This window comes from Bacillus sp. B4EP4a (assembly GCF_006680105.1).
Classification (GTDB): Bacteria; Bacillota; Bacilli; order Bacillales; family DSM-1321; genus Peribacillus; species Peribacillus simplex_E.
In genome coordinates, this window is the sequence record NZ_VHIK01000005.1 from 57672 (window position 1) to 115342 (window position 57671).

Consider the following 57671-nt stretch of genomic DNA (forward strand, 5'->3'; position numbering starts at 1 on the left):
CTCATTTCCGTTCCGGTATTTTCTATGACTATCGTTTCATGATGCTCTTCAATTCCTTCTTTTTTCGTATACATCCCAAAAGACAATGAGCTTGGACTCAAGAGCGTGTCCGCTTTTAATGCTTCGTCGACCCGGATGCGTCCAGCCCCCTGTTCATATGTGTGATACAATTGATTCTTAGATTTCCTCAATGGTTTGGAAGTGCTCATCAATGCAGATTTCACTTGCTCCGGGTTCCATTCGGGGTGTTTTTGCAGGATTAAGGCGCATGCTCCTGCAACATGCGGTGCGGACATACTTGTTCCATCCAGGGACATATATCCTTTAGGGATGGTACTTTCAATTTCCACTCCCGGTGCCAATACGTCAGGCTTTATTCCCCATGATACGGTTACCGGTCCCCTGGAGCTAAAATCTGCGAGCTTATCCTGCTCGTTCTTATAAACAAATTGAACGGTTTTGCTCTGCCCTTGCTCCATGATTTGCTTTAGCTGTAATCCATCTCTTCTATTAATAGAAGCAGCTGGGATGTTCATTTCTTTTTCCAAGCTTCCAGTAAAGGTCCCGCTTGTATTATTATAAACAATTACCCCCTTTGCACCTGCCTTCTCTGCATTGGATACTTTCTGCTGGAAGGTAAGTGTGCCACGTTCCATCAACACAATCTTATCCCGAACATGTTTCAGGTCCTTTTCATTACCCAGACCCCCAAATATGACATCCTCGGAAAACGTCAGGTTCCATTTTTTAGAACCTTGAAACACGGTTAAATGCGATTGATGCTTTTTCGACCCAAGTCCGTAAATCATATACGGAACCCTTAAGGGAGGAGTCGATGCCCCAACGGAAATCGCTTTTTCCGCTGTTCCGGGTGAGCCTACGGTCCATACAGCAGGACCGGAATTCCCGTTGGATGTCACGGCAACGATGCCGCTTTCCACAGCTTTATTCAACGCAAGTGAGATAGGTAAATCAGGGCCATTGATGTTATTGCCAAGAGAGAGGTTCAATACATCCACCCTATCCTTCATGGCTGACTCAATAGCCATCAAGACTTGGTCTGTATCTCCTGCACCACCTGGTCCCAAAGCTCGATATGCATATATCTCCGCTTCTGGTGCGACGCCTTTCATTTTTCCATTGGCTGCAATGATGCCTGCCACATGAGTCCCATGTAATGTATCCAGGTCGCCTTGATTTTTGGTTTCCATCGGATCTTCATCACCATCTACCAGATCCTTCCCTCCTTTATAAGCACGTTGCAAATCTGGATGTGTATAATCGATTCCAGTATCTATGATTCCTACTTTTACCCCTTTCCCGGTGATCCGGTGATTCTCCTTATCAAAGAAACCCCTGACCCTTCCTCCTCCTATGTATGGGACACTTTTATCCAACACCGCTTGATAAACGGTTACTTCCGTTACAGCCTGAATTTCATCCTCCTTTTTAAGTTGTTCTATCTCATTCATTTTCCCCTGAACGGAAAATCCTTTCAGGGCAACTGAATAAACATTCCGTAATTGAAGAGATGGATATTTCTCAAGCAGTTTTTCGATTTTTTTTCGTTGAAACACCTTATCCATCGTGACAACAACCGTTACTTCCTTAGATTCAGATAGTTTTGGTAAAGGCGGCAGAATGACGGATGCCAATCCCTTTTCATTTTGATAAATAAATATAAAAAGGAAAACAAACACTATGAACGTTTTCTTTCCCAACATAATCATCCCCTTAGCTGTTATCTTTTCTCAACAACCTTGGAGTATGCAAATAAAAAAAGGAAAAGCGCATGGCTTTTCCTTTTTTATGAGTCAAATCTAGTTGGTGGCATGTCTGCTTGCTTAAAATAGTAACGGATGGCTTCAGCGATGCGGACCGAAGCATTTCCATCCCCATATGGATTTGAAGCTTTGGACATTTTTTCGTGCACCTCATGATCGGTGAGCAATTCATGTGCCAAATTATATATGTTTTGTTCATCAGTACCCGCCAATCTTAAGGTTCCAGCAGCAATCCCCTCAGGACGTTCGGTCGTATCCCTTAAAACTAGGACAGGTACACCAAGTGACGGTGCCTCTTCCTGGATTCCTCCAGAATCTGTCAAAATCAGATAGGCTCTTGAAGCGAAGTTATGGAAATCCAATACATCCAGCGGTTCAATCAAATGAACCCTCGGATCGTCCCCGAGAATTTCGTTTGCCAATTCCTGAACAAGCGGATTTAAATGGACAGGATATACCACTTGAACGTCATCATGCTCAGCAATGATTTTCTTCACGGCCCTGAAGATATTCCTCATGGGTTCGCCAAGGTTTTCCCTGCGATGGGCTGTAAGCAAAATGAGCCTGTCTTCTCCAAGTCCATTTAAAACTGGATGGGAATACGTGGAACGTACAGTAGTTTTTAAAGCATCGGTTGCCGTATTTCCCGTTACGAAGATATTATCCTTCTTGTTTTCGTTCAGCAGATTCTCCTCCGCTTTCGAAGTCGGCGCAAAATGCAAATCTGCCATAGTACCTGTAAGCTGCCGATTCATCTCTTCCGGATAGGGGGAATACTTATTCCATGTGCGCAGCCCTGCTTCTACATGCCCAATGACAATTTGATTATAAAAAGCTGCCAGACTTGCGACAAACGTTGTGGTTGTATCACCGTGTACAAGAACAATATCAGGTTTGGCTTCCTTCATTACTGAATCAAGACCATTTAATGCTCTTGTTGTAATGTCAGCAAGCGTTTGCCTTTCCTTCATTATGTCCAAGTCATAGTCCGGCTGTATCGAAAATAGTTCGAGAACTTGATCTAACATTTGGCGATGCTGAGCCGTAACAGCAACGATCGGCTTGAAATATTCTGGGTGTTTTTGAAATTCGAGTACTAAGGGGGCCATTTTGACAGCTTCTGGTCTCGTCCCGAAAATGGTCATGACTTTTATCGGTTTATTCATTCGTGACACCTCAGTTTCTCTCCTTATTTTGTGCCGAATAAACGATCTCCCGCGTCTCCAAGACCTGGAACGATATACCCGTGTTCATTCAGTTTTTCGTCAAGACCCGCAATATAAATATCAACATCAGGATGGGCTTCTTTTAATGCTTCTACACCCTCTGGAGCTGCAATCAAACACATGAATTTAATATTGACTGCACCGCGCTTTTTAATGGAATGGATCGCTTCGATGGCTGATCCGCCAGTGGCTAACATCGGGTCAACGACAATGCATTCCCTTTCAGCCAAATCGCTTGGCATTTTCGCATAATACTCCACCGGTTTCAATGTTTCAGGATCACGGTAAAGTCCAACATGTCCGACCTTTGCAGCAGGAATCAGCTTAATGATCCCGTCCACCATCCCTATGCCTGCACGTAAAATAGGGACGATACCCACTTTTTTACCAGAAAGCATTTTCACTTTCGCTGTGCTTACAGGCGTTTGGATTTCCACCTCTTCCAGCGGCATATCCCTCGTGATTTCAAATGCCATCAATGATGCAACTTCATCCACTAGTTCACGGAATTCTTTTGTTCCTGTATTTATATCACGTATATAGGCTAATTTGTGTTGAATTAACGGGTGATCGAAAACATAAACTTTTCCCATTTAGCATCTCTCCAATTCCATTGCTTAGTTTTGCGCTTTTTTATGATTTCCCTAATCGAATAGAAAAATTTTCGTGTCTTTTAAAATTCACTTCAACCTATTTTACAGAAAAAAGGTTCAATCTTCAATAAAGGTTTAGATGTCAGACCTATTTTCACTATTCGGATTCTTCTAACACCGGCCTTCCATAAGATACAAAAAAACCGCTCCCTTTAAAAGGGAGCAGCTACGTAATTACAATGAAGGATATAATTCAAATTTGTTCGCTAATGATTCGACACGCTGTTTTGCTTCTTCAAGTTTAGCTGCGTCTTCATTATTTTTCAAAACAAGTCCGATGATTGCAGCTATTTCATCCATGTCTTCCAATCCGAAGCCACGTGATGTCACCGCCGCAGTCCCAATACGTATACCGCTGGTTACGAATGGTTTTTCCGGGTCATAAGGAATCGCATTTTTGTTCACGGTAATACCGATTTCATCCAAAACATGTTCTGCGATTTTTCCCGTTAATCCAGTAGAGCGCACATCAAGAAGAATCAAGTGATTGTCCGTTCCATCAGAAACAAGGGTGAACCCTTCTTTCTTCAAACCTTCGCCCAAGCGTTTAGCATTATCGATGATTTGTTGTGCATATACTTTAAAATCATCTTGAAGCGCTTCGCCAAATGCAACAGCCTTAGCGGATATAACATGCATCAACGGACCGCCTTGAATTCCAGGGAAGATGGATTTATCGATCTTCTTACCGAATTCTTCTTTACAGATGATCATCCCTCCGCGTGGTCCGCGAAGTGTTTTATGAGTGGTTGTCGTTACAAAGTCAGCATAAGGAATCGGGCTTTGATGTAATCCAGCCGCAACTAAACCTGCAATATGCGCCATATCGACCATTAAATAAGCCCCGACTTCATCTGCAATTTCACGGAATCGCTTGAAGTCAATTTCCCGTGGATATGCACTTGCACCCGCTACGATCAATTTCGGTTTGTGCTGACGCGCTTTTTCCAATACATCATTGTAATCGATACGGTGATCTTTTTCGTCTACACCATATTCAACAAAATTGTAGTTAACACCACTGAAGTTAACTGGACTTCCATGTGTTAAGTGACCTCCATGCGAAAGGTTCATCCCAAGCACCGTGTCTCCAGTTTGAAGAACAGTAAAGTAAACGGCCATATTGGCTTGAGCTCCAGAGTGAGGCTGTACGTTCACATACTCTCCTCCGAAAATTTCTTTCGCACGCTCACGTGCTAGATCTTCAACGATGTCTACATACTCACATCCGCCATAGTAACGTTTTCCAGGGTATCCTTCTGCATACTTATTAGTCAAGACCGAACCTTGTGCTTCCATGACAGCTTCACTCACGAAGTTTTCAGAAGCAATAAGCTCAATCTTACTTCTTTGACGCCCTAATTCCAGTTGAATTGCGTTAAACACTTGCTCATCTTGCTTTGCTAAACGATTCATTCCGTAATTCCTCCTCAAATTGTGCGTGATTCGCTTTTTAGTATTTATGTGCAACATGCCTTCAAAAAAGCATGAAAAAGCCTTACCAATAGTTATTAGAAAATTCTACTCCATTTTAACATGTCTAATTTAGAAGTGATAGTCTAATTTTATCGAACGTTAAATGTTTTTTTATTTAAAAACGTTCGTATTTAACATCGAAATAATGCTAAATAGCTCTTTCACCCTATATTTCATAAGCAAAATCACCATTCTATTAGCACTATAAAGTAATGTTTTTTTTGTGAAGAGCTTTACGATTTCGCTCGCATTCAATTAAAAAACAGCATTCCCCATCCGAGAAATGCTGTCCCACTTACCCATTAAGTACAACTTTTGTTATCAGAAATGTCCTGATAAACGGCCCGCTCCCCGCCAATCAGTTTCGGACGCGTTTTTGCCATGGTCACATGTGCATGTCCTATTTCTTTAATGGCAGAGCGAATTGGAACCGCCACATGCTTCAGATGCATGCCAATGAAGGTGTCCCCAATGTCTATCCCCGCATCTGCTTTAATATGTTCGACGACGACAGCATCTTTCCATTGTTGGTAGGCGTACGTCGCCATCGATCCCCCAGCTGTTCTTACAGGTACAACCGAAACTTCTTCATAATCATATCGAACCGCGGTTTCTCTTTGCAAAACCAAGGCCCTGTTTAGATGTTCACAACATTGATATGCAACCTGAACACCCGTTTTCCCTTGAAAATCCCTAACTACGGAAAAAATCATTCCTGCAACATCGAGCGTCCCTTCAGTACCGATCCTTTTCCCGATCACTTCACTTGTACTGCAGCCGATCACCAGTAGCTGTTTCTCTTTTAAAGCTGTCTGTTCTTGAAACTCATGTAAAAGTTCCCGAAACTGGTTTTCCCATATCTCAAGCTCATTTGAAAATGTAGCATCACTTGTCATGAAAACGCATCCTTTCAATAAGAAAACTTGCTATCGGTAGAAAAGGGGTCTCTCCAAAAAACCATAAGAATTAGCTATGTTTACCTTCATACTCCGCAATCTTACCGATCCTGTTTTGATGACGCCCGCCTTCAAATTCCGAAGTCAGCCATGTTTGTGCAATTTCCCTGGCCAGACCCGGGCCAATGACGCGTTCCCCCATCGCTAACATATTGGTATCATTATGCTGGCGGGTCAATTTCGCACTATAGACATCATGAACCAATGCACATCGTATTCCTTTAACTTTATTGGCAGCAATGCTCATTCCAATTCCAGTTCCACAGATTAAAATGCCTCGATCGAACTCACCCCGCGCCACTTTTTCAGCAACCGGCAAAGCATAATCAGGATAATCCACCGACGTACTGCATTCACAGCCAAAGTCCTCAAATGGAATCTGTAACTCATTTAATAAATTCTTTATTTCTTCACGAATATGTATACCACCGTGATCCGAAGCAATCGCAACTTTCATCATAATCCTCCTCTAGCTTTTTCATTTGATTTTATTGTGTCACAAAATTATGAAAAGATAAAGGATGTCCATCCTTTTTCCCCGCAAAGAAGCAGGAAACCAACTCGGGTTTCCTGCAGTAAAATGTCAAGTGTGAAAGCGGGTAATGGTCCTGTTAACCATTTTCCACTTGCACTTTAAGTTCCATTGCCGATTTTTCGACATTTTCCATGACTAGCGCTTGTTTACTTGTCGTAGCCGTCACTTCTTCCGCTCCAGCAGATGCTTATTCTGCAATAGCAGCCACTTCTTGGGACTGCCTTGATCCTGCACTTTGCATTGACGGGCAACAAGCTTAGTAATATCTTTTACTGCAGCGACCACATTATGTACCCCGTTTATTCTTTAAGCCTTTTCTCTAATTCTTCTATTAATTCCTGCAACTCCCTGAACGTTTCACGGTAAATGCCTTCAGAACCGCCAAACGGATCTATTATGTCTCTATCATATTTATCCTCAATAATGAATTCTTTTAAAGTAAAAGTCTTATCGATCATTTTGGGGTATGCCCGGGTAATGACCGATTTATGCCCTTCCGTCATGGTGAAAATATGAGTCGCCCATTCCATTTCCTTCTTGGATAAGGGCGTTGAATGATGATTATGCACTATGTCATTTTCAACCAATACATTTTTAGCATGCAGCGAAGCATCCTGGCCTGATGAAGCATACACACCTGCGGACTTCACTTCAACACCCGCAATATTCTTATTTTTCAATATCGCTTCTGCCATCGGGCTTCTGCATGTGTTACCTGTACATACAAATAATACTCGGATCATTTTTAACGCCTCCTTTTTTATTCATTATAAGCTATCGCCCGTTTATTATAGTCAAAAAAATCACCGTCATTATGTCCGAAGAAAAATAAAAACCGCCCCAGTAATCGGAACAGTTGAGGAAGGAATGATATGAATTCAAGCGGATCAAAAAGAGAATAATAATTTCAATCCAAACGCACACAAGATGCTTCCGCCAAGAATCTCACTATACACGCCAAGCAAGCCCTGCATTTTTCTACCCAGTAAAAGCCCAGCCCACGTTAATAGAGTGGCAGCAAACCCAAAACAAAGAACGGTTAAAATCGTTTTTGCACCGTAAATTCCCAGTGTCAATCCTACCGAGAAGCTATCCAGGCTTACCCCTAAAGCAAATATGAATAGACCTTTCCCGATAGGAGCCAGCATCTTATTTTCCCTGACACCAGCTCCATCCTTTTTACCAGGGATAAACATCTGTATACCAAGAATGATCAACAATAGACCGCCAGCGTATGTAGCAAAGGTCCCGAATTTTTCTGAAATGAAACGGCCTGCCCCCATTCCAAGCAAGGGCATCCAAATATGAAAAATGCCTACTGTCAGTCCTATAAAAAGTATTTGCCTCAACCTTAGCTTAAACATTCCCATTCCAAGGCCGACTGAAAAGGCATCCATTCCCAATGCGAATGCCATTAGCAATAAGGTGATGATTTCTCCAGCAAATGTATTCATTCAAATCCCCCTCGGACGTGCCTACTACATGTTATGCATGTCCGAAAAGAAATAGAAGGATAAATCAGTCCTTATTACACATGTTCCTTGATGATTTGATGGCCTGCAGCCTTCTCAAGCCGGTTCATGACCGCAGCTCCTATTCCATGGTCAGGAAACATTTCACTAAAAATGACATCGACCTCCAGATCGTCAAACTGTCTTAAAGCATCATATAAGCCTGTCGCAACAGTATGTAAATCCGCTAACGAACCTGGGACAACCACATAATCCGCCTTATAATCCTGTTGATGTTCATAAGCCGTTATGATGCCCACCTTTAACCCGTCAGTTCTTTTTTCATCCACAAGCTTCTGAAGGAAAGCTTGATTACCCTTGACTAAATATAGAGGGGCCTTCGGAGCATAGTGGGTATACTTCATGCCTGGGGCTTTTGGCGCCGTTTCCTGATTCTTCAATGCGACATCTTGCCTGACTTCCCCTATTACCGCTTCCAGCTGTTCCAGGGTCACCCCGCCTGGCCTTAAAATAACAGGTACTTCCACAGTGCAATCAAGTACTGTGGATTCTACGCCCACACCCGTAGTCCCGCCATCGACTATGCCTGCAATCCGGCCCATCAAGTCATCTTCAACATGTTTTGCTGACGTGGGGCTTGGTTTCCCGGAAGTATTTGCACTTGGAGCCGCAATGGGCAAATCACTTGCACGAATAAGGCCTAGGGCAACCTGATGATCTGGCATCCTTACAGCCACCGTGTCCAATCCAGCTGTCACAAGGTTTGATAGCTGGCCCGGTTTTCGTTTCATGATCAAAGTCAAAGGACCCGGCCAAAATTCTGCCATTAGCTTCCTGGCCTGTTCCGGAATCTCTTCTACAATACCTGACAACTGGTCATCGGAGGCTATGTGAACGATCAAAGGATTATCACTCGGACGCCCCTTCGCCTCAAACACTTTTTTGACTGCCTCATCATTTTTGGCATTCGCCCCCAGTCCATAAACGGTCTCTGTAGGAAAAGCAACCACTTGATTTGCCTTTAACAATTCAGCTGATTGTATAATCTGGGGATAACTTTGTAAATTATCCACATTTTTATCCACTGACCAAATTTTCGTTTTCATCTTGAACACCATCGCCTTTTAACGTTTCTTATTTTATATAATTGCTTTTATATGAACGATTCTCTCAAATTATTGTAATAAATTCACTTAAAGATACTTTGAAAGTATAAAAGAACTATACACATAATTCAAGTGTTATCCACAAATTGGGGATAACCACATCGAATCCGTGGATAAGTTTGTGGATATTAATGATTAATGACAGACTTTTTTGATTTTTTGTTAATAACCCTGTGGATATGTTTACAAAATTATCTGATTTTAAAAAAAGAGGGCATCTGCCCCCTTTTTAAAATAGATCATTGAAGATTTCTGCAAACAGAGACTTCACTTCCACCTCAGGCTCCTTTTCCCCTTCATATAATTGTTGACCTTGTTTATTGGATGCCGCAAGTTCAACCTGTTTTTCTTCAACATTCCCATCAATGGCTTCCTCCGTCACTTGTTCCTTATCTTTTGCTTCTGTCACTTCTTCCTTATCTTTTGCTTCTGTCACTTCTTCCTTTACTTCCGGCTCTGTAACCTCTTCTTTTACCGTTTCTTCCAGTACTTCTTTTACGCTCTCCTCCACTACCTCCTCTTCAACTACTTCCTCGGGCCCTTTTTCCTTATTAACCAGCACTTCTTCTTCAACTTCTTCCTCTGCACCCTCTTCATTTGTTGCAGCATACGCCTTCCCTTCCGAACTCAAGGATCCTTCACCCTCTTCCTCGACAATCGGACTTTGACTTACAGCCGTCCCATTTGAAAAATCCAGGAAACATAATGGGGGAAATAGAACACACCACCAATTTGCGCCTTCCCCCTCCCCAAGCGTGATAATCACCGCTTCATAATCCCCTGCCGGATATAAATACTGCCCGTAGAGTTTTGTCGGAAATTCCGCTTGTCCAAAATCGACTTTAACTGACTGCTCCATACCCTGTTCCTTTATAACTGCCTCAGCCGTCGCTTGGATATCCGGTAGATGCGAGGTGATCACATCCCTCGCTTCATCCAAAGAAGTAAGTTCTTGGACCCATTTTGTGATATCTTCATTTACCTCATCCCTAATCAGCCGTTTAACCGCTTGATCCTTTTCTGCATCACTATTAGCAAGTATCCGCAGACGAATCGCCTCATCCGGAATCACCTTCGTAGCTTCTGCACCGACCATCTCCGCTTTAGGCATATATATACTTACGATCGTTCCTATAGTTAAGATTAATAGATAAATAATGGCTAAATGTTTAGTTTTCATCGCCTTCGCCCCCTCACATGAATTAGTCTCACCATTTTCCAGCTATCTTAAACTAGTAAAAATAAAAAAAGTTGATTGCTGGAAATATAGATTCCAAAGGATAATGAGGGTGGTTTCCATAAAAAAATATCCGTCTCAAAAGGAGAGACGGATCAATTTAATACAGCGAAGACCATTCGATCTTTCTCATTAATATCATTTACAATGGATACTTCTGCGGCAGGAAAGGTTCGCTTCAATAAATCGGCAACCGCCTCACCCTGTCCAGTGCCCACTTCAAAACCGATCAGCCCAGGCACCTCCATGATCAGAGGTAACTGCTCCATAAAGCGGCGGTAAAAATCCAGCCCATCGATACCGGCAAATAATGCACGATGCGGTTCATGACCTGTCACGACTACTGACATGGATTCATGATCATCATCTGGTATATATGGGGGATTCGATAAAAGGACGTCCACCTTCTGATTTATGTTTATGAAAGGCAAAAGCAAATCACCTTGCATGAACTCCACTTCGGCACCAAGTGATTCGGCATTTTTCCGCGCCACCTCAAGCGATGGTTCCGCTATGTCCGTGGCCGTCACCAACAAGTTTGATTTTTCAAGTTTCATCGTTATGGCGATTGCGCCGCTGCCGGTCCCAATATCAGCTAAACGAAGCTTCTGTCCCTCCATAAAAATGGCCGGGATTTTACGTAAAGCATAATAAATCAATTCTTCTGTTTCAGGTCTCGGTATGAGCACTTCTTCATTCACAAAGAAGGTCCGTCCATAAAATTCTTCACTGCCGATTATATATTGGATGGGCGTTCCCTCAGCATGCAGCTCAATAGCGGCCTTAAATTGCCCAAAATCCGCTTCGCTAAGCTCATCATGAAGGTTGGCCAGCATTTGGGAGCGAGTTTGTTTTAAAAAGTGCTGTAACAGGATTTCCCCAGCATTGGCATCACGATCATTTTCCTTTAAAAAAGAAGAAGCCCATTTAAGGGCTTCAAACACTTTCACGGCAGAATTACTCATCTGCATTTTCCAGCCTTGAAGATTGGTCTTCCATGATTAATGCATCAACGACTTCATCCAGTTTACCTTCCATGATTTGATCCAATTTTTGAATCGTTAAACCAATACGGTGGTCGGTAACGCGGTTTTGCGGGAAGTTATAAGTGCGAATCCTTTCGGATCTATCGCCCGTTCCAACGGCAAGCTTCCTATTTTGATCATATTCCGCCTGTACTTCGCGATGGATTTTATCGTACACCCTGGCACGCAAAACCTTCATTGCTTTTTCTTTGTTCTTGATTTGTGATTTTTCATCTTGACAGGATACAACCGTATTAGTCGGAATATGAGTCAAGCGCACCGCTGACATTGTCGTATTGACACTTTGCCCTCCAGGACCGCTTGATGCAAAGGTATCGACACGAACATCCTTATCATGGATTTCAACTTCCACTTCCTCAGCTTCAGGTAACACGGCAACCGTGGCTGTTGATGTATGAATCCGTCCGCCTGATTCAGTTTCAGGTACCCGCTGAACGCGATGCGCTCCATTTTCGAACTTCAATTTTGAATAAGCACCATTGCCATTAATCATGAATATGATTTCCTTGTAGCCGCCAAGCCCTGTAGGACTTGCTTCAATGACTTCAGTCCGCCAACCCTGCACCTCGGCAAAACGGCTATACATTCGGTATAGACTACCTGCAAATAAAGCCGCCTCATCTCCGCCTGCCGCTCCGCGGATCTCCATGATCACGTTTTTATCATCGTTAGGATCCTTCGGAATAAGCAATATTTTCAGTTTATCCTCAAGGCCTTTTATGGTCTCATCAAGTTCATTGATCTCTTCTTTTACCATTTCACGCATATCCGCATCAAGTTTCTCCTCCAGCATCGCCTTCGCTTCCTGGAGTTGCTCACGAACCGCTTTATATTCTTTATAAGTCGATGCGGTCTCTTGAATGCTGGATTGCTCCTTAGAATATTCCCTTAGCTTCTTAGAGTCATTAATGATCTCCGGGTCACTTAATAGTTCATTCAATCTTTCATATCTATCTTCTACTGCTTGTAAACGATCAAACAAATTATTCACCTCATAAATTTTCCAAAAACATCTGAAACGATTTGGAAGTAATCCATCTTTTCTAACTATAAATAAGTAGCTCAGTGCCCCAGCTCAGTTCACTTCTAGGTTAATTATAGTATAGGTGAATAATCAACGTCAAAGAGGATTCAAAAATGTCGTTATTTCTTTAATTTGACATCTAAATTATATTGAGGCACAACCCTGTTTATCATACTTTGTATTCGCTGCATTTCCTCTTTTCTCTTTTTTTCCGTCTTGATTTGGCCTTTATCATGGACCGTAACATGTATGGTATTTCCATTAAACCAAACGGAGCCCGCCTCATAATTAGTTTCAGAATCAATGACTCCGCGGATTTCATCAATTTGCTGCCCCATGGATGGAGAATTATTGGATGTATGATGCGGTGTGTTGAGGAGCTGATCTGATGGCCGTTCCGTTTCATTGTCCCAATCTTTATTGGATACTTGATTTAAACCCTTGCCAACAAGATCCCTGCCATCACGGGATTGATCCCCATATTCCGAATCATTATTTATTGCATTGTCATTTTGGCCGCATGCCGTTAGTACAGCAAGCAGAAAGGCCGTCATAATAAGCAGTTTCGATTTCATATTTTTTCCCTCCATTTTGACTGGTTAAGAAGAACATTTCCCCGTTAGCCTGCCCAAAATGGGGCAATATTTATCTTCTATTTCCCTTCCATGTATTGGTCATGAACCTCAGCAGTTTTACCACCACTTATAATTATTCCCAACCATTTCTTCATAAAAAAAGCACCCTACGATCTCATTGGATCATAGGGCACCATCATTCAAATATGTTCTTTGATCCCAACAGCCTGCTTACCCGGAACTTCGTGATGATGGCGGCAGCGGGGCTCGTATGATTCCGATGCACCCACAAGGATGATCGGCTCATCATAGGAGGCCGGCTCCCCATCTATCAATCGCTGGGTCCTGCTGGCAGGTGATCCGCACACTTCACACACAGCCTGCAGCTTAGTCACCGATTCTGCAAGCGATAATAGAACAGGCATAGGACCGAATGGTTCACCTCTGAAATCTTGATCGAGTCCAGCCATGATCACTCGATAACCGCTGTCCGCAAGATGCTGGGCAACCCCGATAATTTCATGATCAAAAAATTGCACTTCATCTATTGCAATGATATCCAGGGGCTTGTCCAAATACTTAAAAATATCCGTTGAATGGGCAATCGGTTTTGCCATCACAGAAGAGCCATTATGTGATACGACAGCCTCTTCCGCATAGCGATTATCAATAGCTGGTTTAAATACAGCTATTTGCTCTTTAGCAAATTGAGCACGGCTGACTCGTTTAATCAATTCCTCAGATTTACCTGAAAACATGCTTCCGCAAATTAGCTCGATCCAGCCTGTTTGTTTCATTACATACATGGAAACAGCTACTCCCTTCCACCTGTCGATCCCTTGGCCATAATTGAAGTCGACCCGGCTTTATAAAAATTCTTACTTGTTTATGGAAAAGAAAAAACAGGCAAGAAAAATACTTGCCTGTTTTTTAAAAAGTCCGGCTTATTTAATACCGTATTTTTTGTTGAAACGATCAACACGTCCGCCAGCTTCAGCGAATTTTTGACGACCAGTATAGAATGGATGGCACTCTGAACAAGTCTCAACTTTGATCTCTTCTTTAACTGAACCAGTTTCAAAAGTGTTTCCGCAAGAGCAAATTACTTTTGAAAGCTTATAATTTGGATGAATTCCAGTTTTCATTCTTTTCAGCTCCTTATGCCCTGAATCATTCGAAACAGAGTTATATACTTCAAGTTGAGGGAAAAGCACCCTCACATTTATTGTAAAAACACATGAACTCATTATAACAACTTAAGACTAGTTGTGCAACTGTTTGTTTCTTACAGGGTTTAAGAACGTTTTACGCTCGCTGGCCCCTTTTTCATTTCTGACATCTCTTCATCCAGCTTACTGAAAAATTCTTCATTACCTTTTGTCTGTTTTAGACGGCGAAGGAATTTCTCCGAGAAATCAGGTGAATCTGACATCGTTTTCCTAATGGCCCATAGTTTATCCAGGCGATCTTTAGGAATTAACAATTCTTCTTTACGAGTGCCTGAGCGACGAATATCGATAGCCGGGAAGATGCGTCTTTCGGCAAGGGCACGATCTAAATGCAGCTCCATATTGCCCGTACCTTTAAATTCTTCATAAATGACATCGTCCATTCTTGAACCCGTATCTACCAATGCTGTAGCAAGGATCGTCAGGCTGCCGCCTTCCTCGATATTCCTCGCCGCACCGAAAAAGCGTTTTGGACGGTGGAATGCAGCAGGGTCAATACCCCCTGATAGTGTACGCCCGCTCGGCGGAATGACAAGGTTGTAAGCACGGGCAAGTCGAGTGATGCTGTCCATTAAAATGATGACATCCCGTTTATGCTCCACAAGGCGCATGGCTCGTTCTAACACCAGCTCAGCCACCTTGATATGGTTTTCCGGCACTTCATCGAAAGTTGAACTTACCACGTCTCCTGCGACTGAACGTTCAATGTCTGTCACTTCTTCCGGGCGTTCATCGATCAACAGTACAATCAATTCCGATTCGGGATGGTTTGTGGTTATCGCATTGGCAATTTCCTTGATGAGCATCGTTTTACCGGCTTTTGGCGGTGCGACTATCAGACCACGCTGCCCAAAACCGACCGGTGCCAGGACATCCATAATCCTGGTCGATAAGTTCTTCGGTGTCGTTTCCAGTTTAATTTGCCTGTTTGGATACAGCGGTGTTAAACCTGGAAAGTGGACACGCTCTTTAGCTGATTCCGGATTATCGCCATTGACTGCTTCAACATGCAGCAATCCATAATAGCGCTCGTTTTCTTTTGGAGGCCTTACCTTACCGGACACTTTATCTCCATTTCGCAAATCGAATCTGCGGATCTGTGAAGCAGAAATATAAATATCCTCCGAGCTTGGAGAATAATTAATTGGACGCAGGAAACCGAAGCCCTCTGAAGGTATGATCTCTAAAACGCCCTCCATGAATAGGAGACCATCCTGCTCAGCTTGTGCTTTCAGGATAGCGAAAATAAGTTCCTTTTTTGAAAGTTTGCTGTAATAGGAAACTTTATATTCACGCGCGTGCTCATATAGATCCTTTAGTTTCATGTTTTCTAAATTAGAAATAGTTAAATTCATTATGACACCACACTTTTATTAATTAAACGTTTTCACCCATACTGAAAAAGAAATGGTTTGTTAGATGGAAGAAAAACCGCAATCCATGTACCCGACCAGAGTTTTCTTAGAAAGGATGATACATTTTTACATGTAAAGAAGAAAATTATTTGAAGGCTTCTTGAAGTTTGGAGTGAAAGGGCAGATTTTAAATTATTAATAGTAGACCAAGCTTTATTTTACTTTTTTTATTTTAATTATTCAACTTAAATTTTTTTAAAGAGAAAGCGAGCGATGAAACCGCTCGCTTTTTAAAAGTGATTTTTCTAAAAAACGCTATCAGTCAATCAAACCATTCGGTTTAATCTTAAGACTGTGACGCCCATCAATGAATCGAACGGTACCAGATTTAGCACGCATGACCACGGATTGTGTTTCACCGTAATGCCCTTTAAATTGTACACCGCGTAAAAGTTCTCCATCAGTCACACCTGTTGCAGCAAAAATTGCGTCATCTCCGCGAACAAGGTCTTCCATTCTGAGGACTTTTCCTAAATTAAGGCCCATTTTTCCACAGCGTTCCACTTCTTCATCACTATGAGGAACGAGCTTACCCTGAATTTCCCCTCCAAGGCATTTCAAGGCAACGGCTGCAATAACTCCCTCTGGAGCCCCGCCAGATCCGAATAAGATATCAACACCGGTAAGATCAAAGGCCGTATTTATGGCTCCCGCTACATCTCCATCGTTGATCAACTTGATACGTGCCCCCGCCTCACGAAGTTCATGAATGATCTTCGAATGACGATCACGGTTCAATACTGTTGCAACCACGTCTTGGATATCTTTATTCTTTGCCTTGGCTACCGCTTTCAGGTTGTCCAATACGGAAGCATTGATATCAATCTGACCAACAGCCTCGGGTCCGACAGCTATTTTATCCATATACATATCCGGGGCATGCAGCAAGTTCCCCTTATCGGCTATCGCCAATACAGCCAATGCATTCCAGCCGCCAGATGCAACGATGTTCGTTCCTTCCAAAGGATCAACAGCAACATCCACTAGCGGCCCAAGACCAGTACCAAGTTTTTCGCCAATATAAAGCATTGGCGCTTCATCCATTTCCCCTTCACCGATTACAACCGTTCCTTGCATGGGAATAGTATTGAAAACATCCCGCATTGCAGTTGTTGCTGCATCATCTGCTTCGTCTTTCTTTCCTCTTCCCATCCAACGAGCTGAATTCAGTGCCGCCGCCTCTGTTACGCGGACAAGCTCCATCGATAAACTTCTTTCCATTTCCGGTTCCCCCTCATGTACACTAGCATGATTTATTTATATATTAGTATAACACATTATATCATATATAGTAACACAATGAGGTAACAAGAAAAGGGATCAGCTTTTAAGCTGCTCCACTTCTTCTTGCGTCATTTCTTCACGCCAAATCGTCGCTCCCAAACCCGAAAGTTTTTCAACAAGATGGCTATATCCGCGATCTATATGTTCAAGCCCGGTCACTTCCGTAATCCCTTCAGCCATTAATCCGGCAATTACAAGAGCCGCTCCGGCACGTAAATCGCTTGCCTTCACTTTTGCCCCATGAAGTTGGACAGGACCATCGACGACGCCTGCTCTGCCCTCGACTTTGATCTTCGCATTCATGCGTCGCAGTTCATCAATATGCTTAAATCGTGCCCCGTATATCGTATCGGTCACCATGCTAGAACCGCTTGCTTTTGTTAAAAGGGAAGTGAAAGGTTGCTGAAGATCTGTTGGGAATCCAGGGTAAACCAATGTCTTGATATCAACGGGTTTATATTTTTCTCCCGGTGAGACAAATATCTGGTCATCACCCGCTTCAATATTAATCCCCATTTCCCTTAATTTAGCAGTCAATGACTCCAAATGCTGGGGAATGACATTATCGATCAGAATCCCTTCACCAACAGCAGCGGCTAAAATCATGAAAGTACCGGCTTCAATCCGATCCGGTATGATCGTATGCTTGCACCCATGCAAACTTTCCACACCATCAATACGAATGATATCCGTTCCTGCACCCTTTATTTTCGCTCCCATATTGGTCAACAGTGTGGCAACATCAATGATTTCCGGTTCTTTCGCAGCATTTTCAATCACAGTGCGGCCTTTGGCCAAAACGGCGGCAAGCATGATGTTGATCGTTGCCCCAACACTAACGACATCCAAATATATGCGTGCTCCCCGAAGCTCGTCCGCCCTAAGGTAAATGGCTCCTTGTTCATTCGTCACTTGAGCGCCTAGTGCTTCGAACCCCTTAATATGCTGATCTATCGGACGGGGTCCTAAATGGCAGCCTCCAGGCAAGCCGATTACTGCCTTTTTGAATTTACCAAGCATTGCCCCCATCAAATAATAAGAGGCACGTAACTTCTTGACCCTTCCATTGGGAAGAGGCATTGAAATCATCCTGCTTGGGTTGACTGTCATTTCTCCTTCATCAAAGGATACCTCACCGCCAATTTCCTCCATTAACGCTTTCAGCATCTGTACATCCGAGATATCAGGCAGGCCTTCAATCGTTACGGGAGAGTCCGCTAAAATTGTTGCCGGAATAAGGGCAACCGCACTATTTTTTGCTCCGCTGACACGAATGCTTCCCTTTAAAGGATAGCCACCGGCAATTTTAAGTTTTTCCATAATAAACTCCCTTCCACGCTAAGCACTTAGAAGCTACTTTCAAAAGTAATATTTTACCACAGGAAAATTGCATAATCCGACAACATTTACTATCTAGTTCTTTAGTTTACACAAAAGTAGAAAATTCATGTAAAAAAAAGATAAAAATTTCTAATTTATGTTAATTTTGTTAAAAGGGTGCAATCTATAGCGACTTAGCGGCAAGGCATTATGCTTCAGTGCGTGAATTCCAATCATTCAAGAAAGCTTCAATCCCTTTATCCGTTAATGGGTGGTGGAATAATTGCAATAAAACTTTATAAGGTATCGTTGCAATATGTGCCCCTTTAAGAGCCGCTTCTGTAATATGCATCGGATGGCGGATGGAAGCTGCAATGATCTCAGCGTTGATATCATGGATCGCAAATATGTCAGCAATATCCGAAATTAAATCCAAACCATTTTGGCCGATGTCGTCCAAACGTCCTAAAAATGGCGATACATAAGTTGCTCCTGCCCTAGCTGCCAATAAAGCTTGGTTGGCACTGAAAATAAGCGTGACATTAGTTTTGACACCTTGTTTTGTAAGTGCTGAAACAGCCTTCAGGCCGTCTGGGGTCATTGGCACTTTAATCGTGATATTAGGTGCAATAGCAACGAGTTCCTTGGCTTCAGCCATCATTCCTTCAAAATCAAGCGCAATGACTTCAGCAGAAACGGATTCCTTAACAAGGCTTGTGATTTCTTTTAGCCGGTCATGGAAAGAAACGCCCTTTTCTCTTGCAACAAGGGATGGGTTAGTCGTAACACCTGCTAAAACGCCAAGTTCGTGCGCTTGTTTGATTTCTTCCATGTTTGCTGTATCTATAAAGAATTTCATAAAATATCCTCCGTATGTAATCGATTTTTTACTTCCCTATATGCCTCTGAATTCTAATTGTTCTAAAAATGGAGCCCGGATTCAGCCCTGCATCTAAAAGAAACCATTAGGGGGGAGCCCCCCAATGGGAATATTGCCTCTATCATCCTACATTTAAAGGGATGGAACCCTTATGTTACGTTTCTAAATTATGCTTTGCCGTTTGAACCGAATTCACGTATTTTGCCGATTACAGTTTCTTTAATCGCTTCACGGCCAGGTACCATGTATTTACGAGGGTCGTACACTTCGGAATCGTTATTCAAAATTTCACGAACCGCTTTTGTGAACACAATTTGATTTTCCGTATTCACATTGATTTTTGATGTTCCAAGAGAAATCGCTTTTTGGATATCTTTCGTAGGTATGCCTGTACCGCCATGAAGAACAAGAGGTTTGTTCGTTAAATCCCGTACTTCTTCCATTTCTTTATAGCCTAGGTTAGGTTCACCTTTGTATGGTCCGTGAACGGATCCCAAAGCTGGAGCAAAACAGTCGACATTCGTTTCTTTAACTAACTGTTCACATTCTTGAGGGTCTGCATATACGACTCCATCAGCGATTACATCATCTTCTTGTCCGCCAACCGTGCCCACTTCCGCTTCAACCGAAACATTCCGTGCGTGAGCGAATTCGACAACCTTCTTGGTTGTTTCGATATTTTCTTCGATCGGATGATGTGAAGCATCGATCATTACTGAAGTGAATCCGGCTTCGATAGCTTCCTTACATTTATCAAAACTTGAACCATGGTCAAGGTGAATCGCCACAGGAACAGTGATTTTCATGTCTTCCAACAATCCTTGAACCATCATGACAGTCGTTTTAAAACCACCCATATGACGGGCAGCACCTTCGGAAACTCCAAGGATGACTGGAGATTTTTCTTGTTCTGCAGCAGCTAAAATGGCTTGAGTCCATTCAAGGTTATTGATATTGAATTGACCTACTGCATATTTTTCATCAAGGGCTTTATTCAGCATATCTTTCATAGAAACTAAAGGCATTTGATTTCCTCCTACTAGTGGATGTTATGATTTTTAAAGTTAATTCTTTCTAGATATTCCCTAAAACCAAAGTAGCATACGCTTATAAATCAGAATATCTCTCCTCTTTTAGCATATCAATACATCAAAAAAACAGCAACAATTAGCACTATTCCATGCCTCAAATTTTATTCCAAAAAAACACGGCCCATCTAAAAAAAGATAGCCGCAGCAATTACCCCGTCAATAATATTAAATTTTCAAGACCGTTAACTTGATTGAATCGGTAAGTATTCTCGAACGGCCTTTCTAATATCATCAATATCAAACGGCTTTGCAAAGTGTGTCATTGCCCCTAAATCCTTTGCTTCCTGAATCATATCAAGTTCACCATATGCCGTCATGATTATGACCCGGATGTCCGGATCGACGACTTTCATCCTTTTCAAGATCTCAATGCCATCCATTCCCGGAATCTTCATATCCAGCAATACAAGATCAGGTGAATGATTATTTAGCACTTCCAAGGCTTGAATGCCATTAGCCGCTTGAAATGTTTCATACCCTTCTTTATGTAAAACCTCGTTCAATAAAATACGAATCCCGAATTGATCATCAACAATCAATATTTTCCCTGGCATTTTATCACCTCTCCGCTTCCCGATTCATCAATAAAATATATTAGCCTATTCGGCCATATTACCCGAAAAAGGGTAGTTACATAGATTGCGTTAAATCACTTTAGGTCCAACGCATTTATTCCTTCATGATTTCTATGTTCATATTCGATAATTGTAACAAAATTCCTGCTATATGGCTAAAAGGAATTTTATTTTTTTTGTTTTTTCGACCTATTTAGTAAATTCAGCCCTTTGGATCAAAAGCCCTGAAACCTGTCAATGCAAAGGAAAGTCCTTTATAATAAGTATATTATTTTTTAAAGGAGTCCCTGATCATGTTAAAAATTTTCTCGACACAGATAAGCGGTTTATTTAAAAAAATGATTGAAAATGAGGCCTTTGAAATGGAGGATGCCGGACGCTTGCTCGCTCAGGCTGCGGTTGGGGACGGTTCTGTGTTCATTCACGGTTTTGGTGAAATGCAGGGCGTCACTGCCGAGGCTTTGAATGGGGCAGAACCCTTTCCTAAGGCAAAAAGATATGAATCAGGAGAAACTTTTTCCAGAGAAGATCGATTTCTTATATTCAGCCGCCATTCGGACGATTCAGAGGCATTGATGCTGGCAAAACAACTCAAGGAAAAAGATATACCATTTGTTGCAGTTTCTACATCCGTCCCTTCTGAAGAAGATTCTCTTTTGGAGTTGGCTGACGTTCATATTGATTTACGTATCCAACGGGGATTGATTCCCGATGAAACTGGAAATCGATATGGGTACCCTACCCTCATTGCCGCTCTTTTCGCTTATTATGGGATTAAATTCACTCTTGAAGAAATCATAAAAGAATATGAAGATGAAGAATGATATCTTCATCCTAAACAAAAAAAACAGCCACATGGGCTGTTTTTTTTATTAAAGATTTTTACCGTACTTTAATGACATACCGACAAAGTCACGGAATAGCGGCTGCGGACGGTTTGGACGCGACGTGAATTCCGGATGGAATTGAGAAGCCACAAACCAAGGATGATCTTTTAGTTCAACGATTTCAACTAGACGACCATCTGGACTTGTACCGGAGAACACGAATCCTGCCTCTTCCATAGCTTGACGATAGTGGTTATTGAATTCATAACGGTGACGGTGACGTTCATAAACAACCTCGTCATTATATGCTTCGTATGCTTTAGTTCCTTCGATAAGCTTACATGGATACAGACCAAGACGCAGTGTTCCGCCCAAATCTTCTACATCCTTCTGCTCAGGAAGAAGATCGATGATTGGATCTGGAGTATCTTCCTTAATTTCTGCTGAATGTGCTTCTGGCAATCCCAGGACGTTGCGTGCATACTCAATGGACGCCAACTGCATGCCTAAGCAAATTCCGAAGAATGGTTTTTTTGTCGTGCGGGCAAATTCGGTCGCTGCAATTTTCCCTTCAATTCCACGATCTCCAAATCCGCCAGGGACAAGGATTCCATCTGCATCTTGAAGAAGTTCAGCAACATTTTCTTTAGTTACGTCTTCGGAATTCACCCAGTCGATTTCAACATCTGCATCAAATGCGTAACCAGCATGCTTAAGTGCTTCCACTACAGAAAGGTAAGCATCTTGCAATTCAACATATTTTCCGACTAAGGCGATTTTCGTTTTCTTCGATAAAGAAGTAACCTTTTTGACTAGTTCCTTCCAATCTTCCATATTCGCTTCGCCACAGTCCAATTGCAAGTGATCACAAACGATTTGGTCCATATTTTGTGCTTGAAGCGCAAGAGGAATGGAGTAAAGTGTATCCGCATCAAGACATTCGATAACAGAATTTTTATCGATATCGCAGAATAAAGCGATTTTATCCTTCATATCTTGTGAAATCGGGCTTTCTGTACGTGCAACGATGATATTTGGCTGAATGCCAAGACTGCGTAATTCTTTTACACTATGCTGTGTCGGTTTTGTTTTCATTTCACCAGCAGCTTTGATGTAAGGAACCAGTGTACAATGGATATACATAACATTATTGATGCCGATATCACTCTTGATTTGGCGAATCGCTTCAAGGAATGGAAGAGACTCGATATCCCCTACAGTACCGCCAATTTCAGTGATGACTATATCGGCATTCGTTTCATTACCTGAACGGAAAACGCGTTCTTTAATTTCATTCGTGATATGGGGAATGACTTGAACCGTTCCACCTAGATAATCGCCACGGCGTTCTTTCCTCAGGACGGTTGAATAAATTCTGCCTGTAGTCACATTGCTGTGTTTTCCAAGGTTGATATCAATGAAACGCTCATAGTGCCCTAAATCCAAATCCGTTTCAGCACCATCATCCGTTACAAACACTTCACCATGTTGATATGGACTCATCGTACCAGGATCCAAGTTGATATAAGGGTCAAACTTCTGGATCGTAACATTCAATCCCCTATTTTTTAATAATCTACCTAAAGAAGCGGCCGTTATCCCTTTTCCCAAGGAAGAAACTACTCCACCTGTCACAAAAATATATTTTGTCATCTTATATCCTCCTATAGAATGTTTTCTTCCAATTCTGTTCTTCACATCATTAAATCGGAACCTGAATCGAATCTTCCGCCACATGAGCGGTTAAAAGCTAAAAACCGTAAACCAGTACAAACCATTAATCACTTAAAGGTCTTTAGTGAGAGTCATGCAGGATACATGAACAAGAATAAATTTCCTTAAATGACGTAAACATAAATATGTTCTCTATAGTTTTTACAATTCTACGAGAAATCATTTTTAAAAATAAAAAAATGATGTCATTTATTCATTCCATCATTAAAAACAAAAACGCTCCGCTTACAATAAAAGTAAGGGAGCGATATAATTTAATCATTGTGTCCTTTTTTAAGGAGCCCAAAAATGATTCTACAAATTTCGCCTCAAAAAGTCAAGGGCGATTATTTATTTCTCATCCTCTTCATTCAAGTCATCTTCGTCTTCATCTTCGTCCTCATCATCTTCAAGGACAAATGCATCATCTTCGATTATTTCTTCTTCCAGATCGTCGTCATCATCCACGTCATCATCCAAAAGCACTTCGTCGATGACTGGAGAACCTAGAATATCATCATCGTCGTCATCTTCATCCTCGTCCAGATCATCGATATCTTCTTCAAAGTCAAGGTCTTCGTCTTCAAGTTCATCGAAATCGTCGATAACGACAGCTGCCTTTTTGGCTTTCTTTTTCTTTTTAGGTTTTACAACATGTACGACTTCTTCTTCGATTTGGTCAACCGGGTACCATGTTTTTAATCCCCAGCGGTTGTCTCCAAGTGAAGTGAAACGGCCATCCACATTTAAATCCGTATAGAATTGTGCAATTTTCTTTTCCACTTCCGCTTTAGATAAATGGTGCAGCGAAGCTAATTCACTTATTAAGTCTTTAAATGGAATCGGTTCATTTCTTTCCACTAACAAATCATATGCCATCTCTATTAAGGACATTTCCAACAATTGCTCTTTTGAGTATTGTTTTAAACTCAAATTCCGCACTTCCCTTCTCTATTCAAACACTGAATTCCGTGTTTTTTCACATAAAAAAATAATCTAAAACAGTAGTTCGATAAAATAACGACAATTCCTGCTAGACATATACTCCATTATAAACAATCTAAATGGGTTTATGCTAGTTCTATATGATACTTTCACACATTTACCTTATTGTCTATCATTCACAGGAAACCAAAAGGTAAATATCATTCCTTTTTCTTTTTGGATTTCTGACGATATGCTGCCGTAAAAAAGACAACCGTCAGGATAAAAAAAGAAATGGCACCCAATTGATGCTCATACAGCTCAAATAAAAAAATGATGGCAAGAATGTAACCTATGATTAATCCAATCATTTTCAGGTTCATTTTCTCAACTCCAATAGGGCTGATTCTTCATTTTTGCCCCTTTTCCAAATAATTATAAGGTAAAATCCTCATTTTGTTAAAAAAGAGGGGAATTATTAAAAAAAGAGGCCCCTAAACGTTCGGAGCCCCTTCTTGGTTTACATATTCCTTCGATATTGACCTCCTACATCATATAGCGCCCTCGTTATCTGCCCCAGACTGGCCACTCTCACACAGTTCATGAGTTCGGCAAAGATATTTTCCCCATTCATGGCTGCCAATTTCAGTTTAGTTAGCGCCTCATCCGTGAACTCTTTATTTCTTTCCTGGAATGCCCGGAGATTCATGATTTGCCCTTCCTTTTCTTCCTTCGTTGCACGGGCAATTTCCATGCTGTTCACCGCTTCTTCGGAAGGAGGATTAGGATTCAAATACGTATTGACACCAATGATCGGCAATTCTCCCGTATGCTTTTTCATTTCGTAATGCATCGATTCATCCTGGATTTTCCCGCGCTGATACTGCGTCTCCATTGCACCCAGGACACCGCCTCGATCGTTGATGCGATCGAATTCTTGCAGTACGGCCTCTTCAACCAGATCCGTCAATTCCTCTACGATGAAGGCACCTTGCATCGGGTTTTCATTTTTTGAGAGACCATGCTCCTTTGTAATGATCATTTGTATGGCCATTGCCCGGCGCACGGATTCTTCGGTAGGCGTCGTGATGGCTTCATCGTACGCATTAGTATGCAGGGAGTTACAGTTGTCCTGCAGTGCCATTAAAGCCTGAAGCGTCGTTCTGATATCATTAAAATCAATTTCTTGCGCATGAAGGGAGCGCCCAGAAGTCTGTATATGGTATTTGAGCTTCTGGCTACGGTCATTCGCACCATATTTATCCCGCATGACAGTCGCCCAAATCCTTCTTGCCACCCTCCCGATAACCGTATATTCCGGGTCGAGCCCATTTGAGAAGAAGAACGACAAATTCGGAGCAAAGTCATCAATATTCATTCCGCGACTTAAATAATATTCGATGTAAGTAAAGCCATTCGCTAATGTAAAAGCCAGCTGCGAAATGGGATTGGCACCCGCTTCTGCAATGTGATAGCCGGAAATGGATACAGAGTAGTAGTTCCTGACTTTGCGATCGATGAAATATGCTTGAATGTCCCCCATTAACCTTAAAGCAAACTCCGTAGAGAAGATGCATGTATTCTGGCCTTGGTCCTCTTTCAGAATATCCGCTTGAACAGTTCCGCGTACCGTTTGAAGGGTATAAGCCTGCACTTCTTCAGCTTCGGCATCAGTAAGGGGACGGCCTAACTCTTCTTCTTTCCGTTGAATCTGCTGATCGACTGCAGTATTCATATACATGGCCAAAATGATTGGTGCCGGTCCATTGATGGTCATGGAAACAGATGTTGAGGGGTGGCAAAGGTCAAAGCCTGCATACAGCTTTTTCATGTCATCCAACGTACAGATGCTGACTCCGCTTTCCCCTACCTTTCCATAGATATCAGGCCGGTGATCAGGGTCCTCACCATATAAAGTTACAGAATCGAAAGCCGTACTAAGCCGTTTAGCAGTATCATCCTTTGACAAATAATGAAAACGCCTGTTGGTTCGGTCGGGCGATCCTTCACCAGCAAATTGCCGCTTCGGGTCTTCCCCTTCACGCTTGAATGGAAAGACTCCAGCTGTGTAAGGAAAGAAGCCCGGAACGTTTTCACGGAATACCCATCCTAAGATCTCACCATAATCCACATATTTAGGCAGTGATACTCTCGGAATCATTAAACCTGATAAACTTTTGGTTTTCAGCTTTGTGACGATTTCTTTATCCCTGACTTTCGTTACAAACTGCTCCCCTGCATACTTTTCTTTTAAATCCATCCATCCAGAAAGGATTTTTTTAGATTCAGGTGATAAATTCAAAGCGGTTTCCTTTTTCAGTTTTTCTAAAGAAGCCACCATATCGTCGTTGTTATCATTTTCCTTAATTGCATCAATTGCTCCTTCAAGCTGGAAAAGCCTCCGGGCAATACGTACTTGTTCAGCCGCACGCTTATGATACGATCTGACCGTATCACTGATTTCACGTAAATAATACCGACGGTCAGTAGGAATGATGACATTTTGCTTGTAAACATCCGCTTCTTTCGAAAAGGCCGTACTCCAAACCGTCCCTGATTTTTCATTAAGCTTTTCAATCAGTGCAGCGAATAATGCATTGGTGCCTGGGTCATTGAATTGGGAAGCGATCGTACCGTATACTGGCATTTCTGATGGATCTTGATCAAAAAGTGTACGGCTTCTTTGGTATTGCTTTTGAACTTGGTTTTTTGCATCCTCGGAGCCTTTGCGCTCGTATTTGTTAATGACTATCAAGTCTGCATAATCAATCATATCGATTTTTTCAAGTTGCGAAGGAGCACCGAATTCACTCGTCATTACATACATGGATACATCGCATATTTCGGCAATTTCTGCATCTCCCTGACCAATTCCGCTCGTTTCAACGATGATTAAATCAAAGCCAGCTGCCTTCACGACTGAAATGGCATCTTTTATCGCCAAAGACAACTCACTTTTTGAATGGCGCGTGGCTAGGCTCCTCATATAAACACGCTCTGAAAAGATCGAGTTCATTCTGATCCTGTCACCAAGCAGGGCACCGCCCGTTTTCTGTTTGGTCGGGTCTACAGATAGAATGGCGACTCTCTCGTCTGGAATTTCGTTAATGAACCTTCGTATCAATTCATCAGTCAATGAACTTTTTCCAGCGCCGCCAGTCCCTGTAATTCCTAGAACGGGAACCTTCTTTTCGGAAGTCTTGATCTGCTCAAAAAGACTCTCCACCGCTGCCGCTGATTCCTGTGAAACATCGAGTCTATTTTCGGCAAAGGTAATAAATTGGGCAATGGCATTTGTTCCCCCGGCAATCAATTCATTAAAACGTTCTTGTAAAGATGGTTTGACTGTCGAGAAATCACACTCCTCCATCAATACGTTTATCATTCCTTGAAGCCCATATTCCCGCCCTTCATCAGGCGAAAAGATACGGGCAATCCCATAATCATGCAGTTCTTTAATTTCCCTTGGGATGATGACCCCGCCGCCGCCGGCAAAAATCCGAATGTGCTCGGCTCCCTTTTCCTTCAGCAGATCATACATATATTTAAAATATTCCACATGTCCTCCTTGGTAAGATGACATGGCTATGCCTTGAACATCTTCCTGGATGGCCGCATTCACGATCTCTTCTACCGAACGATTATGACCTAGGTGAATAACTTCTGCCCCGCTGGACTGAAGGATTCTCCTCATTATATTGATGGATGCGTCATGTCCATCAAATAAACTCGAAGCTGTGACGAATCTAATATGGTTCTTCGGTTTATACACCTCAACTGTACTCATATAGCTCCTCCTTATTGAAACTTATTTATATCAGTGCTTTTTGGAACCCGATACATTTTGAATCAATAATTGCGTCTGCAGTTCAACATACTCTTGAAGCGTATACTGTTTATGCAAAGCCCATCTTCTAAAACTCCACATCTGTCCCTGAACGAAAATGTTATGTGAAACAAGGCTTATTTGTTTTTCCGTTAACGAGAGCTCCCCATTCTCGACACATTTCGTTATCACTTTTTCGAACATGCCAACCATCCGAATTTCTTTGTTCAGAACATATGGTAAAGCATCTTTCGTCAGGGCCTTCACTTCCTGATACATGACCAACACTTCGTCCTGCATATCATCCATCACTTTATAAAAATAGGCGATCGTCAGCTTCAAACTTTCAAGTGTCCCATCACTCTGTTCTATTTCTTTCTGAAGCTTTTCCTGGACTTCATCATAGATAAAGTCACAAACGAGATATAATATATCTTCCTTGGTTCGGATATACTCGTATAACGTGCCAATACTAAAGCCTGCAGCTTTGGCAATTTCCCTGGTAGTCGTACGGTGAAATCCCTTTTCCTTAAAAAGGGTAACCGCACCTTTAATCATTTGTGTACGCCTTTTTTCAACCAGCCGCTCATCCTTTACAGATGCAAGAACCTCTCTTTTTTCCATTTCCAAACCCCTTTTGAAAGCCCATTATTCAATTATCAAAGACATTCTGAAGAAATTGAAAAGGGAATTCCGGTAAAGGCAGTGCCTCATCGGAAAACCTCAGTTTCAACCTTATTTAGTAACCATTCGTGAGATGACCAGTTTTTGAATTTCCTGTGTACCTTCGTAAATCTGGGTTATTTTCGCATCGCGCATATACCGCTCCACTGGATAATCCTTTGTATATCCATAACCCCCGAAAACTTGCACGGCCTCCGTCGTCACTTTCATTGCTGTATCCCCAGCAAAAAGTTTGGACATCGCCGACTCTTTTCCATAAGGAAGGCCCACTGATTCCAACCACGCAGCCTGATAGGTTAATAGCCTTGAAGCCTCAACACCCGTTGCCATATCCGCCAATTTAAAACCGATTCCTTGCTGTGCAGAAATTGGCTTGCCGAATTGGACGCGCTCTTTTGCATAACCAACCGCGGCATCCAAAGCACCTTGGGCTATGCCTACAGCCTGGGCTGCAATTCCATTACGGCCGCCATCAAGCGTCATCATCGCAATTTTAAAGCCTTCTCCTTCTTTTCCAAGGAGATTTTCTTTAGGCACCCGGCACTCATCAAAGATGATTTCCGTGGTCGGTGATGAACGGATTCCAAGCTTCTTCTCTTTTTTACCAACACTGAAGCCCGGGAAGTCCTTTTCAATGATAAAAGCACTCGTTCCTTTTTGTTTCGATTCAGGGTCCGTCAATGCAAAGACGACATATGTATCCGCAATCCCGCCGTTCGTAATGAAGATTTTTGAACCGCTGATAACATATTCATCACCTACAAGCTTTGCAGTCGTTCTCATCCCGCCTGCGTCTGAGCCTGAGCTAGGTTCAGTCAGTCCGTATGCACCGATTTTTTCACCCTGTGCCATCGGGCGAAGGTATTTTTGTTTTTGTTCTTCAGACCCAAATTTATATATTGGCCATCCTGCGAGCGAAGTATGGGCTGATAAAGTCACCCCAGTGGATGCGCAAACGCGGGAAAGTTCCTCAATCGCTATGCAATATGCTAAGTAATCACTGCCAATTCCGCCGTATTCCTCAGGCCACGGAATCCCAGTCAATCCAAGCTCAGCCATTTTATCGAAGATCTCACGGTCAAATTGTTCTTCTTCATCCCTCTCGGCAGCAGTCGGAGCCACCTCATTCTGGGCAAAGTCGCGCACCATTTTCCTGATCATTTCATGTTCTTCCGTTAGTTTAAATTGCATGAATATGCCCTCCAAATTTTTCGTAATTATAGATTCTTACTGATGACCATTCTCTGTATTTCGCTGGTACCCTCATAAATTTCAGTTACCTTTGCATCCCTGAAATAGCGTTCGACCGGATATTCCGTTGTATATCCATAGCCTCCGAACACTTGGACTGCTTCAATCGCCACATCGACAGCCGTCCTCGAAGCGAATAGCTTAGCCATTGCCGCCTCTTTACCGCAATTCAATCCCTGCGAGCGTAAATAAGCCGCCCGATAGACCAGTAGCCTTGAAGCTTCTATGCCCGTTGCCATTTCGGCCAGTTTGAAACCAATTCCTTGTTGTTGCGCAATAGGTTTGCCGAATTGCACCCTGCCTTTTGCATATTGGACAGCATGTTCCATGGCACCCTCAGCAATTCCCAGCGCTTGAGCGGCAATCCCGATCCTTCCAGCGTCCAAGTTGGCCATTGCGATCTTAAAGCCTTCACCTTCTTTGCCAAGGAGATTGGCTGTAGGGACTTTCATATCCTCGAACGTTACCTGTACGGTACTTGAGCCATGAAGGCCCATTTTACGTTCATCTTTACCGATGATTAAGCCTGGCGTCCCTTTTTCTACGACAAAAGCGGAGATTCCCTTGCTTCCCTTCTGAGGGTCGGTTGAAGCAAAAACAATAAACACATCCGCTTCCCCGCCATTGGTGATAAAAACCTTGGACCCATTTATTCGATATTCTCCGCCTTCCTTGACTGCCACTGCCTTCGATTTCAAACTCGCAGCATCGGAACCTGAGCTTTGCTCAGTCAAGCAAAAGGCGCCTAAATATTTACCAGCGGCTAACTTAGGCACATACTTTCGCTTCTGCTCTTCCGTTCCAAAATAAACGATTGGATTTGTTCCAACAGAAGTATGAACGGACAGTATGACACCGAGAGTGGGACTTACTTTGGAAATCTCATTGATGGCAATGATATAAGACATGAAATCCATACCCGCGCCACCGTATTCTTCTGAAATCGGAATTCCCATCAAACCAAGCTCACCCATTTTTTTCAGAATCGCTTTTGGAAACACGCCTGTTTCCATTGCCTCGATATGAGGAGTGATCTCATTCTCCGCAAAAGCGCTTACCATTTTCCGCATCATTTCCTGTTCTTCTGTAAACTTGAAATCCATCCTTCATCCCTCCATAGCTGCACATCTTTCCATGATTAGTTATATTCGTAAAAGCCACGTCCTGATTTCTTGCCTAGCCACCCAGCTTTTACATATTTCCTTAACAGCGGACACGGTCGGTATTTATCGTCTCCCAGCCCTTGGTGAAGGGTTTCCATTATATACAAGCATGTGTCTAGCCCAATGAAGTCAGCTAGCGTAAGCGGGCCCATCGGATGGTTCATTCCCATTTTCATTACGTCGTCGATCGCCTCTTTAGTAGCGACGCCCTCATATAGTGTATAGATGGCCTCATTGATCATCGGCATTAAAATCCGATTAGCTACAAAACCTGGAAAATCATTGACTTCCACCGGTACCTTGTTCAAGGATTCAGCCATCTTTTCAACTTCTTTATAAACTTCATCCGATGTAGCAAGGCCTCGAATGATCTCAACCAGCTTCATGACCGGAACGGGGTTCATAAAGTGCATGCCAATTACCTTTTCCGGCCTTTTCGTGGCAGCGGCTATCTCGGTAATCGGAAGCGAAGAAGTATTTGATGCAAGAATGACGTGTTGCGGTGTGATTTCATCCAACTCGGCGAATATTTTTGTTTTTATTTCCATGTTTTCCACCGCAGCTTCAATCACTAAATCTACCGCAGCCGCATTTTTCAAATTAGTCGATGAAGTCAACCGGGAAAGGATTGCATCTTTCTCCCCGGATTCCATTTTCCCTTTTTCAACCTGCCGGGAAAGGTTCTTGGTAATTGTCCCTAACCCCTTTTCTACATATTCATCTTTTAAATCGTGTAAAAGAACTTCATAACCGCTCATTGCACAGACCTGGGCAATGCCAGATCCCATCTGTCCCGCACCAATGACCATCACCTTTTGAATGCCCATGAAAATCCCCCCTCATTTATCTATGAAACTATTATCCTTGCTTAGGCACTTCAATTAAAATGGCATCTCCCTGACCGCCGCCACTGCAGATCGCCGCGATGCCCAATCCCCCTCCGCGGCGTTTCAGTTCATGCATCAGCGTAATGATGATGCGGGCACCACTTGCCCCGATTGGGTGACCTAATGCTACAGCCCCTCCGTTTACATTCACTTTTCCCGGCGCGATGTTGGCAATTTTCCCACTGGCCAGTGCAACCGCTGCAAATGCTTCGTTCACTTCAAACAAATCAATTTCCTCTATCGACTTACCTGTCTTCTTCAGGAGTTCATTTATGACCAAACCTGGCGTTTTAGGGAAGTCCTTTGCTTCCACTGCCACTTCTGCATGAGCTAAAATATAGGCAAAAGGCGTTTTCCCTTCTTTTTCCGCACGTTCCTCACTCATCAGTACGAGTGCACCTGCCCCATCATTGACACCTGGTGCATTACCTGCCGTAATGGTCCCCTCATTATTGAAGGCTGGACCTAATTTAGCTAACTTACCAGCAGATGTATCTTTTCTTGGCGCTTCATCATGTTCGATGGTAATTGGTTCGCCTTTTCGTACCGGCACCTGTACGGAAATGATTTCTTCTGCAAGAATACCGCCATCGATTGCCTTTATCGCCTTTTGATGACTCTCGTAAGCCCAGCTATCTTGTTCCTCACGGGTGATTTCAAGATCATCGGCAGTACTGTTTCCGTAAGTCCCCATATGGACGCCCGTAAAACTGCAGCTAAGTCCATCCGAAATCATCGTATCCTTCAGTTCCCCATCACCCATCCTTAGGCCCCACCTTGCTTTCGGAAGGATATAAGGCGCATTGCTCATCGATTCCATTCCGCCGGCAACAATGATTTCCTCTTCACCTAAGCGAATGATCTGATCAGCCAATGTGACACTGCGAAGTCCTGATGCGCATACTTTATTAATGGTTTCCGTTTTCACTTCCCAAGGCAATCCAGCATGACGGGCTGCCTGGCGGGACGGTATTTGGCCTTGTCCTGCTTGAAGCACATTCCCCATGATGACCTCGTCTACTTGGCTGCCTACAATCCCTGCCCGAACAAGTGCCTCTTTGATTGCTATTCCACCAAGTTGTGATGCCGTCAAACTGCTAAGGCCACCGCCAAATTTACCAAAAGGTGTTCTCACACCGCTAATAATCACTGTTTTCGCCATCATTATTTCCCCCTATAAGTAACATTGATTGAACGCTCGCTCAATTTGGAGTTAAAAAAATAGTGTTGTAAGCGCTTAATAATATATTATATTACACATTTTTCTCAAAAATGAAAATATTTAGTTTATAAATATTTGAAAATATTGCCTGCTTCCATTTGATCCAACCCATTTGGAAGAAGCAGGCAATTCCATTTTAAATTAAGAGGCAATCGATTTATTTTCACCAATGACCGCTTTTTCTAGTAGTTCAGCTACATCATACGTTTTAACATTTTCCTCAACTTCTTTTGCTTTCGTCCCATCAGATAGCATGGTCAGGCAATAAGGACACCCTGAACTGATCACTGTTGGACTGACGGCTAGCGCTTGTTCGGTACGGGCCACATTAATGCGGTTTCCTGTTTCCTCTTCCATCCACATCAAACCGCCTCCAGCTCCACAGCACATACCCTTCTCTCGGTTACGCTCCATCTCAATAAGTTTCACACCATCAATGGATTGCAAGATTTCACGCGGCGGGCTGTAAACTTCATTGTACCTTCCCAAGTAACAGGAATCATGAAATGTAATCGTCTCATTCACCGGGTACTGAGGCACCAACCTGCCTTCACTGACAAGTTTGGCTAACAGTTCAGTATGGTGATACACTTCCGCTTCCAAGCCAAAATCCGGATACTCATTCTTAAAGATATTGTATGCATGCGGATCGATCGTCACGATTTTCTTAATTTCATTCTTCTGGAACTCTTCTATATTTTTCATTGCAAGCTCCTGAAAGACAAACTCATTACCCAATCGACGGGGAGTATCCCCTGAGTTTTTCTCCTTATTTCCGAGAATTGCAAATTTGACGCCCGCTTCATTCAATAATTTAGCAAAGGAAAGGGCAATCTTCTGGCTACGGTTATCGTACGATCCCATTGAACCTACCCAGAATAAATACTCGAATTCTTCGTCTGCCTTATTTAATTCCTTTACGGTAGGGACACTGACATCTTCCCGAAGGCTTCGCCAATCTTCCCTCTCTTTACGGTTCAGTCCCCACGGGTTTCCTTGACGCTCAATATTCGTCATGGCACGTTGCGCATCAGGATCAAGTCTGCCCTCTGTCAACACTAGATAACGGCGCATATCGATGATTTTGTCGACATGTTCATTCATTACCGGGCATTGATCTTCACAATTCCGGCATGTGGTACAAGCCCAAAGCTCTTCTTCCGTAATGACTTCGCCAATCAGGCTCGGACTGTAAGCCTCGGTTGCTGCAGCAGATTCCTGCGCCCCCTGCGCGGCACCAGCCAAAGCTATCTTATTTCCCTTCGTATTTCCAAAAACAAAAGATGGCACCCATGGCTGCTTCGTTGTAACGGCAGCGCCTGTATTTGTTAAATGGTCACGCATCTTGATTATGATATCCATCGGTGACAGCATTTTACCGGTACCTGTAGCCGGGCACATATTCGTACAGCGCCCGCACTCCACACAGGCATAGAGGTCCACCATTTGGTACTGCGTCAAATCTTCGATATATTTAGCACCGTAATATTGATTGCCTTCTTTGTCGAAAACCTCTTCTTCCAAATCAACCGGTTTCAATTTCCCCGGATTGTCCAGTCGATTCAGGAATACATTTATCGGACCGGCAATCAAGTGAGCATGCTTAGATTGCGGGATATAAACAAGGAAAGATAATATGATCAGTAAATGCAGCCACCAAGCTACATAAAAAACGACTGTCGCCGCTGTTGTCCCCATCCAGCCGAATAGGAAAGCGATGCTTGATGCGACAGGCTCTGACCAAGTCGCATCGTGTCCATGCCAGATCATCCCCATTCCATTCCCCAGTAATACGGTGATCATGATACCGGTTATGAAGATGACAACCAAACCTGCTTTGAAATCCCTTTTCAAGCGAACGAGCTTTTCGACATAACGGCGGTATGCCGCCCATAGAATTGCAACAAGAACGGTAAGCGTCACAATCTCCTGGAAGAAAGTAAAGGGCGGATAAACAGGGCCAAACGGTAAGTGCCACCCCGGTCTTAAGCCTTTAACGAAAAAGTCAAGTGCACCAAATTGCACTAAGATGAAACCATAAAATAACATGGCATGAATGATCCCGCTCTTTTTATCTTTAAAGAGCTTCTTCTGTCCAAATACATAAACCCCGATTTTAACAAGACGATCTTTCACACGGTTATCGAATTCCACTTTTTTGCCAAGTTTTATATAAGCTATACGGGTCTTTATCAAGTAGACAAACAAACCGGCGGCGTAAGCGGTTACAAGCAGGAATGCAACTAAGTTGATCCACAGTAAACCATTCATTTCCATGCAGTCTTTCCCCCTCTTTAGTAAATTGCAAATGCCAGGTACCATTTTGGGAAATTTGGCATTTTTCTGAAATTTAATTAATTCCATTATATAATGAATGAGCATTCAGTCAACTTTTTTCTTTCTAAAACTATTTAATTTTTCTGGACCTTAATTATATAATTCGACAATTTCGTGTATTACCCTTCTGCATTCTAAAAAAATGAGGACCCTCTCCCCGCTTTTTAATGGTTACTAACAGGGAATTAGAGCCAAACTAAATATAATCATTTAGGGGGGATTTTTTTGAAGATAATCACTACGATTGCCTCTATATTTTTATTGATCTTCTCTTGGTGCTGGGTTGATCTTAAGGTAGGGCATAAGCGTTATTTGAAGCACGCAGCCAACATAAAATATCCGCCTCGGAACAGCGACATGACTGTATTCACATCAGGGAAAATCCTGTTTGATGATTACATGAAGGAAGTAAAGCAAGCTAAGGACTCCATCCATATCCTTTTTTATATTGTAAAAAATGATAAATTCAGCAAGGACTTTTTGAAGTTACTGCAGTCAAAAGCGAAAGAGGGCGTGGAAGTGCGGCTTTTAGCCGATTGGGTAGGAAGTAAAGGGATGTCCCGCCAAGTCATTCAGGAACTAACTAAAAGCGGCGTTCATTTTTCTTTCAGCTTTAAACCGAAACTCCCCTTCCTTTTCTATACAATACAAAAAAGAAATCACCGTAAGATCACGGTGATAGATGGAAAAATCGGCTATCTTGGCGGCTTTAATATCGGTAAGGAGTATATAAACCAAGGGGAGAAGCTAAACCCGTGGAGAGATTACCATTTAAAAATGACCGGGGAAGGTGTAAAGGACCTTCAGGAAGTCTTCCTCTCGGATTGGTTCTATGATACAAACGAGGATTACAGAGGAACGCCTGCCTATTTCCCGACATTGACACCCGGGACGCAGGCACAGCAATTTGTCGTCACGAATGGCAGTGATCTTGAACAGTCACTTACACACATAATTCGGCAAGCCACTAAAAAAATCATTATCGGGACCCCATATTTCATTCCCAGTGAAACTTTATTTCAAGAATTAAGGGAAGCACTTGCACGCAATGTTTCCCTTACGATCATCGTACCTGAAATTTCAGACCATGCCCTTGTCAAGGAAGCTTCTTTTCCCTATTTCCGGGTACTAATAAAAGAAGGGGCTGAAATCATGCAATTTCAAAGAGGGTTCTACCATTCTAAGGTGATTCTGATTGATGATATAATGTGTGATATCGGTACGGCTAATTTTGATAAACGCAGTTGTTTTTTAAATAGTGAAATCAATTGCATCGTATTTGACCGGACATTCATAGAAGATGTAGAAAAGGAGTTGGCAGTGGACCTAGCCGAATCCAAGCCGCTAAACGAGGACGAGATTTCCAACATGAATGTAGTCCGTTCAGCAAAAGAATCGCTGGCTGCCATCCTTTCTCCTTTTCTTTGACATCCCGTTGCTCAAGGAGAAAAATATAATGAAAATAAGATTTGGATTCGTATCCAATGCCACCTGTTTATGGGAAGCTTCTCCGGCTAAGACACTTACTTACAAGCGATATAGCTCACTTGGCGCGGAAAAAGGAATGGAAAAACTCCTGGATGTGACAAGGCAGAACATTGAAAGTACCTTAAGGGTCCTTCAATATAACACGGCACACCAAATAGAAATATACCGGATGTCCAGTTCCATTGTTCCTTTAGCCACACATCCCGAAATAGAATGGGATTTCGTTACACCTTTAAAAAAAGAGTGGAAACAGCTTGGCGATTGGGCCACTGCACACAAGATGAGGATCAGCTTTCATCCCAATCAGTTTACGCTGTTTACCAGCCCTAAGCCCGAGATTACACAAAATGCCGTAAAAGATATGGAGTTCCATTATAAAATGCTTGATGCAATGGGCATTGCGGACACCTCTTTCATCAATATCCATGTCGGTGGGGCCTATGGTGATAAAGAGTCCGCCCTTGTAAGGGTTCATGACAACCTTAAATCGCTGCCTATGCACGTCAAGGAAAGAATGACTTTTGAGAATGATGATAAAACCTATACAGCATCTGAAACCCTGAGCGTATGTAAGAGGGAAGGCATCCCACTTGTATTCGATTACCACCATCATCTCGCAAACCTTTCAGATGAGCCGCTTAACGAGCTGCTCACCGAGGTATTCACAACTTGGAGTCTGGCAGGGGTGGTACCAAAGATTCATATTTCATCCCCAAAATCGGCAGGTGAATTTCGCTCGCATGCAGATTATATCGATTTGGACTTCATCATGCCCCTTTTTAAAGTGCTTAAGGATCTTGGACAGGACGTGGATTTCATGATCGAGGCCAAGATGAAGGACCGGGCAATGTTGCAGCTGATTGAAGATATAGCTAAGGTTCGTGGTGTAAAAAGGGTGAGCGGCGGTGCCGTCGAGTGCTAATTAACCTAAAAAAAAGCGGCTGTTTCGCTAGAAACAGCCGCTTTTTCCATTACATTTTTTCCGGTGCAGAAACCCCGATTATAGCTAATGCATTCTTTAAAGTAATTTGGACGGATTTGACCAGTCCTAGACGCGCCTTACTTCTTTCCATCTCTTCAACATCCAAAACCTTATCTGCATTGTAGAAACTGTGGAATGTAGAGGCCAGGTCGAATATATAATTCGTCATGCGGTGAGGCATCCGTTTTTCGGCTGCTTCCGCTATTGCCTGCGGGAACTCTCCTAATTTCTTCAAAAGCTCCACTTCTTTTTCAGTAGATAGGGCAGAGAAATCAGTTACTCCTTCATAGCTGATCCCTTGTTCCACACCTTGGCGTAAAATGCTGGAAATACGGGCGTGGGCATACTGTGCATAATAAACCGGGTTTTCATTGGACTGTGATACCGCAAGATCCAAATCGAAGTCCATATGAGTATCCGCACTTCTCATCGCAAAGAAATAACGTGTTGCATCCAGTCCTACTTCATCAACAAGGTCACGCATCGTAACTGCTTTACCGGTACGCTTACTCATCTTCATTTTCTCGCCATCCTTGTACAGGTGAACAAGCTGGATGATTTCCACTTCAAGCTGCTCGCGTTTGTACCCTAATGCTTCGATCGCTGCTTTCATACGCGGTATATAGCCGTGGTGATCTGCACCCCAGATATTGATCAGCGTTTCAAAGCCGCGCTCCAATTTATTACGGTGATAGGCAATATCCGGTGTCAGATATGTGTAAGACCCATCCTGCTTAATAAGCACCCGGTCTTTATCATCGCCTAATTCCGTAGAGCGGAACCATGTAGCCCCATCTTCCTCGTAAACATGGCCCCTTTCCCTCAACACTTTGAGTGCTTCATCAATTTTACCGTCTTGATATAGGGAGGTTTCGGAGTACCATACATCAAATCCGACACGGAAATTACCCAAGTCCGTTTTCAGTTTTTCCATTTCATATTTCAAGCCGTACTCACGGAAAAATTCAAAACGTTCCTTTTCATCGGCATTTACATATTTATCTCCATATTCACTGGCAAGCGTCTTACCGATGCCAATGATATCTTCGCCATGATAACCGCCCTCCGGCATATCCTTTTCGAGGCCAAGTGCCTGGAAATAGCGGGCTTCTATGGAAATGGCCAAATTATTAATTTGGTTTCCTGCATCATTGATATAGTATTCACGTGAAACATCATAACCTGCTTTAGAGAGGATATTACATAACGTATCACCTACTGCTGCACCACGGGCATGACCAAGATGGAGATCACCGGTCGGGTTCGCGGAAACGAACTCCACTTGGATTTTTTCGCCTTTACCAAAGTCACTTTCCCCATATGTTTCATCCACTTTCAAAATGACAGGAATCAATTCTGTCAAATAGGAATTATTCATGTAGAAGTTGATGAAACCAGGTCCTGCAATTTCAATTTTTTCGATGGATGCTTTTGAGTTGTCAAAGTTTTCGATGATTGCCTCTGCTATCATCTTTGGCGCTTTCTTTGCAATCTTCGTTAATTGCATGGCCATATTCGTGGAATAATCTCCGTGTGTCTTATCTCTCGGCAGTTCCAATACAACATTTGGAATCTGCTCTTCCGTTGCTAAACCAGCTTTAATGACCGCCGCTTTAATCTCTTCTTTCAGTTTTTCCTGTACCTCTTTTACTATATTCATGCGCTATGCTTCCTCCTTGTAGGAAATCGTCATCTCATATTGACCGGGTTCGCTTCCCTGCATATGTAACATATATTTAAGGACAAGTTTCCCTTGTTTGGTCTGTTCATCCCATTGATGATGTATCTTCTTCGCGGTCGTCCGTAATCCTAACCTGCCATATATACTTTCATAATGTCCATTTGTCGCTTCCTGCAGGCGGAAAAGCTGTCTCATTTTAATGGCGCCATTTCTAAGCAGGATCGTTTCATCCGGTTTGTGCTTAATGGTCGTTTGTGTTTGACCGGCTTCATTTTCCTCTTTATATTGCAAATATAAATCTGCACCTTTATACATTTTTGTACCAAATGTCACCAGCTCATACGTTTCCGTTTCTGAGCCGTGCATGATTTTTGTCTGTAAAGTCACTTTAATAGCATGCTTATCTATATCATGAAGAGTCAAAGCTACACTTCCTTCATCATGTCGTTCTTAACTTTATAAGTATAAATATTCTTCAAGGAAGTTTCAACTTGGAGCGGAAAATAAAGTGTAAATCCAAAAGTGTGAGGATAAACTGTCGAAATCATGTTGTTGCAATTCATTTGATTTTAACGCAATAATGACTCATTGGGGCGGAATTATTCAAAAAGGGTCCTTCAGATGTAAAATTCTTTTCCTGAATGGATAAAAAAAGACCATTCCCGCTAAAAAACGGGAACAGTCAAGTCTTCCATCATTAACCTTTTTGAACCCAACCTAGAATCATTTCGCGAATCAGCTTGCTAGCCGTGTTCGCAGTTTGCTCGGATGGATCATAAATCGGTGCCACTTCTACTAAATCGCAGCCGACTACATTAATCTCAGACCGTGCTATCTCATGAATCGAAGCCAAAAGCTCTTTGGAAGTGATGCCTCCACAATCTACGGTGCCTGTCCCTGGCGCATGCGCAGGATCAAGAACATCGATGTCGATCGTCACATATACAGGACGACCAGCTAACTGCGGCAGTACTTCTTTCAGAGGTTCAAGAACTTCAAATTTAGAGATGTGCATGCCATTTTCTTTTGCCCATTGGAATTCTTCCTTCAGACCGGAACGAATGCCGAAAGAGTATACATTTTTCGGGCCGATAAGTTCTGCGGATTTACGGATGATGGACGCATGGGAAAGCGGCTCTCCCTCATAATCCTCACGTAAATCTGTATGGGCATCCATATGGATGATGGCCATATCGGGATACTTTTTGAACATGGCTTTAATGACTGGCCATGTGACAAGATGTTCCCCTCCCATACCCATTGGGAACTTACCTGCATCCAACAAGCTGTCGACAAATTTTTCAATCATATCGATACTGCGCTGCGGATTGCCGAATGGTAATGGAATATCCCCGGCATCAAAGAATTTAACTTCCTCTAATTCACGATCTAAATATGGACTGTACTCTTCCAAACCAATCGAAACTTCACGAATCCGGGTAGGGCCGAATCGAGAACCCGGACGGAAACTTACCGTCCAGTCCATCGGCATGCCGTATAGTACAGCTTCTGATTCCTCAAAAACAGGGTGGCTTTTAATGAATACATTGCCTGAATAGGCTTCATCGAATTTCATGGTCCATGCCTCCCTTATTTCACTAAATCTTGAACGAATTTAGGCAGTACGAAAGCTGCTTTATGAAGTTCTTTTGTATAATATTTCGTTTCTATTTCATGGAAACGGTCTTCAGTCACTTCTAATGGATTATATTTTTTCGACCCGATCGTGAACGCCCAAAGGCCGCTTGGATACGTCGGGATATTTGCTAAATACAGGCTGGTGATCGGGAATATTTCTTTCACATCACGTTGTACATCGCGAATTAAGTCCGCTTTAAACCAAGGGTTGTCGGATTGTGCCACAAAAATCCCGTCTTCTTTCAAAGCTTTGGAAATCCCGGCATAAAAACCTTTTGTGAATAAATTGACAGCAGGTCCGACAGGTTCAGTCGAGTCAACCATGATCACGTCATATTCATTTTCACTTTTGGCGATGTGCATGAAGCCATCCCCAACTTGTACGTCTACACGCGGATCTTCAAGCATGCCTGCAATCTCAGGCAGGAATTTCTTTGAGTATTCGATAACTTTCCCATCGATATCCACCAATGTAGCTTTTTTTACACTTGGGTGTTTTAGGATTTCACGGATAACTCCTCCGTCCCCTCCACCTACAACCAAAACGTTCTCTGGATTAGGATGGGTAAATAAAGGAACATGGGCTACCATTTCATGGTAAACGAACTCATCGCGCTGTGAAGTCATTACCATGTCATCCAGCAATAGCATATTGCCCCACTCTTCCGTTTCAATCATATCAAGCTTTTGAAACTCAGTTTGCTCCGTATGTAAAGTACGATTCACTTTCATCGTAATACCAAAATTCTCTGTTTGTTTTTCAGTAAACCAAATGCTCATTTATTAACGCTCCTTTTCCATTTCATATTGTCAGTCACCTTATAGGTTCCCCAAAATCGGTATAGTCATTAGCTAGAAAAATTATAGACGAATCTAGCAGAATTGCAAGATAAATTTCATAAATGCAGTTCTTATGTTTAAAATTTTCTTTTTTTTCCATAATAGTAATAGATACTAGATTCTTACCTGATAAGAGAGGTGAAAGCAATGGAATTGATTCCAAGCGAACGATTTAAAAGGACAACTAAATATGTACGGGCCTTCATCATCCTTGCCGCAATCGGGCTCACGATACTCTTTGTATTGCTTCTCTCTTTACTGATTTATGCAAAAATATTAGGTCCTCCCCCCTTGGTCGTGCCGCAGTCCACTCTCTATTATAGTGATGATGGAAATGTTATCGGTGAAACAGATAATGGCCAGAAACGTTATTGGGCCGGAATGGAGTCGATTTCGCCACAGCTCATCAAAGCGACTGTCGCCGTTGAGGACCGTCAGTTTTACACTCATAACGGATTTGATATAAAGCGGATCGGCGGTGCCATCCTTGCTGATATTAAGGCAATGTCCAAAGTCCAGGGTGCAAGCACCATTACCCAGCAGTATGCCAGGAACCTGTTTCTTGGGCATGACAAAACGTGGTCGCGTAAGTTTAATGAGGCCTTTTATACGATACGTTTAGAAATGAACTACTCCAAAAAGGAAATTCTAGAAGGCTATTTAAATACGATTTACTATGGCCACGGCGCATATGGAGCCCAAGCTGCAAGTCAATATTACTTTGGCAAGGATGCCAAGGATTTGACTCTTCCTGAAGCGAGCATGCTGGCTGGAATACCAAAAGGGCCGTCAAACTATTCACCATTGGGTAACTTTGAAAAAGCGAAATCAAGGCAGAAAGTTGTCCTGCAAGCCATGAAAAACAAAAACTACATTTCAGGAAAAAATATCGCGGAAGCATTGCGAACATCCCTTACATTAAAGGGCGAGCACGGAACGGTCACTAATAAGACCGCTCCCTATTTCCAAGATGCCGTCAAACAAGCTTTAAAGTCTCAGCTTCATTTGGATGACCGGACGATCGAGCTCGGCGGGCTTAGGGTCTATACCACACTGGACGAAACCCAGCAGGATGCTGCCGAAGAGGTTCTTTCCAATACCATACCCAAGTCTTCAGGCATTCAAGCCTCGATCGTGGCAATGGATCCGGATACCGGGGAGGTCCGTGCGCTGGTCGGCGGTAAAGATTATTCCGAGTCACCATTTAATCGGGCTACACAGGCCGTTCGCCAGCCTGGTTCAACCATGAAGCCATTGCTATACTATTCAGCGCTGGAGAACGGTTTCACACCGTCCACCACCTTAAAAAGCGAGACAACTACATTTTCTTTCGATGATGGTCACTCATCCTACACACCGCATAATTATAACCATCAATATGCGGAAGGCGAAATCACGATGGCCCAGGCCATTGCTCTTTCCGATAATATCTTCGCCGTAAAAACGCACTTGTTCCTTGGGGAACAGACATTGGTCGATACGGCGCATCGTTTCGGAATCACGGCCAAGATGGATGCGGTTCCTTCCCTGGCACTCGGTACGTCAGGTGTAAAGGCGATTGAAATGGTGAACGCATATAGCATTCTGGCTAACGGCGGCAAAAAGGTTAAACCCGTGTTTATCAAAAAGGTTGAAAATCAAAAAGGTGAAGTGATTTTTGATGAAAATGAGAAACCGGAACAGATTTTGGATGAGGACAAGGCATTTATCATGACCCAGATGCTTACAGGTGTTTTCGATGAAACCTTAAATGGCTATACGAAAGTGACCGGCAGCACCATCAGTTCCCAGCTGACCCGCCCATATGCCGGCAAATCAGGCTCCACCCCGACGGATAGCTGGATGATTGGTTACACACCGGGGCTTGTTGCAGGAGTATGGACTGGATATGATCAAGGTAAAAAGATCGAGATCCCTGCTGAAAAAGGCTATGCAAAGAAAATCTGGGCTTCCTATATGGAGAAGGGCCTGCAAGGGAAACCGGCAAAAGCGTTTAAGGAAACCAAAAACGTAATCGGGGTAAACGTGAATCCCGTAAGCGGAAAATTGGCCACAAAGGATTGTCCTGTCTCAAGATTGACTTATTATGTTAAAGGCACCGAGCCTGTCGAATACTGTGCCGAGCACTTTAAGGGTGAGAATCCGAAACATGCCCCAAAAGAAGAAGAACATAAAAAGGCCCCGTGGTACAAAAAAGTCCTAAAACCTTGGGGATAACGAAAAACCCCCGAAGCCGGCAGCGGCTTCGGGGGTTTTTCTGTCCTAGTTCCACAGTGACTAAACTGCTGTCTTTAAGTTTACTGATTTTATCGCTTTCCTACAAGTGCATTTTTCACTAAACTTAACATTTCATCCATTAAACGAGATTCAAACCGTCAATGACTCCTTCAGCTGATCTGAAGAGCGCTCCCACATTCCTGCATCATGATTTTTCAGGAAGTCTGCAAGCACACGCTTTGATTTATCGTCCATGTCCTCGACGATGATTTTTCGTTTCAGCGACTTATCCATCCTGTTGACATGTTCCGGAAGCGATTTGTAACCGCGTCTAATTGACCTGTCGACCGTCATTTCACATGCTGTCACACCTGCATAGTGCGGACCGTTTTGAGTTGCTTCAATGGTCACCCAAACAAGCCAGTAAGGTTTAGCATTCGGGACTTCCTCTTTAGTTTTTAAAAACTTGATCCCTTTTTCCACTGCACTTCTGGCATGCATCGCGCCGATATCGACCTCTGCTTCACCTGCATCCACATCGATGATGACCGGAGAAATATTATCGAGCGTTAAAACCCCTGCTCCATATCCGCCATGACCTTCTGTAGGGTCGTTTTTTATAATATTGAAGCCTACCTTTTTCTTTGGTTGTTCTTCCATGTTTGTATCCCCCTTTATCGTTTGTCATTCCTTATTATTGGTTAAAAAAACAAAAGTGAAAAAAATTGACTCAGGATGCCTCCTACAAATTTAATACCGGTATCCATAATCGGTCTAATTGTATAATCGCTCAGCGGTGTGATGATCAAAATCAAAAAAATCAGGGAGCCATATTGTTCATACTGGGTCATTCTTGCCCGCAAGTCCGCTGAAACAAGATCCTGTACGATCCTATAACCATCGAGCGGCGGCAGCGGTATCAGATTAAATACAAATAAAAGGACATTTAAATTTATGAGTATATTTAAGAAGGGCTCGACGAAAAACGGTAAATCAGGTCCAACGCCTGCTGCAAGCAATCCGTAAAAAATTAAAAAACCCAAAATTGCAACAATCAAATTACTGAACGGACCGGCAAAAGAGACGAGCACTCCTGCCAATTTTGGATTCTTGAAATGAAAACGATTTACCGGTACAGGTCTAGCCCAACCAAATCCGGCTATTAATATCAGCAATGTTCCGATCGGATCCAAATGAGAAATCGGATTCAATGTGACTCTTCCTTCATTCTTTGCAGTCGGGTCACCGAACTTATAGGCCACATAAGCATGGGAAAATTCATGAACCGTAAATGCGATTAACAGTGACACAATGACATATGGAAGCTCTTCCAACCTATAAGCCAAAAACCGTTCTATTTGATCAAAGAATTCCATCGATAGCTTCTCCCCCATTGTTTATTACCGTTAGTATACATCAAAAGTCCAAGAAGTGAAAAAACTCTGACTTCCGTGTCTTGCAATTCTTTTTCCATTGTGAAACACTACAAGATAAGAGAGGAAGGGGGGAAAAGAGATGCCATATGTAACAGTCAAAATGCTTGAAGGCCGTACAGACGAACAAAAAAAGGCTTTAGTCGAAAAGGTGACTGCAGCCGTTACGGAAACAACTGGCGCACCAGCTGAAGCCGTGACGATTTTCATTGAAGAAATGTCAAAAAATCATTTAGCAGTAGCCGGTGTCCGTAAAAGCGATTTATAAGATTTACATAATGGGGAAAAGCTAAGCCATCAATTCGGCTTAGCTTTTGTTTTTAACTGCTCAATATATTCATATGCCTCATCAATTTCTTCAAGCGTATATTTTTGTTTGCTTTTCAGCGTGAAAATTTTCTCGGTGACTTCCTCTTTTTCAAGCGTGTCGAAGTATAACACCGTTGAAACCAGCTCCAAAAACCGGGCATTCTGTTCGTTCATATCCAGTAGGCATGCCTCGAGTGCCGGCATCTCCACTTCCTGAATGGATAGGAAATCCTGGCCGGCATCCGTTATCGAATAACAATATTGATAATAGCCTGCTTTTTTTTCCCTCACTTCATTCAAGTAACCCATCTCGCAGAGCTCTTCAATCCGTAAGGTCAACTCCTCCGAATACGGTCCATAAAAGTGAAACTGGAACTTTTCATGAAATGGGAAGGACAGCTTTTTTGCGATATAAACGATTTTTTGTAATTTTTTCCGACCCGAGATTTCACCTGCAGTAGAAATTGCATTGATTATGTTTGCATGATCCTTAAACAAGGCTCGTCACTCCTCACCAAAAATGTACCACTTTAATCCGATAGCTCTAAAAGCTTGCGAATCTGTTTTTTTATATTTTTCTTCGTAGATTCATCACGCAATAAATCCGCTGGATAATACAACTTATGATCCGTTCTTCTTTTCCCTGAAATTGCATCGACAATTTCGGATTCACGCGATAATTCACGAATTTCGCCATTATTTTTCAGCAAGTGAATCGGCAGTCTCTCCTCTTCCTCACCTGGCCGGTAAAAATCATACGGCAGATCTGAAGAAGAATCGACGACAAGATAATAATCCGGATCGATGCCTGCCTTCTTGAATAGCGTCCTTAATTCCATCAACCTGTTCATTTGACTGTTCGATGGATGGAATTCAACATATTTAAATAGTTTACGGTTAACGAAGCGAGTGCATAAATCTTTTAAAATCGCATCGTTCTCCTCTTCCCATGCTTCGAAATAATAGAGCATCACCGCTTCATCCATTTTCAAGTAGTCATTTAAAGTCACTTCTCCCTTGAACAATGAATAAAAATGGTGCGGTTCTTGAGCAAACTCATAACCGGATTCATATAAATGTTTCGCCCTATGCAGAATCTTGGTAAGTATGACCTCCGCACTTCTCGTAACTGGATGGAAATAAACCTGCCAGTACATTTGGTAACGACTCATGATATAATCCTCAACCGCATGCATCCCGCTTTGCTTTATGACGGCATGTTCTTCCCTTGGCCTCATTACACGCAAAAGCCTTTCCATATCGAAATGTCCATAACTAACGCCAGTGAAGTAAGCATCACGCTGTAAATAATCCATTCTATCAGCATCGATCTGACTTGAAATCAAGCTGACTACTAATTTGCCTTTATAGGTTTTCGCTATGACTTCTGCCACTTTTTTAGGAAAATCACGTCCAACTCTAAGGAGGATCTTATTCACTTCCGTATCGCCGAGGATTATTTGCCGTGTGAATTGCTCATGATCCAGGTCAAACACTTTTTCAAAAGAATGAGAGAAAGGACCATGACCCAAATCATGCAGCAGTGCTGCGCACAAGGATAGTAACCGTTCCTCAGGTTTCCATTCCGGTCTGCCCTCGAAAACATCATCCACGATTCTCCGGACAATCTCATATACTCCAAGCGAATGGCTAAGCCGGCTATGTTCCGCACCATGAAAGGTCAAATAAGTCGTCCCCAGCTGTTTGATCCTTCTAAGACGCTGGAATTCCTTCGTCCCTATTAAATCCCATATAACCCGGTCACGAACATGTATATATCGGTGCACCGGGTCCTTGAATACTTTTTCTTCTTGTAATTTTTCGCCGGAATATTCCATGAACTACCCTCTTTTTCATAATCTCGATGCACTCATTATAGCGTGTTTTGACAAAAAACCCTAACATCCACCTTGCTAGTAAGAGGGGTCCTTTTGTAAGAAAACGGAAGTTTCGGTCTGATTTTGTCTTGAAAATAAGAAAATAAAAAATCACCGCAGTGTGTTGAATCTGGGTGATGATTACTTGTTCCATTTATCATAAGCAAACAATCCACTCTACCTATATATCATGGATCCTACTTTAGTTTTTTATTGATTTTATCTAGTAACTCGTCTTCTGTCGGTGCAGCAACTGGACGGTTATTGACAAAGGCAAAAGACTTCTTTCTGCCAGGACCGCAATAGGATTGACAGCCCACTTCAATTTTCGCGTCGGGATCAAGCTTTTCAAGACGCGGGATCAATGTTTTAATGTTTACCGCCAAGCAGTCATCGCACACTCTGAATTCATTGGACATCCTCCGGTCACCATCCTTTCCATGACAAACTATTTTTCATCCATTTATATGACTAAAGGGTATTTTACCGCTTCTACTTATGAATATCAAGAGGGCTTGAACATGTGAAAAGGAAAGGGCAGCCGCTGTAAAAGGATGTAATTAATCAAAAAACTAGTATCCTTTTAACCTTTTTGTATAAAAAATCCAGATTTTGTCCAAAATGCTAGTAGAACACTCCATAAATCACTGCCACACGATATTTTATATAGTTATTTATTTTAAAAGTTACCAGAAAGGGAGTATGTAGAAATGAAGGTTCGTCAAGACGCCTGGACAGAAGAAGATGATTTGCTTTTGGCTGAAACGGTATTGCGCCATGTGCGGGAAGGCAGCACTCAGCTTAATGCTTTTGAAGAGGTAGGAGATAAGTTGAATCGCACCTCTGCAGCATGCGGATTCCGCTGGAATGCAGTTGTCCGCCATAATTATGATAAGGCGCTTTCCCTAGCCAAGAAACAGCGTAAGCAGCGGCAAAGGATCCTTGGAAAAGATCAAGGAGGGAAAAAACGGCTTCTTTATACACCGCCGTCCCCAACGATTTCCGACATAATGGTTCCCCATGTACAAGAAGAGGAACTAGAGTTGAAGTCCGAAGTCGATACTACCAATTATGAAGCAGCAGAGGAATTCGTTGTGGCTGAAGCCCTCGCTCCTATGACACAGCAAACACCAGTGACTTTGGAAACGGCCATGAGCCTTGATGCCGTCATCGCCTATTTGGAATCTATGAACGGCCGCATGCTTCAAGCTGAAGTATTAAAAACCGAAAATGAAAGATTGAAGCTTGAAATTAAAGGGCTGAAAAAGCGAAACGAAGATTTGGAGAATAAAATCAGCCACCTGGAACAAAACAGCGGCTTGATGCAGGAAGATTATGAAACTTTGATGAATATCATGAATCGAGCAAGAAAGCTGGTCTTGTTAGAGGAAGAGGAACGTCCGGCAACGAAGTTCAAGATGGACCGGAATGGCAATTTGGAAAAAATGGCCGAGTAATAAGATAATGTGGGGTTCAGTTATAATAGATCAACCACATGCCAAAGGCCGTTTCACCCATGTTTATCTTAAAAAAGGGAGCCGACAAGGCTCTTTTTTTCATTGTTTCAAGAAAGAATCAATAATATCTCCGCCTATCATACAGGCCTTTTAAAGTTTCAGTGAATGCTAAAGTCGTATTTAATGAAAAAGCCGTTCCTGAATTACTGGAACGGCTTCTTTCATATCAATCCTTTAATGCATCGAACACTTTATCATTGCGTTCCACCACTCTTGTCAAGTATGCCTCATACATCGGCCATTCCTGAACGGAAAGAGTGTCAGAGAATATCCTTTCGCTATGTTCCTTCAATACATGCAGGAATCTGAGCATAACGTCCTGAACACTCAATTGCACGCCCAACAATTCCGTTAGGGACGCCATTACCGAAGGGACGATATCAGGATAAGCGAATTTAGTTTCTGCATTTCCTTTAGCTGCATCATAAAAACCCTTCACGAGGCTGGCACGTTCAGCCCCGCTTCCATTGACACACAAATAGATTTGCACCGCTACGCCATTGCGGATCCTGCGTTGGGATATCCCGGCAAACTTTTGCCCATTTATACTTAAATCATAACTTCCAGGACAATAGGAACCGATGATTTCCCTTGCCTCCATCGTGACCGGGAAATCGGCAAACATCAATTGGACAAGCTCCCACATCGCATCATATCCACGATTGATTTCAATTTTCTGCTCGTTTTCAGGAAAAATGAGCGACAAATTAAGGACACCCTCATCCAGCACGACTGCCAGCCCTCCGGAATTCCTCACGATGGCCTGAAAACCATGTTCTTCTAAATGATCCAAACCCTTTTTAAGAAAAGGCAACTTCGTATCCTGTATACCCATGACGATGGTTCGATGATGTACCCACGCCCTGGCTACGGCCGCTGATTTACCTGACCCTACGGAAGCACAAAATGTATCATCCATCGCAAAGGACTCCAGAGCTGGAAACTGAGGTCCAACGGAAGATTGGTCAATAATCCTCCACTCTTGCTGCATTAATAATGAATCTGTTTCACTCATACGAATCTCCCTCTACATTTAATCCTCAAGCTGCCTATTGATACTGCGCCACAAATCCCTGTGCCGCTGTAATGACAGCCAGTTTATATACATCCTCTTCACTGCATCCCCTCGAAAGGTCATTCACCGGACGGTTCAGCCCCTGTAGGATCGGACCGACCGCTTCGAAGCCACCCAAGCGCTGTACCATCTTATAGCTAATGTTCCCTGCTTCGAGACTTGGGAAAATAAAAACATTCGCATCCCCCTGAATAAGGGAATCCGGCGCTTTTTTTCTTGCTACCGAAGGAACGAAAGCCGCGTCAAACTGAAATTCCCCATCAAGAATTACTTCAGGGTCCATTTCTTTTGCCAAATCGACAGCATCAGCCACTTTTAAGGTTTCGGGGGATGTTGCCGACCCCTTCGTCGAAAAGCTCAGCATTGCCACACGCGGTTCGATATCGAACATTAGTGCAGTCTTCGCACTTTCTATAGCAATTTCAGCCAGGTCTTGGGAATTGGGGTTTATATTGATCGCACAATCCGCGAACACATATTTTTCTTCATCCCGGACCATGATGAATACTCCCGATGTTTTTTGGACGCCTGGCTTTGTTTTTATGATCCTTAAGGCGGGACGAACCGTATCGGCAGTCGAATGCGTTGCACCACTTACCATTCCATGTGCCTGTTTCATATGGACGAGCATGGTTCCAAAGTAGTTCTCATCCATTAAGATTTCACGTGCTTGTACCTCGGTCGCTTTACCCTCACGGACCTTCACGAACGCTTCAACCATTTCGTCCATCATGATATAATTCTTCGGATCATATATTTCGATTGCATCAAGGGAGATTTTCATATCTTTTGCCTTCTCTTGAATCGACCCGATATCCCCGATCAATACCGGTGTCACCAGTTTAGCTTTGGCAAGCCTTGCTGCCGCTCCCAAAATCCGTTCATCCAGCCCTTCTGGAAAAACGATCTTTAAATTATTCCCCATAACTTTCGCTTCCAATATTTCAAATAAATCACCCATTGGCTCTTCCTCCTTTTTTAGATACGTTTTCCCTATTTCCTTCTATATTTAACCATCCGGTGAAAATCCATAGTCGTCTTCTTTTAAGAATACTCTAGCAGCCAGGTAATTTCCAGCCACTTTGGTCCCCTGCCAATCCGCAAATTTGAATATTGTTTGAACACCGAAAAACAGTGATGGTGTTTGCGGGTTGATATAAATTTCCTTATACTGAAACTATGTTATATTAAAGTTATAATAAGACTTAGGAGTGATCGTAATGAGTGAAGCAGCACAAACACTGGACGGCTGGTATTGTTTACATGATTTCCGTCTGATCGACTGGGCTTCTTGGAAAACGTTATCAAGCGACGAACGCCAATTGGCCATCTCAGAATTCCAAGGTTTACTGGATAAATGGAATATGACACAAAGCGACAATGAAGGCAGCCATGCCCTATATTCCATCGTTGGTCAGAAAGCGGACTTCATGCTTATGTTTGCCCGCCCAACCATGGAGGAATTGAATGCAATTGAAAACGAATTCAACAAAACGAAGCTTGCGGAATATACAGTTCCTGCTTATTCATACGTTTCCGTCGTGGAATTAAGCAATTACTTAGCTGGAGGAGATGGTGAGGACCCTTACCAGAACCCTCATGTCCGTTCAAGACTTTATCCGATACTTCCAAAAGCGAAACATGTGTGCTTCTATCCAATGGACAAGCGTCGTGATGGCGATGATAACTGGTATATGCTTTCCATGGAAGAGCGCAAAGGCTTAATGCGTTCCCACGGCTTGATTGGCCGCAGTTATGCCGGTAAAGTGAAACAAATCATTTCGGGTTCTGTCGGTTTTGACGATTATGAATGGGGCGTTACACTATTCGCAGATGATGTCCTTCAATTTAAAAAATTAATCTATGAAATGCGTTTTGATGAAGTGAGTGCACGTTACGCTGCATTTGGTTCTTTCTTTGTAGGCAATATCCTGCCGGAAGAAAACGTACCTTCATTCCTATACGTATAAGACGATGGGCTTCCGGTTTCCGGAAGCTTTTTTTGCGTCCCCTCCTTTTTATTTTTCCCCGGCTATGGAATAAATCCAATCCACATCCCATACATTTTCAATAGTGATGAATTTATTTTTTCACAGTCCCATTCAGCTTCAGGAAAATTGATCAAGGCAATTCCTGACTCCAGCGAGGTGAAGGAACGTTACTTCTATTCATTGGCCGGCAAGAGGGTATGGTTTATATCATGAACGGCAGCCGTTATGTATCGCTTAACTTTCATTGTGGTTTTTTAAGCCACCCGGGGATTGTCCAGAAAACATATACAATACTACCGGTCGCTATAAATCGCACAGTTTCTCCCAGTCCACACTCTTGGATTGTCCAAATTCCACAGCATCAACTAAACCTTGAATTTAGGAGGGAATGCAATGTCACAAAATAATCCTTATGGTAACTATCCGTACGGGGGAAGCCCTTATTACCCCTATGAGAATAATGAGCCTGAACTAAGGCAGCAGAATCCTAACCCGCAACAAGGTTACCCGCAGCAAGGATACCAACAGCCATCATACCAGCCACAACAGCCCACTATGGCAGGCACGCCACAACAAATGCCGATGCAGGTGAGTCCAGCCACTTCCGGACCACAGATACCCGGCATGCTTCCGGTCGAACAGTCGTACATCGAGAACATCTTGCGTTTGAATAAAGGGAAATTAGCCACTGTTTATACAACGTTTGAAAACAACAAGGAATGGAATGCCAAGATCTTCAAAGGAATCATTGAGGCTGCAGGACGCGATCACTTAATCATAAGCGACCCTCAAACGGGAAAACGATACTTAATCCCGATGGTATACTTAGATTATATAACGTTTGATGAAGAAATCGAATATGAATATCCATTTGGAGGCGCTGGGCTTGCCACCTATTCGCCAAGGTAAAGAAAATCCAATAAAGAAGAGCCTCAGAATCTATTTGATTTTGAGGCTCTTCTTATATTGGAATGACTTTTTTCATTACAAGTATTTATATGCAGCAATGATCATTAAGACCCAAGCAACCAAGAATGAAACCCCGCCAAGCGGTGTGATGGCACCAAGGACTTTGATTTGCGTAACGCTTAGAACGAATAGGCTTCCGGAAAACAGGATAATTCCTATTAGCATAAGCCAGCCGGACCAGTTGATCAGCGGACTTGAAATCTTCCCAGCCAATAAACCAATTACCAATAAACCCACCGCATGGAACATTTGATATTGAACAGCGGTTTGCCAGGTTTCTAAATATTTATCAGGAATTTTCCCTTCCAGCCCGTGTGCACCGAATGCACCTAGTGCCACAGCAATAAACCCATTCAATGCACCTAAAATGATGAACAGTTTCAATTATTTCGCTCCCCTTCCCTAATTTAAAAATCGAACAAGGACTCCCCATTGGCCTCATCCATTTTAACCGGTTCTACATTCGGTGTAGCCGACATAACGGGCTGGGTCAATGTGATTGGCTTCGGTATGCTGATGTTCACTGCTTTTTCATCCACCATTACTTCACAAAGTGACTTAATGGCGATTACATACCCCTGCACCTTATCCTCTGAATTTGCCTGTTTCGCTTTTAAAGCAAGCTCTTCAATTTTATCCAACATTTGTCTTGATGAAATATCCAACTTTACCACCTCGTCTATATACAGGTCAAAACTATCATAACTAGCATAGCAAAAATCAGAGAAGAAAACACCTTGCATATTTCCTACCTCTTAATTGGCTTGGCCTGAAATTTCATGCATGGCTGTCCTGAAGAATGAAAGACATCAAGAGAAGGCTGGTTTGATGTTTTAAATTGAAAAGCACGGCAGCCCTTTGGAAAACTGGGATCCCAGGTTATATAGAAATGGCGGCACGCTATACAATTCACCCGTTTCGTTTTCTTGCCCATATCATCGGTTCGAGATTTTCCAATCAATTGGGGATTCCCCCATTTCCATCAGCAATTGATTTGTTGTGGAAAAAGGCTTGGTGCCAAAGAAACCACGGGAAGCCGACAGCGGACTCGGATGTACGGACTTAATGATTTTATGACGGGTCTCATCAATCAAAGGGATTTTGGTTTGTGCAGGTTTCCCCCACAGGATGAATACAACAGGCTGCGGACGGTCATTCAATAGGCGAATAACTTGATTCGTAAAGATTTCCCATCCTTTTCCGCGGTGTGAGTTTGCCTCTCCCTCACGAACAGTCATGACGGTATTCAATAGAAGCACTCCCTGTTTTGCCCATTCGACTAGGTAACCATTATTCGGAACCTCATAGCCTAGATCGGTGTGTAACTCTTTAAAAATATTTCTTAAAGAAGGTGGGATGCGAACCTCCGGCTTAACTGAAAAACTAAGGCCATGCGCTTGACCAGGGCCATGGTAAGGGTCCTGTCCAAGGATGACAACCTTTACTTCTTCATAAGGAGTATAGTGAAGTGCATTGAAAATATCGTCCTGATCGGGATGAACGACTCGCTGACTATACTCTTGCTTTATGAATTCCCTTAGCTCCTGGTAATATTCTTTTTTGAATTCCTCTTTCAATAGAGGCCACCAATCATTTGTTAATAACTGCTTTGCCATCTGCCACAGCACCTCTCCACTTTTTGAAACTACATTATATCAAACTACATCGCCTTGTCTTTTTCCATAGATTACGATTTATGTTTCTATATACCCCAAAAGTGGGAAAACAGAAAGTTAGCAAGCAATTTAACCATGTTGGAGGATTCCCTATGAAAAAATGGTACAAAAGAAAACGATTTTATCTGCTTGTCAGCATTTTGATCGTCATTGCACTCGTAATCATCTATAACAGCTACAAGCCTCTCCCCGATGGTATTTCCTATGAAGGAAAGGTTCACCATGTCGAGGATATCGATTTCATCTATGACCTTTCCTATCACGATGAACAAGGGGATATGCAACATGAGCAGCGAATTTTTCGAACCATAAATCAAGCCATAGAAGAGGCTGATTCTTATATCGTAATCGACATGTTTTTGTTTAATGCTTTTTATGATGAAAAGATAAACTTCCCGAAGCTAACCGAGACTCTGAAGGATAATCTGGTTGAACAAAAGAAAAAGAAACCTGGCCTCCAGGTTATTTTCATTACTGATGAAGTGAATACTTCCTATAATGCCTACCAGCTAGAGGCATTGGAAACGATGAAGAAAAATGGCATTGATGTCATTGTTACCAACTTAGACCGCCTCCGGGATCCGAATCCTCTCTATTCAGGTGTATATCGGACCTTTTTCCAATGGTTCGGTGAAAGCGGGAAAGGCTGGATTGTGAATCCAATGGCTAAAAGCGCACCAAAGGTCACCTTGCGTTCTTATCTTAGACTGATGAATATCAAAGCCAATCACAGAAAAGTGGTCGCTACTGAAAAAACGGCCATCATCTCATCTGCCAATCCTCATGACGCAAGTGGATTCCATTCCAATATTGCGTTCCAGATGGATGGGAATATCATCGGAGATTTTGTTAAAGCCGAAGAAGCCGCTTCGAAATTCTCGGGAGGACCGAAGTCATTTCCTGAGTTCAAAGGGACATCAGCAGATAAAGGACCTATATCGGTACAACTGCTAACGGAAGGAAAAATCAATAAACATGTCCTTAAGGCAATCAAGGATGCAAAAAAGGGTGACCACATCCATCTTGCCATGTTCTACATTGCCGATCGCGAGGTTGTCGAGGCATTAACGGATGCAGCTAAACGGGGTGTTAAGATTCAAATGATATTGGATCCGAATCAAAACGCTTTTGGAAGTGAAAAAATCGGGCTTCCCAATCTTCCGGTTGCCGCCGAATTCGAAAAACTGGGGGATGAAAATGTCTCGATCCGCTGGTACAAAACAGATAAAGAACAGTTCCATACAAAGTTGATGATGATCCAAAGGGCTGATGAAACGGTTATCCTTGGAGGATCGGCTAATTATACGTCACGCAATCTAGATGATTATAATCTTGAAGCGAATGTTGAAATCCATGCTCCAAATGATGCGGACGTTTCTAATGATGTAGAAAACTATTTTCAAAGACTTTGGACAAATCAAGATGGAACATACACTGTAGATTATAGTGAATATCAAAAGAAACTACCTGTTTTCAAATATTTGACCTATCGCATTCAAAAGGTGTTCCGCTTCACCACTTACTAAATTATTTCGGTAAATGATGTTTATCGATGCCCAAATAAGGTTATATACTACTATAGCCAATCAACAACCACGATAAGCAAGATTCCATTTACCTATTTTCAAGGGAATCTTACACTAAAATTCAAGGAGGAGTTTATATGTATCAAGTACACGTAGTAGAAAACGGTTTACAAGCAAAGGAAAAAATCGATCAATTAGTTACTTCAGGATATACGAAGGACGATGTATATTTGTTTGCCCATGATAAAACGCGTTCGAAGCACCTTACTGAGAATACAAATACGGAAGATGTAGGCATGAAGGAACAAGGCTTCCTTGATACGGTTGGAAATCTCTTTAAATCACGTGGAGACGAACTTCGTAATCGAATGAGCAATCTTGGTCTTACGGATATGGAAGCAGAACGATACGAGGAAGTGCTTGACGAAGGAAAAGTGGTCATCGTTGCTTCCAAACAAGATAATAAAGACGGGGTTACACACTAATACCCGATAACCATTACCCTATATGGATTCATAAAAAAGCGAGGCTCCTTAACCGGCAGCCTCGTTTTTTATATTCATTATCCCAGGATGCTTTGGTACGTGGCCTTTGCATGGACCATGTCCTTAGTACCGTGAATCAACGCCCGGCCATCCTTGAAAATGACGATACGCTCCCCAGCTTTTTCACAA

57 protein-coding genes (2 of these 57 cut by a window edge) are annotated in these 57671 nt (G+C 42.6%); 10 read left to right on the top strand and 47 right to left on the bottom strand.

Going from position 1 to position 57671, the window contains the following annotated elements; all coding sequences use genetic code 11:
- From FNK51_RS02225 to FNK51_RS02325, 22 genes are all read right to left on the bottom strand, one after another.
- On the bottom strand, positions 1-1724 hold the 5' portion of the coding sequence (locus FNK51_RS02225; protein ID WP_286178543.1) for a S8 family serine peptidase. 505 nt of this gene lie to the left of the window's left edge; 1724 of the gene's 2229 nt are visible here — the first part of the coding sequence; its start codon is at positions 1722-1724; the stop codon falls past the left edge of the window.
- Between the two features lie 83 nt (positions 1725-1807).
- Positions 1808-2950 (bottom strand): non-hydrolyzing UDP-N-acetylglucosamine 2-epimerase, encoded by a 1143-nt coding sequence (gene wecB, locus FNK51_RS02230; protein WP_141992311.1) that lies wholly within the window; start codon positions 2948-2950, stop codon positions 1808-1810.
- A 23-nt stretch (positions 2951-2973) separates the two neighbouring features.
- Positions 2974-3603: a uracil phosphoribosyltransferase gene (upp, locus tag FNK51_RS02235; protein ID WP_034315825.1), complete on the bottom strand. Its 630-nt coding sequence runs from the start codon at positions 3601-3603 to the stop codon at positions 2974-2976.
- Positions 3604-3837: 234 nt separating this feature from the next.
- Positions 3838-5079, bottom strand: coding sequence for a serine hydroxymethyltransferase (locus FNK51_RS02240; protein WP_053536892.1), 1242 nt, complete (start codon positions 5077-5079; stop codon positions 3838-3840).
- A 362-nt stretch (positions 5080-5441) separates the two neighbouring features.
- The gene (locus FNK51_RS02245; RefSeq protein WP_098370193.1) at positions 5442-6035 is read right to left on the bottom strand and encodes a TIGR01440 family protein; all 594 of its coding nucleotides are present in this window, start codon (positions 6033-6035) and stop codon (positions 5442-5444) included.
- A 70-nt stretch (positions 6036-6105) separates the two neighbouring features.
- Positions 6106-6552, bottom strand: coding sequence for a ribose 5-phosphate isomerase B (gene rpiB / locus FNK51_RS02250; RefSeq protein WP_034315832.1), 447 nt, complete (start codon positions 6550-6552; stop codon positions 6106-6108).
- Between the two features lie 240 nt (positions 6553-6792).
- Complete coding sequence (locus tag FNK51_RS27040; RefSeq protein ID WP_286178544.1) at positions 6793-6915, bottom strand: hypothetical protein; 123 nt, start codon at positions 6913-6915, stop codon at positions 6793-6795.
- Positions 6916-6929: 14 nt separating this feature from the next.
- Positions 6930-7373 carry a low molecular weight protein arginine phosphatase gene (locus tag FNK51_RS02255; RefSeq protein ID WP_141992312.1) on the bottom strand — a complete coding sequence of 148 codons (444 nt, stop codon included), beginning with the start codon at positions 7371-7373 and terminating at the stop codon, positions 6930-6932.
- Between the two features lie 144 nt (positions 7374-7517).
- Complete coding sequence (locus FNK51_RS02260; RefSeq protein WP_141992313.1) at positions 7518-8084, bottom strand: manganese efflux pump MntP; 567 nt, start codon at positions 8082-8084, stop codon at positions 7518-7520.
- 74 nt (positions 8085-8158) lie between these two features.
- A complete protein-coding gene (locus FNK51_RS02265; protein WP_141992314.1) occupies positions 8159-9208 on the bottom strand; it encodes an L-threonylcarbamoyladenylate synthase in 1050 nt (349 codons plus the stop codon).
- A gap of 289 nt (positions 9209-9497) precedes the next feature.
- Positions 9498-10448, bottom strand: coding sequence for a stage II sporulation protein R (spoIIR, locus tag FNK51_RS02270; RefSeq protein WP_141992315.1), 951 nt, complete (start codon positions 10446-10448; stop codon positions 9498-9500).
- 152 nt (positions 10449-10600) lie between these two features.
- Positions 10601-11470 carry a peptide chain release factor N(5)-glutamine methyltransferase gene (prmC, locus tag FNK51_RS02275; protein WP_286176915.1) on the bottom strand — a complete coding sequence of 290 codons (870 nt, stop codon included), beginning with the start codon at positions 11468-11470 and terminating at the stop codon, positions 10601-10603.
- Entirely contained in the window at positions 11463-12533 is a 1071-nt protein-coding gene (gene prfA / locus FNK51_RS02280; RefSeq protein ID WP_141992316.1) for a peptide chain release factor 1, read from the bottom strand. Before prfA ends, prmC begins: the two co-directional genes overlap by 8 nt.
- 161 nt (positions 12534-12694) lie before the next feature.
- Positions 12695-13150 (bottom strand): hypothetical protein, encoded by a 456-nt coding sequence (locus FNK51_RS02285; RefSeq protein WP_141992317.1) that lies wholly within the window; start codon positions 13148-13150, stop codon positions 12695-12697.
- A 200-nt stretch (positions 13151-13350) separates the two neighbouring features.
- Positions 13351-13956 (bottom strand): thymidine kinase, encoded by a 606-nt coding sequence (locus FNK51_RS02290; protein WP_034315845.1) that lies wholly within the window; start codon positions 13954-13956, stop codon positions 13351-13353.
- Between the two features lie 138 nt (positions 13957-14094).
- On the bottom strand, positions 14095-14295 hold the full coding sequence (gene rpmE, locus FNK51_RS02295) for a 50S ribosomal protein L31 (protein ID WP_034315847.1): 201 nt from the start codon (positions 14293-14295) through the stop codon (positions 14095-14097).
- A gap of 149 nt (positions 14296-14444) precedes the next feature.
- The gene (rho, locus tag FNK51_RS02300; RefSeq protein ID WP_034315849.1) at positions 14445-15734 is read right to left on the bottom strand and encodes a transcription termination factor Rho; all 1290 of its coding nucleotides are present in this window, start codon (positions 15732-15734) and stop codon (positions 14445-14447) included.
- Between the two features lie 318 nt (positions 15735-16052).
- Positions 16053-17015: a class II fructose-bisphosphatase gene (gene glpX, locus FNK51_RS02305; protein WP_098370200.1), complete on the bottom strand. Its 963-nt coding sequence runs from the start codon at positions 17013-17015 to the stop codon at positions 16053-16055.
- 99 nt (positions 17016-17114) lie between these two features.
- Complete coding sequence (locus tag FNK51_RS02310) at positions 17115-18398, bottom strand: UDP-N-acetylglucosamine 1-carboxyvinyltransferase (RefSeq protein ID WP_098370201.1); 1284 nt, start codon at positions 18396-18398, stop codon at positions 17115-17117.
- Between the two features lie 208 nt (positions 18399-18606).
- On the bottom strand, positions 18607-19257 hold the full coding sequence (fsa, locus tag FNK51_RS02315; RefSeq protein WP_098370202.1) for a fructose-6-phosphate aldolase: 651 nt from the start codon (positions 19255-19257) through the stop codon (positions 18607-18609).
- A gap of 188 nt (positions 19258-19445) precedes the next feature.
- Positions 19446-20303 (bottom strand): class II fructose-bisphosphate aldolase, encoded by an 858-nt coding sequence (locus FNK51_RS02320; RefSeq protein ID WP_098370203.1) that lies wholly within the window; start codon positions 20301-20303, stop codon positions 19446-19448.
- A gap of 248 nt (positions 20304-20551) precedes the next feature.
- Positions 20552-20923: a response regulator gene (locus FNK51_RS02325; RefSeq protein ID WP_034315860.1), complete on the bottom strand. Its 372-nt coding sequence runs from the start codon at positions 20921-20923 to the stop codon at positions 20552-20554.
- Positions 20924-21237: 314 nt separating this feature from the next.
- Between FNK51_RS02325 and FNK51_RS02330 the strand changes: the two genes are divergently transcribed.
- A complete protein-coding gene (locus tag FNK51_RS02330) occupies positions 21238-21768 on the top strand; it encodes a DUF2529 domain-containing protein (protein ID WP_098370204.1) in 531 nt (176 codons plus the stop codon).
- A 48-nt stretch (positions 21769-21816) separates the two neighbouring features.
- Here FNK51_RS02330 and FNK51_RS02335 read toward each other — a convergent pair whose 3' ends face one another.
- From FNK51_RS02335 to FNK51_RS02375, 10 genes are all read right to left on the bottom strand, one after another.
- Positions 21817-23424 carry a CTP synthase gene (locus FNK51_RS02335; protein ID WP_098370205.1) on the bottom strand — a complete coding sequence of 536 codons (1608 nt, stop codon included), beginning with the start codon at positions 23422-23424 and terminating at the stop codon, positions 21817-21819.
- A 411-nt stretch (positions 23425-23835) separates the two neighbouring features.
- Positions 23836-24417 carry a DNA-directed RNA polymerase subunit delta gene (gene rpoE / locus FNK51_RS02340; RefSeq protein WP_098370206.1) on the bottom strand — a complete coding sequence of 194 codons (582 nt, stop codon included), beginning with the start codon at positions 24415-24417 and terminating at the stop codon, positions 23836-23838.
- Between the two features lie 212 nt (positions 24418-24629).
- Positions 24630-24791 (bottom strand): hypothetical protein, encoded by a 162-nt coding sequence (locus FNK51_RS26340; RefSeq protein WP_155726484.1) that lies wholly within the window; start codon positions 24789-24791, stop codon positions 24630-24632.
- A gap of 137 nt (positions 24792-24928) precedes the next feature.
- Positions 24929-28195, bottom strand: coding sequence for a fused isobutyryl-CoA mutase/GTPase IcmF (icmF, locus tag FNK51_RS02345; RefSeq protein WP_141992318.1), 3267 nt, complete (start codon positions 28193-28195; stop codon positions 24929-24931).
- A gap of 30 nt (positions 28196-28225) precedes the next feature.
- Entirely contained in the window at positions 28226-28858 is a 633-nt protein-coding gene (locus tag FNK51_RS02350) for a TetR/AcrR family transcriptional regulator (protein WP_098370208.1), read from the bottom strand.
- Positions 28859-28969: 111 nt separating this feature from the next.
- Positions 28970-30109: an acyl-CoA dehydrogenase gene (locus FNK51_RS02355; RefSeq protein WP_141992319.1), complete on the bottom strand. Its 1140-nt coding sequence runs from the start codon at positions 30107-30109 to the stop codon at positions 28970-28972.
- A 26-nt stretch (positions 30110-30135) separates the two neighbouring features.
- Positions 30136-31272 carry an acyl-CoA dehydrogenase gene (locus tag FNK51_RS02360; protein WP_098370210.1) on the bottom strand — a complete coding sequence of 379 codons (1137 nt, stop codon included), beginning with the start codon at positions 31270-31272 and terminating at the stop codon, positions 30136-30138.
- 35 nt (positions 31273-31307) lie between these two features.
- Positions 31308-32159: a 3-hydroxybutyryl-CoA dehydrogenase gene (locus FNK51_RS02365; RefSeq protein WP_141992320.1), complete on the bottom strand. Its 852-nt coding sequence runs from the start codon at positions 32157-32159 to the stop codon at positions 31308-31310.
- A 31-nt stretch (positions 32160-32190) separates the two neighbouring features.
- A complete protein-coding gene (locus tag FNK51_RS02370; RefSeq protein ID WP_141992321.1) occupies positions 32191-33381 on the bottom strand; it encodes an acetyl-CoA C-acetyltransferase in 1191 nt (396 codons plus the stop codon).
- A gap of 201 nt (positions 33382-33582) precedes the next feature.
- Positions 33583-35712: a (Fe-S)-binding protein gene (locus FNK51_RS02375; protein WP_141992414.1), complete on the bottom strand. Its 2130-nt coding sequence runs from the start codon at positions 35710-35712 to the stop codon at positions 33583-33585.
- Positions 35713-36003: 291 nt separating this feature from the next.
- Here FNK51_RS02375 and cls point away from each other — a divergent pair, with 291 nt between their 5' ends.
- Positions 36004-37206 (top strand): cardiolipin synthase, encoded by a 1203-nt coding sequence (gene cls, locus FNK51_RS02380; RefSeq protein WP_286178546.1) that lies wholly within the window; start codon positions 36004-36006, stop codon positions 37204-37206.
- A 28-nt stretch (positions 37207-37234) separates the two neighbouring features.
- The gene (gene uvsE / locus FNK51_RS02385; protein ID WP_141992322.1) at positions 37235-38188 is read left to right on the top strand and encodes a UV DNA damage repair endonuclease UvsE; all 954 of its coding nucleotides are present in this window, start codon (positions 37235-37237) and stop codon (positions 38186-38188) included.
- Positions 38189-38237: 49 nt separating this feature from the next.
- On the opposite strand, the gene argS is transcribed toward uvsE, so the two are convergent.
- The 4 genes from argS to speE all read right to left on the bottom strand — a co-directional run bounded on the left by argS (position 38238) and on the right by speE (position 42347).
- On the bottom strand, positions 38238-39908 hold the full coding sequence (gene argS, locus FNK51_RS02390) for an arginine--tRNA ligase (RefSeq protein WP_141992323.1): 1671 nt from the start codon (positions 39906-39908) through the stop codon (positions 38238-38240).
- 3 nt (positions 39909-39911) lie between these two features.
- Positions 39912-40352, bottom strand: a complete 441-nt coding sequence (locus FNK51_RS02395; protein ID WP_098370215.1) for a YwiB family protein — start codon at positions 40350-40352, stop codon at positions 39912-39914.
- 274 nt (positions 40353-40626) lie between these two features.
- A complete protein-coding gene (speB, locus tag FNK51_RS02400) occupies positions 40627-41505 on the bottom strand; it encodes an agmatinase (protein ID WP_034315888.1) in 879 nt (292 codons plus the stop codon).
- Positions 41506-41519: 14 nt separating this feature from the next.
- Positions 41520-42347 carry a spermidine synthase gene (speE, locus tag FNK51_RS02405; RefSeq protein WP_053348438.1) on the bottom strand — a complete coding sequence of 276 codons (828 nt, stop codon included), beginning with the start codon at positions 42345-42347 and terminating at the stop codon, positions 41520-41522.
- A 207-nt stretch (positions 42348-42554) separates the two neighbouring features.
- Here speE and FNK51_RS02410 point away from each other — a divergent pair, with 207 nt between their 5' ends.
- The gene (locus FNK51_RS02410) at positions 42555-44624 is read left to right on the top strand and encodes a transglycosylase domain-containing protein (RefSeq protein WP_141992324.1); all 2070 of its coding nucleotides are present in this window, start codon (positions 42555-42557) and stop codon (positions 44622-44624) included.
- Positions 44625-44774: 150 nt separating this feature from the next.
- On the opposite strand, the gene FNK51_RS02415 is transcribed toward FNK51_RS02410, so the two are convergent.
- Both FNK51_RS02415 and FNK51_RS02420 read right to left on the bottom strand, forming a co-directional pair.
- Positions 44775-45284 (bottom strand): YwhD family protein, encoded by a 510-nt coding sequence (locus FNK51_RS02415; RefSeq protein WP_054398584.1) that lies wholly within the window; start codon positions 45282-45284, stop codon positions 44775-44777.
- A 41-nt stretch (positions 45285-45325) separates the two neighbouring features.
- Positions 45326-46000, bottom strand: coding sequence for a site-2 protease family protein (locus tag FNK51_RS02420; protein ID WP_286178547.1), 675 nt, complete (start codon positions 45998-46000; stop codon positions 45326-45328).
- Between the two features lie 139 nt (positions 46001-46139).
- On the opposite strand from FNK51_RS02420, the gene FNK51_RS02425 reads away from it, so the two are divergent.
- On the top strand, positions 46140-46325 hold the full coding sequence (locus tag FNK51_RS02425; RefSeq protein WP_034315897.1) for a 2-hydroxymuconate tautomerase: 186 nt from the start codon (positions 46140-46142) through the stop codon (positions 46323-46325).
- A gap of 29 nt (positions 46326-46354) precedes the next feature.
- On the opposite strand, the gene FNK51_RS02430 is transcribed toward FNK51_RS02425, so the two are convergent.
- From FNK51_RS02430 to FNK51_RS02440, 3 genes are all read right to left on the bottom strand, one after another.
- Positions 46355-46864 carry a YwgA family protein gene (locus FNK51_RS02430; RefSeq protein WP_076368383.1) on the bottom strand — a complete coding sequence of 170 codons (510 nt, stop codon included), beginning with the start codon at positions 46862-46864 and terminating at the stop codon, positions 46355-46357.
- Positions 46865-46896: 32 nt separating this feature from the next.
- Positions 46897-48204 (bottom strand): HD domain-containing protein, encoded by a 1308-nt coding sequence (locus FNK51_RS02435; RefSeq protein ID WP_098370218.1) that lies wholly within the window; start codon positions 48202-48204, stop codon positions 46897-46899.
- A 236-nt stretch (positions 48205-48440) separates the two neighbouring features.
- Positions 48441-48662: a YuzB family protein gene (locus tag FNK51_RS02440; RefSeq protein ID WP_048683566.1), complete on the bottom strand. Its 222-nt coding sequence runs from the start codon at positions 48660-48662 to the stop codon at positions 48441-48443.
- A gap of 291 nt (positions 48663-48953) precedes the next feature.
- Here FNK51_RS02440 and FNK51_RS02445 point away from each other — a divergent pair, with 291 nt between their 5' ends.
- Positions 48954-49700: an RsfA family transcriptional regulator gene (locus tag FNK51_RS02445; RefSeq protein ID WP_098370219.1), complete on the top strand. Its 747-nt coding sequence runs from the start codon at positions 48954-48956 to the stop codon at positions 49698-49700.
- 226 nt (positions 49701-49926) lie between these two features.
- Here FNK51_RS02445 and lipL read toward each other — a convergent pair whose 3' ends face one another.
- Together lipL and pta are read right to left on the bottom strand one after the other, a co-directional pair.
- On the bottom strand, positions 49927-50775 hold the full coding sequence (gene lipL, locus FNK51_RS02450; RefSeq protein ID WP_141992325.1) for an octanoyl-[GcvH]:protein N-octanoyltransferase: 849 nt from the start codon (positions 50773-50775) through the stop codon (positions 49927-49929).
- Between the two features lie 34 nt (positions 50776-50809).
- Positions 50810-51796: a phosphate acetyltransferase gene (gene pta, locus FNK51_RS02455; protein WP_141992326.1), complete on the bottom strand. Its 987-nt coding sequence runs from the start codon at positions 51794-51796 to the stop codon at positions 50810-50812.
- Positions 51797-52055: 259 nt separating this feature from the next.
- On the opposite strand from pta, the gene hemQ reads away from it, so the two are divergent.
- Positions 52056-52805: a hydrogen peroxide-dependent heme synthase gene (gene hemQ, locus FNK51_RS02460; protein ID WP_063234194.1), complete on the top strand. Its 750-nt coding sequence runs from the start codon at positions 52056-52058 to the stop codon at positions 52803-52805.
- A 414-nt stretch (positions 52806-53219) separates the two neighbouring features.
- Positions 53220-53735 carry a spore coat protein GerQ gene (gene gerQ, locus FNK51_RS02465; protein WP_141992327.1) on the top strand — a complete coding sequence of 172 codons (516 nt, stop codon included), beginning with the start codon at positions 53220-53222 and terminating at the stop codon, positions 53733-53735.
- Positions 53736-53810: 75 nt separating this feature from the next.
- Here gerQ and FNK51_RS02470 read toward each other — a convergent pair whose 3' ends face one another.
- The 3 genes from FNK51_RS02470 to FNK51_RS02485 form a co-directional block, all read right to left on the bottom strand.
- The gene (locus tag FNK51_RS02470; protein WP_076368389.1) at positions 53811-54179 is read right to left on the bottom strand and encodes a DUF423 domain-containing protein; all 369 of its coding nucleotides are present in this window, start codon (positions 54177-54179) and stop codon (positions 53811-53813) included.
- 23 nt (positions 54180-54202) lie between these two features.
- Positions 54203-54538 (bottom strand): YwdI family protein, encoded by a 336-nt coding sequence (locus tag FNK51_RS02475; RefSeq protein WP_141992328.1) that lies wholly within the window; start codon positions 54536-54538, stop codon positions 54203-54205.
- A 192-nt stretch (positions 54539-54730) separates the two neighbouring features.
- On the bottom strand, positions 54731-55411 hold the full coding sequence (locus FNK51_RS02485; protein WP_141992329.1) for a uracil-DNA glycosylase: 681 nt from the start codon (positions 55409-55411) through the stop codon (positions 54731-54733).
- Positions 55412-55563: 152 nt separating this feature from the next.
- On the opposite strand from FNK51_RS02485, the gene FNK51_RS02490 reads away from it, so the two are divergent.
- Both FNK51_RS02490 and FNK51_RS02495 read left to right on the top strand, forming a co-directional pair.
- Entirely contained in the window at positions 55564-56997 is a 1434-nt protein-coding gene (locus tag FNK51_RS02490; RefSeq protein WP_141992330.1) for a phospholipase D family protein, read from the top strand.
- A 137-nt stretch (positions 56998-57134) separates the two neighbouring features.
- Complete coding sequence (locus tag FNK51_RS02495; RefSeq protein WP_098370226.1) at positions 57135-57482, top strand: YflT domain-containing protein; 348 nt, start codon at positions 57135-57137, stop codon at positions 57480-57482.
- A gap of 77 nt (positions 57483-57559) precedes the next feature.
- Here FNK51_RS02495 and FNK51_RS02500 read toward each other — a convergent pair whose 3' ends face one another.
- Positions 57560-57671, bottom strand: the 3' end of a protein-coding gene (locus tag FNK51_RS02500) for a MoeB/ThiF family adenylyltransferase (RefSeq protein ID WP_141992331.1). 908 nt of this gene lie beyond the right edge of the window; the window shows 112 of its 1020 coding nt (coding positions 909-1020); its start codon lies beyond the right edge, outside the window; its stop codon occupies positions 57560-57562.

What these genes read in the sequence shown, in the direction of transcription:
- FNK51_RS02350 (WP_098370208.1), bottom strand. Translation starts at nt 28,858, where the DNA reads ATGGAAAAAAGAGAGGTTCTTGCATCTGTAAAGGATGAGCGGCTGGTT.
- FNK51_RS02475 (WP_141992328.1), bottom strand. Translation starts at nt 54,538, where the DNA reads ATGCAAGGTGTTTTCTTCTCTGATTTTTGCTATGCTAGTTATGATAGT.
- FNK51_RS02420 (WP_286178547.1), bottom strand. Translation starts at nt 46,000, where the DNA reads ATGGAATTCTTTGATCAAATAGAACGGTTTTTGGCTTATAGGTTGGAA.
- FNK51_RS02365 (WP_141992320.1), bottom strand. Translation starts at nt 32,159, where the DNA reads ATGGGCATTCAAAAGGTGATGGTCATTGGTGCGGGACAGATGGGATCT.
- FNK51_RS02490 (WP_141992330.1), top strand. Translation starts at nt 55,564, where the DNA reads ATGAAAAAATGGTACAAAAGAAAACGATTTTATCTGCTTGTCAGCATT.
- FNK51_RS02310 (WP_098370201.1), bottom strand. Translation starts at nt 18,398, where the DNA reads ATGGAAAAACTTAAAATTGCCGGTGGCTATCCTTTAAAGGGAAGCATT.
- FNK51_RS02375 (WP_141992414.1), bottom strand. Translation starts at nt 35,712, where the DNA reads ATGAATGGTTTACTGTGGATCAACTTAGTTGCATTCCTGCTTGTAACC.
- FNK51_RS02265 (WP_141992314.1), bottom strand. Translation starts at nt 9,208, where the DNA reads ATGAAAACGAAAATTTGGTCAGTGGATAAAAATGTGGATAATTTACAA.
- speE (WP_053348438.1), bottom strand. Translation starts at nt 42,347, where the DNA reads ATGAGCATTTGGTTTACTGAAAAACAAACAGAGAATTTTGGTATTACG.
- FNK51_RS02415 (WP_054398584.1), bottom strand. Translation starts at nt 45,284, where the DNA reads ATGGAAGAACAACCAAAGAAAAAGGTAGGCTTCAATATTATAAAAAAC.
- prmC (WP_286176915.1), bottom strand. Translation starts at nt 11,470, where the DNA reads ATGAGTAATTCTGCCGTGAAAGTGTTTGAAGCCCTTAAATGGGCTTCT.
- rho (WP_034315849.1), bottom strand. Translation starts at nt 15,734, where the DNA reads ATGAATTTAACTATTTCTAATTTAGAAAACATGAAACTAAAGGATCTA.
- pta (WP_141992326.1), bottom strand. Translation starts at nt 51,796, where the DNA reads ATGGGTGATTTATTTGAAATATTGGAAGCGAAAGTTATGGGGAATAAT.
- rpiB (WP_034315832.1), bottom strand. Translation starts at nt 6,552, where the DNA reads ATGAAAGTTGCGATTGCTTCGGATCACGGTGGTATACATATTCGTGAA.
- FNK51_RS02320 (WP_098370203.1), bottom strand. Translation starts at nt 20,303, where the DNA reads ATGCCTTTAGTTTCTATGAAAGATATGCTGAATAAAGCCCTTGATGAA.
- FNK51_RS02495 (WP_098370226.1), top strand. Translation starts at nt 57,135, where the DNA reads ATGTATCAAGTACACGTAGTAGAAAACGGTTTACAAGCAAAGGAAAAA.
- lipL (WP_141992325.1), bottom strand. Translation starts at nt 50,775, where the DNA reads ATGAGTGAAACAGATTCATTATTAATGCAGCAAGAGTGGAGGATTATT.
- FNK51_RS02425 (WP_034315897.1), top strand. Translation starts at nt 46,140, where the DNA reads ATGCCATATGTAACAGTCAAAATGCTTGAAGGCCGTACAGACGAACAA.
- FNK51_RS02440 (WP_048683566.1), bottom strand. Translation starts at nt 48,662, where the DNA reads ATGTCCAATGAATTCAGAGTGTGCGATGACTGCTTGGCGGTAAACATT.
- FNK51_RS02335 (WP_098370205.1), bottom strand. Translation starts at nt 23,424, where the DNA reads ATGACAAAATATATTTTTGTGACAGGTGGAGTAGTTTCTTCCTTGGGA.
- FNK51_RS02360 (WP_098370210.1), bottom strand. Translation starts at nt 31,272, where the DNA reads ATGGATTTCAAGTTTACAGAAGAACAGGAAATGATGCGGAAAATGGTA.
- FNK51_RS02330 (WP_098370204.1), top strand. Translation starts at nt 21,238, where the DNA reads ATGTTAAAAATTTTCTCGACACAGATAAGCGGTTTATTTAAAAAAATG.
- FNK51_RS02485 (WP_141992329.1), bottom strand. Translation starts at nt 55,411, where the DNA reads ATGGCAAAGCAGTTATTAACAAATGATTGGTGGCCTCTATTGAAAGAG.
- fsa (WP_098370202.1), bottom strand. Translation starts at nt 19,257, where the DNA reads ATGAAATTCTTTATAGATACAGCAAACATGGAAGAAATCAAACAAGCG.
- spoIIR (WP_141992315.1), bottom strand. Translation starts at nt 10,448, where the DNA reads ATGAAAACTAAACATTTAGCCATTATTTATCTATTAATCTTAACTATA.
- rpmE (WP_034315847.1), bottom strand. Translation starts at nt 14,295, where the DNA reads ATGAAAACTGGAATTCATCCAAATTATAAGCTTTCAAAAGTAATTTGC.
- FNK51_RS02260 (WP_141992313.1), bottom strand. Translation starts at nt 8,084, where the DNA reads ATGAATACATTTGCTGGAGAAATCATCACCTTATTGCTAATGGCATTC.
- glpX (WP_098370200.1), bottom strand. Translation starts at nt 17,015, where the DNA reads ATGGAAAGAAGTTTATCGATGGAGCTTGTCCGCGTAACAGAGGCGGCG.
- speB (WP_034315888.1), bottom strand. Translation starts at nt 41,505, where the DNA reads ATGAAATTCGATGAAGCCTATTCAGGCAATGTATTCATTAAAAGCCAC.
- FNK51_RS02445 (WP_098370219.1), top strand. Translation starts at nt 48,954, where the DNA reads ATGAAGGTTCGTCAAGACGCCTGGACAGAAGAAGATGATTTGCTTTTG.
- FNK51_RS02240 (WP_053536892.1), bottom strand. Translation starts at nt 5,079, where the DNA reads ATGAATCGTTTAGCAAAGCAAGATGAGCAAGTGTTTAACGCAATTCAA.
- FNK51_RS02285 (WP_141992317.1), bottom strand. Translation starts at nt 13,150, where the DNA reads ATGAAATCGAAACTGCTTATTATGACGGCCTTTCTGCTTGCTGTACTA.
- FNK51_RS02255 (WP_141992312.1), bottom strand. Translation starts at nt 7,373, where the DNA reads ATGATCCGAGTATTATTTGTATGTACAGGTAACACATGCAGAAGCCCG.
- upp (WP_034315825.1), bottom strand. Translation starts at nt 3,603, where the DNA reads ATGGGAAAAGTTTATGTTTTCGATCACCCGTTAATTCAACACAAATTA.
- FNK51_RS02410 (WP_141992324.1), top strand. Translation starts at nt 42,555, where the DNA reads ATGGAATTGATTCCAAGCGAACGATTTAAAAGGACAACTAAATATGTA.
- wecB (WP_141992311.1), bottom strand. Translation starts at nt 2,950, where the DNA reads ATGAATAAACCGATAAAAGTCATGACCATTTTCGGGACGAGACCAGAA.
- FNK51_RS02245 (WP_098370193.1), bottom strand. Translation starts at nt 6,035, where the DNA reads ATGACAAGTGATGCTACATTTTCAAATGAGCTTGAGATATGGGAAAAC.
- FNK51_RS02355 (WP_141992319.1), bottom strand. Translation starts at nt 30,109, where the DNA reads ATGCAATTTAAACTAACGGAAGAACATGAAATGATCAGGAAAATGGTG.
- gerQ (WP_141992327.1), top strand. Translation starts at nt 53,220, where the DNA reads ATGTCACAAAATAATCCTTATGGTAACTATCCGTACGGGGGAAGCCCT.
- FNK51_RS02325 (WP_034315860.1), bottom strand. Translation starts at nt 20,923, where the DNA reads ATGCCAGGGAAAATATTGATTGTTGATGATCAATTCGGGATTCGTATT.
- uvsE (WP_141992322.1), top strand. Translation starts at nt 37,235, where the DNA reads ATGAAAATAAGATTTGGATTCGTATCCAATGCCACCTGTTTATGGGAA.
- argS (WP_141992323.1), bottom strand. Translation starts at nt 39,908, where the DNA reads ATGAATATAGTAAAAGAGGTACAGGAAAAACTGAAAGAAGAGATTAAA.
- FNK51_RS02370 (WP_141992321.1), bottom strand. Translation starts at nt 33,381, where the DNA reads ATGGCGAAAACAGTGATTATTAGCGGTGTGAGAACACCTTTTGGTAAA.
- FNK51_RS26340 (WP_155726484.1), bottom strand. Translation starts at nt 24,791, where the DNA reads ATGAACCTGAAAATGATTGGATTAATCATAGGTTACATTCTTGCCATC.
- icmF (WP_141992318.1), bottom strand. Translation starts at nt 28,195, where the DNA reads ATGAGTACAGTTGAGGTGTATAAACCGAAGAACCATATTAGATTCGTC.
- hemQ (WP_063234194.1), top strand. Translation starts at nt 52,056, where the DNA reads ATGAGTGAAGCAGCACAAACACTGGACGGCTGGTATTGTTTACATGAT.
- FNK51_RS02290 (WP_034315845.1), bottom strand. Translation starts at nt 13,956, where the DNA reads ATGTATGTAATGAAACAAACAGGCTGGATCGAGCTAATTTGCGGAAGC.
- FNK51_RS02435 (WP_098370218.1), bottom strand. Translation starts at nt 48,204, where the DNA reads ATGGAATATTCCGGCGAAAAATTACAAGAAGAAAAAGTATTCAAGGAC.